Genomic DNA, 55,309 nt, shown 5'->3' on the forward strand with positions numbered 1-55,309 from the left:
ACGGGGACGAGTCCGCGGGCGGTTTCCACCGCCACATACTGGGCCTGGTCGACCTGCGGCAGTTTCTCCAGGAACTCTTCGACTTCGCGGGGGTTCACAAGGAAGCCGGCGATGCGAAGCGCGTCACCGAGCCGAGACTGGTAGACGACGTCCCTCTCGGAGAGCAGGTAGCCCAAGTCCCCCGTGGCGAAAAAGCCGTCGCTGTCTGTCTCCACCGGTTCCACCGTGCCATCTCGCAGTAGGCCGATCGAAACGTTGGCGCCCTTGACGTGAATTTCACCTTGCTCACCAATCCCTGCGACACGGCCTTCGGCGGTGTGGATTCTCACCTCGATATCATCCGAGATGGGCTCGCCGCCGCCGAGGATCCAGCGATCGGCTCCGCTGCCAGCGGCGGGGTATGTCATGAGCGCGAGGATTTCGCTTGATCCGTACGTCTGGAAGAACTTCTTTCCCAAACGTTTGCCAGCCTCGATGATGTCCTGCGGGTTCCCGGCAGTGAAGTTTCCAAATGCGGCCTCGCGCCAGCACGCGTAGCGTTCCTCCTCGCCTGCCGGGATGGCGTCGAGCATCATCCTCAGCATGGTATCGGAGACTGCCATATGGGTGACGCCGTGGCGCCGGATGAGCTCGATGGCGTCTGACGCTGTGAATACTGGCTGGAGAACCACTGGCCGACCCGCAGCCAGTCCAGCGAGAAGGGTGTTGTAGCCGAATACACCACATAGCGGCAGTGCACCAAGAACCACGGCGTCATCCGCGTCGAAGCCGAAGCTCCGCGCACAGGAGTATGCGTGGAAAAGCAAACCTCCCTGGCTATGCAAAATCAACTTCGGGCGGCCTGTGCTGCCCGAGGATGTAAATGCCTGCACCGGGAGGGCGGGGTCGGTCGAACACGCTCCACGGACGGCGGACCCGGCAGTGGCACTTTCTCTCCCACCGGCCGCAGCTCCGGAAATAACCTCCGCGTAGGAGATTTGGCGCACGTTGACGGAGAGGGCTGTGGCCCGTTCGGGCGTCCGTGCCTCGTCGGTACCGGGAGATTCGTTGACGCAGACCACGGCGGAGAGACCGGCGAGCACGTCGGGGTCGACATCGCCCAGCATGCCAAGAAAGTCGATCCCTTTGAAGCCCGGTCGGGTAACAAGCACCTTCGCAGCCGATTCCCGCAGTAGGCCATCGACGTCGTATCCGCGCAATTTGGTGTTGACACCAAGAGCAACGGCGCCAAGCGCTGCGGCGGCGAATGCCGTCTCCACCCATTCGCGCATATTGGGCAACCACACCGCGATGACGTCGCCGCGCCCTACACCAAGCTCCGCAAATCCGCGGGTCAGCGCGTCCACGCGTCCGGCAAGCTCCGCGTAGTTCTGGGCGCCGTGCTCGTCTACCAGAGCCGTGGCTTGTGGCGTCCCTGACGCCCACTGTTCCAGCAGGCCAGCGTAGGTGAGAGTGTCTGCGGCCGCTCTCATCCCGTTCCAGTTCATTAGAGCAGCTCCCAGATTTCCTTGGCCTCCACCGTTGCGGTCGGCCGGTCCAGAGCAATGCGCCCACGGTTCACCACGGCCACACGGCCGGCAACACCGAGCGCCTTTTCAATGTTTTGCTCCACGAGAATAATGGTGATCCCATATTTCTCATTGATATCCTTGGCAACCTCCATGACGCGTTCCACGAGGTTGGGCTGGAGGCCCACTGACGGTTCGTCCAGCATCAAGAGCTTGGGATTCGACAGCAAGGCAATCGAGATTGCCACCATCTGCCGCTGGCCACCGGACATGGTCCCGACGAGCTGCGTCCGGCGGTCCACGAGGATCGGGAACATTTCAAAGATGGTCTCCAGGGTGAACCTTCCGTCCTCGGCACCCTCAACAAGCGAGAGGTTGTCCAGCACCGAAAGGTTTTCGAAGTATCCACGCTGCTGCGGCACCAGTCCGAGACCCCGCTTTTTGATTTGTGGCGTCGCCATTCCCGTTATGGACTTCCCGTCAAAGGAAATGCTTCCCTGACGGGGCTTGATCAAGCCCATGATCGTACGCGTGAGAGTGGATTTGCCTGCGCCATTATGCCCAAGCAATGCCAGGAAATCACCCTGGACGAGGCTCAGGTCGAGCCCCTGCAAGACGCTCTGGCCGCCCACCCGCGCATGTACGTCACGGATTTCCAGGAAACTATCCTCAGGTGTTTCGGCAGTGTCAATATGGACGTCTTCTTTAGGCTCCGAAGTAGACCTCACGGAGTTCCTCCTTTTCCATCAGCTCTGCGGGAGTGTCGACTGCGAGCACCTCGCCCGTGGCCAGGAACACTGCCTGGTCACAAAGTTCACGGACCAAGAGCATGTTGTGTTCAACCATGAGCACGGTCCGGCCGTCGTCCAGAAGACGACTCAGGACAGCGCGGAACTGGTCCAATGAGGATTCGTCGAGACCGGACGTCGGCTCGTCCAGAAGCAGTAGGTTTGCCTCCGTGGCAAGCAATCGGGCAATCGAGACAAGTTTCTGTTCCCCGTACGAAAGACTTGCTGCCGGTTCACGCCACAACTTCTCGTTGATACCGACAAATGCGAGAGCCTCCCGGGTGGTGGCCAGCGTTTCTCGTTCCCTCTTTCTGACGCCAAAAGGGGCGAAGAATACCTTAGCGAGGCTCTCGCCCGACTGTTTTTGAACACCGACCGCGACATTGTCCTCCACTGTGAGCCGCGGCAAAAGCCTGACATCCTGGAATGTCCGGGCAATGCCAGCCCGGACACGCTCTTGGGCGGAAATCTTGGTGATGTCCCGGCCGTTGAAGACAACGGTCCCAGAATCAGCCGGGAAGGTTCCCGTCACCATGTTGAAGACAGTGGTTTTACCGGCGCCGTTGGGGCCCACCAGCCCTGTGACCTTGTTTTCACCAACACTGAAGGTGGCGTCGCGGACGGCGTGCAGTCCGCCGAAGTGCTTATTGAGCCCAGCGATTTCAAGCAACATGGGTCAGATCCCCGCCTTGGTCCACGACGACTTCGTCGGTTGTTGGATTCTTGGTTTTTGCTCTCTTCCCCGTCATTGACGAGGTTCGTTCGCCAAACAGCCCCTGGGGTCTGAAGAACATCAGCACCACCAACAGCACACCGAAGAACACCTGTTGCATGGGTCCAGCGACGTCGGCCGGCATCTGCATCGTCCGCAGGGCCTCCGGAATGAGCAGAATGATTGCCGCCCCCACCAGCGTTCCCCAGACATTGTTCATCCCGCCGATGACAATCATGGTCACCAGGGTTACCGAAACATGCACCTCGAATGAGGCGGGACTGATGTACATCAGGAACTGCCCATAAAGCACGCCTGCGAACCCGGCGAAAGCAGCACTGATCATCACGACGGTGACCTTGGTGCTGGCAATCGGCTTGCCCATGGTCGCCGCAACGGTTTCATCGTCGCGGATCACGTGCATCATGCGTCCGTAGGGCGACCGGACTGCGATCCAGGTCAGCAGGGTGACCGCCAGAACGCCGACCAGGCAGATGATCATGAAGTCGATGTCCGTAACGAAGGACAACGGCCCAAATTCAGGCCTTAGAATGCCGGGGATACCGGCGGTTCCACCGGTAATTCCCGTCCAGTTCTCAAACAGGCTGGTGGCAATGATCTGTAGTGCGAAAGAAGCCACGAGGAAGTAGTCCCCGGAGACACGCAGCGACGGGATGGCCATGATGGCCCCGCCCAGTGCTGCAATCGCCATCGCGGCGATAACGGCGACCAGGACACTGACATCGGCTTTCACCGTGAGGAACGCGTAGGTATAGGCGCCAAGCCCGAAAAGCGCAGCGTGTGCCATGGAGAAGATCCCCAAATGCCCGGTCATGAGCCCCAACGACACCGAGAGGATACCAAAAATGGCGATCATGGTGATGAGTGAAACGATGAAACTCATGCGAGTTTGCTCCTTCCAGGAACCTTCAGTTTGAGAGCCTGCAAGCCTTCAGGACTAAGGGTCATGACGACGAGGAACGCCGCGAACACCGTGGCCAGCGTCCACTGTGAGCCCATGACCAGCAACAGAAGGTTCTGGAGGATACCGAGCCCCATGGCCGCGACGAATGCGCCGCGCATACTGCCGATGCCGCCAATGAAAACGGCCATGATGGAGATGATGAAGTACTGCTCCCCGAGTCCTGGCTGCATGCCCGTGTCCGCTGCAAGATGAATTCCTGCGATGCCGGCAAAGAGCGACCCAATGGCATATACCAAGACGAGAACGAGCATGGGACGCTGGCCGAAGACCTGGAAGAACTCCGGGTTTCCCGAATATGCCTTGATCAGTTTCCCGGCGCGAGTCTTCTCGAGAGCCGTCACGAGGCCGACGAACAACGCGACGTTGAGCACGATGATGGTGATCTGTCCCGCGGTCAGCGAAAACGGGCCAAAAGGCACCACTGTATGGAACCAGGCACCCAGAACCGGTTTCGCGGGGCGGGCCCCCAATCCAATGGTGAAGATGTTGTCAAAAACCGTCAGTACACCCAACGACACCAGGAAGAGGATGAAACCTTGGCCTCCGCGCTTATTCAGCGGAACGTAGATGAATCTGACGAGCAGGACGCCCAGCAGGACGGCGACGAGCAGGGCCAGCACAATGGCCAAGGCGGGGGGAAATCCCAACCCGTTGGTTAGCAGATATGTCACGTAGCCGGCCGTGGAAAGGACTGCGGCGTGCGCGATATGGAAGTGCCTGGTCGCACTGAAAATCAATGCGAATCCGACAGCGACCAGCGCATACAGCGACCCCGCGACTAAACCGTTGAGTAGCAGTTGGATAGTTAGGTTCATGGTTCCTCAGTTCAGGGAAAGGTCACTGTATGCGCGGCCGACGCGCTACTTTCCGGCGTCCTTGGAGATCACTTTCGAGGCGCCGTCAGTGATCATCGAAACCGAAATCGGACGTTCGGCAACCAGCTGGTCATCGAAGGCCAGCTTGGAACCATACGAAGAGTCAAAGGTCTTGATCTCCTTGATCGCGGCCATGACTGCTTCGCCGTCCGGATCAATCGTTCCGTTCTTGCTGGCCTTTTCATAAGCCTTGGCGAAGACATTGATGCCGTCGTAGTAGTTGCCGATGTAGCCGCTCGTCGGCTTCTTGCCGTAGGCCTTTTCATAAGCCGCCGTGAATTCTGCCGTCGGGTTGAACGGGATGCTGGTATGGATCAGACCTTCGGCGGCGGGGTTTTTCAGAACCTCAGGGATGGCTACCCACGAAGTGTTCGCCATCTGCACATCCCATCCCACTTCCCGCGTCTGGGAGATGATGTTGTTGGAATCAAGCCCAAAAGCGCCGATGACCAGGACGTCCGCCCCCGACCCCTTCAGCTTCGTGAGCTGGGACCGGAAATCAGTCGCTTGGTACTTGCCGGTCTCCACGGCAACGACTTTGCCGCCGTCCGCTTCAAATGCCTTCTTGAAAGCGTCGTAGGCGGCAACACCGCCGTCGTCGCTGGTGTGCAGTACGGCAGCCTTGGTCTTGCCCTTTTTGTCGTGCAGGTACTGGGCAAGAACATCCGATTCCTTGTAGATGAGCGGAATGGTGTTGAAGAGGTAGCCGCCGGTATCAGCCAGCAATGGGCTCTGCGCCCCGCCGTTCATCACGGGGATCTTCGACTGCGTAGCGATCGGCATGAGCGCCAGCGTCTGGCTTGAGAAGGCAGACTCGACGAAACGAACATCCTCGCCGAGCAGTCGCTGCATGGCCGTGACGGCCGGCTCGGGCTGAGCCTGCGTGTCCTCGATCTTGAGATTGATCTTTGTCTTGCCATTGAGGCCACCAGCATCATTGATCTGCTTTACCGCCAGTTTTGCGGCGTTCCCATACCAGTCGCCATATGCGGCACTGGGACCACTCGTGGCCCACAGGCCCGCGATGGTGATCTCTTTGGGTGCACTCTGAGCCGCTCCCTCGGTCGAGGCCCCGCAGGCGCTTAGCCCAGCAACGAGCGCCGCTGCGGAAACTGCCATAAATGTTCGGCGTGCAAACATTGTTATCCCTCCATTGGAATTTCAGGCCTACCCAGCGCGGCCTCATACGGTGATCTGCGTCGCGATGTCACGTGATGCTCACCACTACGAATTCGACAATATATTATATGGTCAGCTTCAACAAGACTTGAGTCAAACGAAGGTCAATAAAATTTCATGCCCGGGTTAACCAGCATTTTTCCTCACCTCCGCAGCTAGGAACGCGGCAGTCTTGAATATAAAAGGAAGGACTGCCCCGACACGTGGTCCGGACAGTCCTTTCAGATATTCCTTAGGAAGCGAGTGCCGCGCTTGCCCAGTCGCGGAGCACGGCAGCCTTGATTTTGCTGCCATTCGTTCCTGCCGTCGTGGGCATCGCCTCGATAACTACAACCCGGTGCGGAACTTTAAAGCGTGCGAGTGTCGCTTTGCACCAGTCGATCAGCTCGGATTCCTCAACATGCTCGCCCTCCGTCACAGTCACGAAACCTACCGCCACTGGCTCACCGGTCGCGTCTTTGCCGCCTACCACCTTGGCAACGTCGACGGCCGGGTGCGTTACGAGCCGTGCTTCTACTTCAGCGGGCTCCACGAGGAACCCCTTGAGCCGCAGCACATCCCCGGACCGGCAGACGTACTCAAATCCGTTGTCCTCGGTCATCCGCCCCAAGTCACCGCTCCGAAACCAACCGTCCTCCGTGAACGCCTGGGCGCCTTCGCCCTCATCGCCGAGGTAGGCATTGACGACATTTGGTCCGCGAAATTGGAGTTCGCCTTCTCCCTCGTCGACAACCGCCCCATTGAAGGGGTCGGCCAGTCGAACCTGAATCGCGTCGCTGACGGGAACGCCACCGCCAGTCCACCGGCGCGGGAGCCTGGTATCCGGTCGCCAGTGGGCAACCAGGGCAAACAGCTCGGACGAGCCATACACCCCCATTGAGGTCGTGCCAAAGTTCTCGGAGGCCCACTCTGCGACCTCCGGGCTCCGCCCCAAGAAGTCGGCCATGTACAACAGGCGCCATGCGCCGAGGTCTGCCGGCTCCGTGAGCCAGGCATTCTTGAGCCTCACCAACATGTCGTCCGCACCTACGAAGTGAGTGACGCGGTAGCGGGCCATATCCCTAAGCAATCTCTGTTCGTTGAAGACCGGATGCATCAGTACCGAGGAGCCGGCCACCATCGCCCCCAAAGTCGCATTGAAGCCGAAGACACCGGAGAACGGCAACGGGGCCACGAACACGTCACCGCTGCGGAAGTCACAACTGACAGCATTTGCCTTTGCCTGCTGCACGACGCCGGACTCTGAATGGGCTGCCAGTTTTGGCAATCCGGTGGAGCCGGAGGTTGTGAACGCCACGGCCAGCCGCTCCTGGTCCGGGAGCACGGGAGCGAGGACCACAGCGTCCCCGTCGGACAGCTTCCATATGCCGCCGCCAATATCGTAATGGGCCGTGGACACAGGCAATTCCGATCCCGGCGCGGCCACGGGTAGGACAGCCGGGGACGCATGCCCCCTGCTGGCGCCATCGGCCAGCGCATCGCGCGCCCTGCCGATCAGGTCCAAACGCTGAAATTCATAAGCCACACCGATCACCACGGGGTGGGCCTTGTGCAGGACATGCGCCACTTCGGCCTTGTTATAACGCGTGTTGATGCCAATCACATGCGCACCGACGGCCGAAACGGCGAACTGCCAAACCACGGCGGATGACCAGTTGGGCAGCCAGGACGCGACACAGTCCCCCTCCCCCACCCCGTGCGCGGTAAAGGTGGCGGCGAGAGCGCGGACCTGGTCCAAGAACTGGCCGCGAGTTGTCTCGACAATGTCGTCTCCGACAGGATCCCGGAAGAGGATCTCCTCCGGCGCTTGGGCGGTCAACCGCTCGAGCGTGCTAAACAGCGTTTCCAAGGCGTTCCTTTCGCTCGTCGTGGGACAGTCCCTTCAGGACCAGCCACTGGTGTATGAAGTCTGCAAATTCCGTCATCTCCTCCATGGGGTAATGGCCAATCCCGCTGATGTAGGAGAAATCCGCGCCATCGATGCCGGCAACCGTTGCCTCAGCCAGGTCACGAGGCACCCACAAATCATCCGAACCAAGCACCAGGTGCATCGGGGCCGCAATATTCCCCAACACCGGGAGTAGGTCATGGGTACCCCAGCCGATGAGATCCGAGTTGGAGATCGTGGGATCCTCACGGCAATGCATGAGGGCGATCAAGTCCCTCCGCTCGTCTGTCACCGAAGTGCCGACGACCGCCCTGGTTCCGTAGTAGGTACGGTCACCACGACTGGGCGCCGAAACATCCTCGAGCTCTCGACGCAGGCCATTGACATTGACGCCACCGGGTCGCGCACTGGCCGCCATGGCAATGCCTGCACGAAGGCGACTTCCGAGACGGGTCGCGATGTCCAGTGTGATTTTTCCGCCGATCGAACATCCAACGACGATGGGCTGGCTGATATCCAGCTCCTCCAGCAAGTCGATGCACCACTGGGCGTAGGTTCCGAGGTCGGCTACGGCGCCGTCCGGGTGCGGTTCAGTGCGGCCGTGACCTGGCAGATCCGGGACGATGACCCGATAGCCGAGGGCGGCCAGCGCCGGAGCTGCATGCCGGTACTGCACGCCACTTTGTCCCGCCGTGTGGATACAGAGCACGGGTTGCCCGGATCCCCAGTCTTCAGCGAATGAGCGGATGCCCTGTACATCGACGTACCGCCCGGTGAACTCGGTCATTTTGCGCTCTCCTCGGCGTTGAGTACTGCAGTTCGCGCGGCGTCGATGATCAGGATCAGGACCTTCGTCATCCGGAGGTATTCATATCCGCTTCCGGTCGATTTGAATTCCCCCTTCATGGCACGGTCCATGAAGTCGTTGCGTTCACCCAATATCAAGTTGCACCAGGTGGCCCCGCTGGCGGAAACCGTGAAGTCGGAGCCTTTCAAGGCCCGCCGACCAACCTCGATTACTTTTCCCTTGTAGATGCGGAAATGGACCTCGGCACCGTTTCCCGAGATGCCGATGGTGCCGTCATACGCCTGAATCGCGGAACGGAAGGCCTCAGACGCTTCGAGGTACGGGAGAATTGCCGTCCCCCACTCGGGGGTGGCGAAGCGCAGGGCCGGTGCCGCGTCCTCCGCGTGCTCTGCCCGGTCAAAAAATACGGCGGTTCCGTGTTCAACAACCGCGTCATCGTCGGCTACGAGCCGATAGTCTCCGTGGATTTTGCATCCGTCGTCGGCGGGAACCACCTGCGTGACGAGCAGTGAATGTCGAAGCGGTTGCCCCGTGTTCGATACCCCGGCGTTCATGGTCCCCGACAGGAGTTTCCACTCGCGGCCATGTTCCGCGGCAAGAGCAGGGAGCCCCAAAAGCCCGGAACCGGCGAGGACATTTTCCTCCGGGACCTGAAGCTGGTTGCCGGCGCTGATGCCCCAGGTGCCCTCCAAGGTCGTGCCTAGCAATTGTGGTCCCACGGGATCTCCTTACGATGTGCATACGGCGTCCGGGCTATGCGTGACCCAGAACACCATCGTAGAAGAAAATATTATATTTTAGAAGTTCTGCGTCTTGTTTACTTTGGGATGGAGAAATCGACTACTACAAGACGACGTGATTGGACAACCGACTGCCACCTGCCGTCACCGCCAGCCAGCGCGCGGCGCTACTCAGAAGGCTTGCCCTCTTCGTCTTGTGCGACCTGGCGGTCAAAGTGCTCAGCCAGAAGTTCCCCGGAATGGACGATATGGGTGTCCATCAGTGACCGGGCTCTTTCCGAGTCGTGGCTCCTGATGGCGTCCAGCAGGTCTGCATGGTCGTCGACCGTGGCCTGGGGCCAACCGGAGATCCTTGCGTAGAACTCCCGGGGGACGTACCTCGTCATCAGGCTCAGGGCCCACAGCACCTTCCGCGAGCCGCCAACCTGATTGACATGCCGATGGAACGCGTGGTTCTTTTCCTCAAGAACTTCGGAGTCCTGGCGGCTAAAGGCGGCAATCAGCTCATGGTGCAAGGCGTCTAGTTCCGCGACTTGCCGATCCGTGGCTCGCTCCGCCGCACGAGCAGCCAGCTCGCCGGCTATCAGACCTTGAATGCGGAACAGGTCCCGAATGTCGTCGCCGTTGAGCGGGGCGACAACGAATCCCCTCCGAGGAATGAGTTCCAGGAACCCCTCTACCCGCAGCAACTGCAGACCTTCGCGGGCTGGTGTCGTGGATATGCCCAGCTCTTCAGAAATCGCGTCCGCCAGCACCGGCGAACCGGGCTTAAGCTCGCCCGAAATGACCCGCGCCCGGATGAACGCAGCCGCTTCTTGGCTCAGCTGCGGGCGGGCTGCAGTTGTAACAGTGCGCGGCGTCATGCCAGACCTTCCAATTGAATATATTATCCAGCTTACGTCACGTTGGCCGGTTTGCTAACGAATTCTGGCGAAAGACACCCATCTTAGACCAGCATTTTGGTACGGTCACGCGCATCCATCCGCCGAAATGTCGCGGCCGCCCCGGGAGTCGCCGTCGTGCGTCCCCCAGAAGCAGGGCGTACCCCCGGACCGCGCGGACCGAAGCCCACCCAGGCTTTACCACCGCTTCGCCGGAATTGACCTGCGTCAAGGCGCCCTCCTCCCCTTCGCGATGGAATGGAATCACCCCACCGGGGGAACCACCATCCAGGAGGAAGCAACCATGCAAACCGCAACATTCCGCACCGAACCGTTCACCTGCCCGTCATGCATCAAGAAGATCGAGAACACCCTGCCGAAGAAGGCCGGAGTCGCCTCCGCCGAGGTGAAGTTCAACGCCAGCAAGGTCAACGTCGAGTTCGACGAAACCCAGACCACGGCCGCAGAGATCGCCGAGCTGATCGCGGACCTCGGTTACCCGGTGCTCTCCACCAAAACCGCCTAACGCCACACCCCAGGAAGGGACCATCATGTTCGGCATATCCAACGCGAAGACAGCAGCCCTGGCCGCCGGGCTGCTGCTGGCCGCCATCGGCACGCACCTCGCCGGCCTGGAGGTGGTCCGCGACGTGGCACTGGTCATCGCCAGCGTCGTCGCCGGCGTCCCCACCGCCGTCAAGGCGTTCAAGGCGCTGCGCCACCGGGCGTTCAGCATCGACCTGCTGGTCACCATCGCGGTGGCCGGCGCGCTGGTCATCGGCGAGTACGTCGAGGCAGCAGTGGTCTCCTTCCTGTTCGTGTTCGGCGCCTACCTCGAGGCCCGCACCCTGGCCAAGACCCGCCAGTCGGTCCGCGAACTGGTGGACCTCGCCCCACAGGAGGCCATGGTCCGGCGCGGCGGCGGCACCGTCACCGCCCCGGTAGACGACATCATTGTCGGCGACACGGTGGTGGTCACCGCCGGCGGGCAGATCGCCGTCGACGGCCGGATCTCCGCCGGCAGCGCCCTGGTCAACGAGGCCACGATCACCGGCGAACCCGTCCCGGCCCGCAAAACCGTCGGCGACACCGTCTACAGCGGCACCCTGGTGGAGAACGGCTTCATCGACGTCTCCGCGGAGAAGACGGGCGATGACACCACGTTCGCGCAGATCATCGAACTCGTCGAGGACGCCCAGGATTCCAAGACCCGCGCGCAGCGCTTCCTGGACCGCTTCGCCGGCATCTACACCCCGGCGATCATCGTGCTCTCGATCCTGGTCCTCGTCTTCACGCGCAACATCGAGTTCGCCCTGACGTTCCTGGTCATCGCCTGCCCCGGCGCCCTGGTCATCTCCACGCCCGTGTCCATGGTCGCCGGCCTGGGCAACGGCGCGCGGCACGGCGTGCTGGTCAAGGGCGGCGACGCCCTGGAGCGGCTCTCCCACGCGGACGTCCTGGTCTTCGACAAGACCGGCACGCTGACCGTGGGCCGTCCCGAGGTCACCGCCGTCCATGCCCTGATGCACGACGACGATGCCCTCCTGGCACTCGCGGCCCGCCTCGAGCAGGCCTCCGAGCACCCGTTGGGGCGCACGGTGGTCGAGGAGGCCGTGCGCCGGGGTCTGGCGGTCGGCGCCGTCCCGGAGCACGTGGACGTGGTCGCCGGCGGTGGCATCACCGGCACCATCGACGGCCAATCCATCGCCATCGGTTCCCCGAAGATGGCCGCCCGGATGGCGGATTCCGGGGCCGGGCTGCCGGCGGGACTCGAGGAGCACATCGCCTCCCGACAGCGCGGGGGCAACACCGCCGTCGTCGTCCTCGTCGACGGGGTGCCCGGCGGGGTCATCTCCATCGCGGACCGGATCCGTCCGGAGGCGCGCGAGGCGATCGCCGCCCTGCGCAAGGCCGGCGTGCACGAGTTCCACATGTTCACCGGCGACAACCGGCACACCGCAGAACTCGTCGCCGCGCAGCTGGGCATCGACCACGTGGAAGCCGAACTGCTCCCGCAGGACAAGGTCAACGCGGTGGCGGCTCTGAAGGCCCGCGGGCTCCGGGTGGGGATGGTCGGCGACGGCATCAACGACGCCCCGGCGATCGCCACCGCGGACATCGGCGTGGCCATGGGAGCGGGCACCGACGTGTCCATCCAGACCGCCGACGTGATCCTCATGTCCAACCGGTTGGACCGCCTGGTCCACGCCCGCCGGCTGGCCACCGCGACCATGCGCAACATGAAGCAGAACACCGTGATCGCCATCGGCACCGTGGTGCTGCTGCTGGCCGGGGTGCTGGCACGCCAGGTCTTCATGTCCACCGGCATGCTGGTGCACGAGGTCAGCGTCCTGGTGGTCATCCTCAACGCCGTCCGCCTCATCCGGTTCCGCTCGCCTACACTGGCCTCAGCGGAGCCGGCACCCGGCACCGCGGCCCACCGGCCCGGCGCCGAGAGGGACGACGAAGAGGTTGCCGCACGATGAACAGGTACCCACGATGACCCTCGGGCACGAGGACGACGACGCCGACGCCGACGCCGACGCGAACACCGCCGTCAATGGCCACGACCATCGGGACCAGTGCGTGGCGCTGGTCCCGATCTTCGCGCACCTGGACCCGGCCGAGCGCCACGAGGTCGCCCAGCGGGTGCGCCAGCGCGGCTACCGTCGCAACGAGCTGCTGTATTCGGCCGGCGATCCCAGTCCGTACCTGATGATCGTGCACCGCGGGACGGTGAAGACGTACCGCGCGAACGAGGACGGGCACGAACAGCTGCTGCGGGTGCTCGAACCCGGTGAATTCATCGGGGAGACCGCGTTCCTGCACGCCGGCCGGGCGGACCACTACGCGCTGGCGCTGGAGGACTCGGAGATCTGCAGCCTGCACCACGAGGACATCCGGGGGTTCCTCGCCCGCTACCCGGCGGTGACGCTGAAGATGCTGGAGACCGTCACCGCACGGCTCGAACAGACCGAGCGGCTGCTCAGCTCCTACACCGGCGAGGACGCCGGAGCCCGGATCGCCGGCTACCTGCTGGAGACCGCGGACCCGGCCATCGGCACGCTGACGCTGCCGATGTCCAAGCGGGATCTGGCCTCCCTGTTGGGCACCACGCCCGAGACGCTCAGCCGCCGGCTGGCCGCCTTCGAGGAGTCCGGGTGGATCGAGCAGTCCCCCGGCCGGCGGATCCGCGTCCTGGACCGGGTGGCGTTGGGCGGGGTCTGAGGTTGGCCGGGACCTTTCAGCCCACCCGTCGTTCCACGGCGAAACGTACTTCCCAAAAGGCAAAGGCGACGCATCCGACAACGAGGCCGAGACCCCATCCCAGCAAGTTGTCATCCGCGCCGCCGATCGCGCACATGAAGGGGTTGGGAGGAGCAGGGACGTTGCCGAACATGTCGGGCAGCCCGAGATACGGCGGACACTGGCTTCGTCCGATCCATTGCATTCCCAACCCGGTCCCAACGAACCCACCGACCGTTTTCCCCAACGCCCGGTCCGGCCCGGGAGGGCCTCCGTGACGAAAGCAGGCGCCGTATTTGACCCGCGTAGTCTGCGTCGTCCGCTCGAAGCCCCGGGACGGCCTGTTTTCAGCGCCCTTCGGCAGGGCGGAACGGCGGAGGCCCAAGAATTTCGATACCACCGTTCTTCCGTGCGGACTCATCCACCTTGCCGAAATCCACGGGCCCGTCCCCGGCGGCCGCGCTGACTGCGTCACCGCGTAGGCCCTCTCCCGGTTCACTGCCCAGGGGGAAGCTCGCTTCCCAGTAAAAGGCCTGGCAGCATCCTGGGGTATGCAGGCAGAGCATCCGCACAAAGGGGGAAACCACCATGAAGGCGTGGGGCACGCCGCGGGGCGCAACCGCGAGTCCACCTTGCCCGATCCGGTGGTCCTGCCCGTCCATGTGCATCAGGATCTCACCCTCCAGGATGTACATGCTTTCATCCGAATCGGGATGCGTATGCAGCGGGGTCATCTTGCCACCGGCCATCTGGTCTTCGAACAGGATGAACGCCCCGCCTGTCTCCTCGGCCTTCGCCTTCCAGACATGAATCCCGCCGCCGTAAAACCAGCGCCGCTCGCCCTGGTCCTCTCCGCGGATGATGGCTGTGGGGCTGCTGACTGTGTCCATGGGGTCGCCTCTTGGGATGAAGAGCGTCATGGGACTAACGTCCCATGACAAGACTGGAGTACCATGAGGCATATGTCAACCCCTTATCAGGATGCGGGCCGCACGGGACAGAAGCAGCGGACCTTCCAGGCCCTCGTGACAGCCGCCCGGGAGGCGGTCTCCGCCGGACAGACCCCCACCGTGGACGACGCCGCGGCCGCGGCCGGCGTGGCCAGGAGCACCGCCTACCGCTACTTTCCCGGCCAACGCGAACTATTGGCCGCAGCCCATCCGGAAACCGGGAGGAAGTCCCTCCTGCCACCCGAAGCTCCGGAAGATCCCGCCGCCCGGCTGGATGCCGTCGTCCTGGAGTTCACGCAGCTCATAGTGCGTACGGAAGTACAGCAACGAACCATGCTCCGGCTATCCCTGGAAGCGGCCAAGGCGGACACCCCACTTCCACTGCGGCAGGGCCGGGCGATCGCCTGGATCGAGGAGTCCCTACTTCCGCTTCGGAGCAGCCTGTCCCAGGCGGAGGTGCGGGCACTGGCGCTGGCGATCCGCAGCGCAATCGGAATCGAGGCCCTCGTCTGGCTCACCGACATCGGCGGACTCTCCAGGGAACAGGCCGTGGCATCGATGCGGTGGTCCGCGCAAGCCCTGCTCCACCGGGCCCTGGCGTCGGGACCACCGCCCCACCCCTCCTGATCATCGTGCTCAAAAGCGCATCAAACCATGCCCCCCTGCCTTCCCCCTGCGGTCCAGAGGCCGCACACGCAGCGCCAGGCAACACACTGCCGCACAGGCGTGGAATGAGACGCCCTTCTGCCTGACACGTGCCCGGTTCGGGACCGACGAACGCAGCATCCGCACGGGTCAGCGTGAAGAACCGGAACAACTCAGGGAGCAGGCCCCAGAGGAAGTTGTCGATGCGCTTCCCCCGGTAGTCCCCGGCGGTTAGCGGCAGGGATGTGGACAATGGGGTGGCAGTAGGCTCGGCCAGCCATGAACCCGCGTAGGTAAATGTGTTTTGACCTCCATTGCCCTGCCGGGGATGCCCCATGACCTGGCCGTCGAAACAGACGGTCAGGTCCTTCACCTCCGGGGCCCGAAGGGAGACTCCGCGCCGGCCGAGTACCGGGCGACATGCTCATGGAGGTCGACTTTTACCGGCTTGTTGGGGCGCTTCGTTTCAAGGAAACGTACCTTCACGCCCACGGCCGACAGTACGGCCATGGCCTTGCCCCATTCTGCGCGGGGGTGGCCGGTCTCGAAGTCGCTGACGAATTTACGGGAGACCCCTGCGTGCTGGGCGAGGACGGTCTGGTTCCAGACGCGCGCCTTGCGTGCCCTGCGCACGAGCTCTGCAGCCTGGGCTGCGTTCCCCTCGAATTGCTCCATGACGTCCTCCTCCAACTAAGTTCGCCACCGCTCGGTGACAGCGTCCAGTCGCCTAGATGGGATCTTTGAGCGGCACCTCACGGTCGTGTCCGGCGGCGATCCCGGCGGCGGCCTGCAGAATGGCCCGCACGGTCGAGGCAAGCGTCTAGGCGTCCACCCCGGTCTGGGCGGACGTGCGACCGGCGATTTTCCATCTCTCATTGGAGAGGCGCTGGATCCGCTTGGCATCATCCTGAAGGGAGGAGGCGACCAGGAAGTTGGCCATGTTGGTTGCCGGCAGCCCGCCCTGCCGAGCACCGCAGGATACTGGAACGACCGCTACCGGCCCAGATCAGCGCGTTGACCATCTGGGCGACGTCCGCGTCTATTACGAAAACGTAGTAGCGCGACGGATATTACGTGCACGTAATTCCCGTCACCGATCTATATCGTCATCTGAAAAAAGAGCGCCAAAAAAAGAACGACGCCGGTGCCTCCGCCCGCGGGAGGTGGCACCGGCGTCGAACCAGGTCCTTGGCGCCAGGCGGCGCTGTGAGCTAGCGGCCGACCGGCTCGCGGACGTCGGGATCCCCGGCGTTGCTGCCGGCGCGCCACGCCGCAGCGGCCTGGCGTTCCTCGACGACCTTGGCCTCATGGGCGGCGCGCAACCTGGTGTGCTGCGGGTTGCGGCGCAGCACCGCGTAGCCGATGCCCACGGCGATAAACCAGATGGGGGTGAACAGCAGCGCGGAGAGCGTGTCCGGCTGGGTGGTCAGGGCCCAGAGGATGAAGGCGAAGAACGCGAGCACCACGTAGGGCATGAACGTCCCGCCGGGCATCTTGAACTTGCTGGCCGCGTGCAGGTGCGGACGACGGGCCCGGTAGACCAGGTAGCTGACCAGGATGATCGACCAGACGAACATGAAGCACAGTGCCGAGATGGTCGTCACCAGGGTGAAGGCCACGGCGACCGAGCCCTCCGCGTACAGCAGGACGACGCCGGCGAGCAGGAACATGCACGAGAACAACAAGGCGTTCTTCGGGACCTTGCGGCTGGAGAGTCGGCCGAAGGCCTTCGGGGCATCCCCTTCCAGGGCCAGGCCGTGGATCATGCGCGAGGTCGAGTAGATGCCCGAGTTGGCGCTGGAGGTCGCGGAGGTCAGGACCACGAAGTTCACGACGCCGGCCGCGCCGACCAGCCCTGCGAGGGCGAACATGCCCACGAACGGGGATTCATCCGGGGTGAACAGCTTCCAGGGCTGGACCGCCATGAGGATGACCAGGGCGCCGACGTAGAAGAACAGGATGCGGATCGGGATGGAGTTGATGGCGCGCGGCAGCGTCTTCTCCGGGTCCTTCGTCTCGGCGGCGGTGGTACCGACGAGTTCGATGCCCACGAACGCGAACGTCGCGATCTGGAAGCCGGCGACGAAGCCCATGAAGCCGGTCGGGAACATTCCGCCGTCGTTCCAGAGGTTGGTGAAGGACGCGGTGGCGCCGTTGTGCTCGAAGCCCATGATGATCATGACCAGGCCGACGATGATCAGCGCGCCGATGGCGACGATCTTGATCAGGGCGAACCAGAACTCGGTCTCGCCAAACGCCTTGACCGTCGGGAGGTTCAGGCCCAGCAGCAGCAGGATGCACGCGATTGCGGGGATCCACAGGGGCAGGTTCGGCCACCAGAACGCGACGTAGTGGGCGATCGCCACGACGTCGGCGATGCCGGTGACGACCCAGCAGAACCAGTAGGTCCAGCCGGTGAAGAACGCGGCCCAGGGGCCGAGGATGTCGCCGGCGAAGTCGGAGAAGTTCTTGTAGTCGGTGTTGCTCAGCAGCAGCTCGCCCATCGCCCGCATGACGAAGAAGAGCATGAAGCCGATGATCATGTAGACGAAGATGACCGACGGGCCGGCCACGGAGATCGTCTTGCCGGAACCCATGAACAGGCCGGTGCCGATGGCCCCGCCGATCGCGATGAGTTGGATATGACGGTTGGAAAGCCCCCGCTGGAGGTGGGGCTCGGAACTGGTGGTGCTCATGGTGCTGCCTTCCAAGTGGGTGGGGGTGCTGCGGTGGCGTGCCAGGGGAATGCCCTAGCTGCCGGTGCCGAAGCAGGCGTCGAAGCGCGGATTTGTGCTCGGCCCGGCAGGGGTGCTGGTGGACGCGGCGCGGGAGGGCCCGGTACTGGCGGGGATGATGACGGTCATGAAGGAACTCCCGAATCGTGCCCGGCAGGTGCCGCGCGGTCCTGGTTCCTCCCCCATCTGTTGAATGACCTGAGAGTTTCCGTCGCGGCCCCTGCGGGCCGGACTTGCTCCTTCGGTGAGCACGGTTGCGACCGTGCTGCTTTCCAGATTCGCCTCTTCGTGGCGGTACGGGGGCCTGAGAGTTTCCTGGGGAGGAATTGCTCCTACGGCGCCCGCCCATGGTGTGGGCGGGACTCTCCCGCCACGTGTCGACGGCGATCAGTTTGTGATTACAGTCACAAGATACGACGAAAGTGGATCGTGGCGCAAACCACATGACGGCCGCGCTGTACTGGGGCCCCGCACTAGGGTCGCTGCCAGGGGACGGATGGCATGACGTGAACGAGTCATCTCCGGTGGGTGTCGCGCCCCGGCTTTGACCCAGGTCACACTGCACTGCTGAAATGAAGCCAACCGTGCGGGCCTGTGCGGTGATCCGCGGCAGACAACGAGGACCCATGACCACCACGCACGGCACCACCATCGTCGACGTCCTGCAGGCGGCGCTGCCCGGCCGCGTGGAGACGGATCCGCTCCTGCTCGACGCCATGACCGGCGACCGCTCGGGGCACCGCTCCCCCGGCGCACCGGTGGCCATCGTCAACGCCTGCACGATCGAGGACGTCCAGGCGGTGTGCCGGATCGCCTCCGAGTCCCGGATCCCGGTGGTCACCCGCGGCGCCGGAACCGGCCTGGCCGGTGGCGCCATTGCGGGGCCCGGGGAGATCGTCCTGTCCCTGACCGGGATGGACCGGATCCTCGAGATCTCCCCCGAGAACCGTCTTGCAGTCGTCCAGCCCGGCATCCTCAACGGCGACCTCAACCGGGCCCTGGCCGACCAGGGACTGTGGTGGGCGCCGGACCCGGCGAGCAAGGACATCTCCACGGTGGGCGGCAACATCGCGATGAACGCCGGCGGGCTGCTGTGCGCCAAATACGGGGTGACCCGGGAGGCGGTGCTCGCGCTGAAGGTGGTGCTCGCCGACGGCCGGCTCATCACCGTGGGGCACCGCACCGTCAAGGGCGTCACCGGGTACGACGTCTGCGCGCTGATGATCGGCTCCGAGGGCACCCTGGGCATCATCGTCGAGGCCACCCTGAAGCTGCTGCCCCTCGTCGAGGGCGACGTCGCCACCGTCGGGGCGTTCTTCGCCTCCGTCGAGGACGCCGCCGCTGCCGCCTCGTCAGTGACCGCGCAGGGGCTCGTCCCCTCCATCATGGAGCTTATGGATGGCCACACGATCACGGCCATGGAACGGCACGCCGGTTCCGCGGTGTTCGGCGGCGCCGGGGCGTTCCTGCTGGTGCAATGCGACGGGCCCGCCGCCCGGGACACCGCCGACCGGGTCGCCGCGCTCGCCACGGCCGCCGGCGGACGGGTCGAGGTCACCACCGACCCGATCGAGTCCGACCGGCTCGTGGGGCTGCGCCGCAATGCGTTCCCGGCGCTGGAGGCCATGGGCACGATGCTCGTGGAGGACATGGCCGTTCCCCGGGACCGGATGGCCGAGGCCTTCGCCGCGATCCGCCGCATCGAGGAGAAGTACGACGTCGTCATCCCCACCACCTGCCACGCCGGCGACGGGAACCTGCACCCGAGCTTCGTCTACACCGGCGACGAGGTCCCCGACCAGGTCTGGGCCGCGGCTTCCGAGATGTTCCACACCGCGCTCGACCTCGGCGGAACGCTCTCCGGGGAGCACGGCATCGGACTGCTCAAGCGCAAATGGCTGCGCGATGAACTGGGAGATGACCAGTACGAGCTGCAGCGCGGGATCAAGCAGATGTTTGACCCGTTGGGCATCCTGAACCCCGGGAAGGTGTTCGTCCCGGAGGACTGAGCAGCGGCCAGGAGGCCTTCGGGCCCGTGCCTCATGCCATCGAAGCAAGGCCGGACACGTACGGTGTCCGGCCTTGCTAACGTCTCGACGTGCTACGCCTCCAGCACGCTCTTGGGCAGGCGATGTGTGGTGACTGCGCCGATGGGGGACATCGGATGCAACGGATCGGGATTCGAAGACCCGGTGGGTCCCCCCAGGCGCGAATGAGCGACGGCACTCATCACCGCGTACGCGTCTCCTGCGTCCCACCCGTGCTCGACCGTCAGGAAGTGGAACATGTCCTCGTAGCCGCGTTTGACGCTTTCTTGCACCGGTTCCCCCAGACCGACGAAGATCCATTCGTCATCCAGTTCCACGCGCGGCGCGCGCAACGGCATGGCCTTGATGAGATCCACCGAGACAACAGCGGTTCCCTCGGCCTCGATGGCCACGAACGAAGATTCCCCTTCGGCCATGAGGGCGTGAATGTCGCCGATGGACAGATAGGCGCCCTCGACCATGACCGGCAAGTAGACGGTCGCTCCCGGACGGCATTCGGTCAGGTCCATGTTCCCCCCTTGGCCGTAGGTGGGCATGATCGTGGAGTTCGCGCCCTCCGCCGGCGCCGTCCCAATGCAGCCAATCATCGGCCGTGCGGCAAAGGTGTGCCGGTCGGTGACGTGCACGCCTGCCTCATCGATAGGAACGCGACGAGCAAACACCTCATCCCCCATGAGGTCCTGGAGCGCCCCCGAACCTGGGAGACTGACCGACCAGCCACAATCGATCAAGTGGATGTCGTGGATTGTCACGACTAGTGCATCGCCCGGTTCCGCTCCCTCGACATAGACGGGACCGGTGACGGGGTTGATGCCCACGGTCAGCTGGTCCATGTCCCCGTGCTCGTCGAGCTGGCGATACACCTCGTCACTGGTTTCGAATCCGATGCGCTCTCCCGTCCCCGGGGTGATCCGCAGGGCCGGGGCCTCGGCCGCCGAGAATCCGAACTTCCCATGGCTCTTGTCCAGGAAATGTTCCATGGTCTACAGCGCTCCTCTCTCGCCCGCGACGGGTACATCATGACCTTCCAGCTCCCCTTCACCGGCCAGGTCCGTTTTCCGACCCGTCATCCGGTAGTAGGTGAAGACCAACGCGCCGACGGCGAGCCAGACAATGCCTCCGACCTTTGCCTCGATGTTGGCGTTCCACAGCACGTAGCCGATGATCAGGAAGCCGACGACCGGTACCACGAGGTGCAGCAGGTAGTTCTTGGATTTCTTCTTGACCAGAAAATGCACGACGACGGCGATGTGCAACATCATGAATCCAAACAGGGCGCCGAAATTGACCAGGGACGAGATGAGGTCGATCTGCCCGACGAAGAAGAGCACCAGGATGGCCGAGAGCACCGACACCAGGATGATGGCGTTGCGCGGGACACGACGGTGGTTGAGCTTGTGCAGGAACGCGGGCAGCTGTCCGTCACGGCTCATGGAGTAGAGCAGGCGGGAGGTGGCGGCTTGGGCGGCCATGGCGTTGGCGATACCTACTGCCAGGACGTTGACCACGAAGAAGGCATTCATCCATCCGGTGCTGGAGGCTGCCTGCACAATGGTGAAGAACGCGTTTCCTTCCGCCTCCGGATCGAACACATCACGTCCGCCGGCCAGGGAGCTGGCGAGCCAGGTCTGCACGATGAACAGGATGGCCACGATGAACAGGGCCATCACCATGGCCCTGCCGGTGGCCTTGCGGCCGCCGGTAGCCTCCTCGGACAGCGTCGCGATGCCGTCGAAGCCCAGGAAGCTCAGGACGGCGATGGACAGCGCCGCCGCGATGAGGGGCCCGGTGACCTTGCTGGCATCCCAGATCGGGTCCGTGGTGAACACGGCCCCGGGAATCGTTTCGTTGTTCAAGGCCCTGACGGCAATGACGATGAAGGCGACGACGAAGACGAGTTCCATGGCCAGGAAGAGCCGGTTGATCAACTTCATGGAGCTGACGCCCATCATGTTGATGACCATGTTGACGGCCACGAAGATCAGCGCCCAGAGCCACCGGGGAGAACCGGGGAAGAGCCCGACCATGGACTCCGCGGCGAAGACGTACAGCAGCGTCGGTACCAGGAGGTAGTCAAGGAGTATTGCCCAGCCGGCGAAGAAGCCCGCGTTGGGATGGATTCCCCGACCGACGTAGGAGAAGACGGAGCCGGCCAGGGGGATGGTCTTCGCCATCTGCTGATAGGCCAAGGCCGTGAATACCATGGCAATGAGGCCGATGAGGTAGACCAGCGGCACCATGCCGCCGGCGGCGTTGTAGACGACGCCAAAGATCGCCCACGGGGCAATCGGGACCATGAAGATCAGTCCATAGATCAGCAGGTCGGGGGTGGACAGGGATCGTTTGAGTTCCTGCTTGTAGCCAAAGGCCTCCAGCTGTTGCTGGGGACTCAACTCAGATGAGTCTCGTGGCGTGGACATCGTCCGGTACTCGCTTTCAGTGGGAGTGAATGGTGCAGGCGGGATGTGCTGCAGCTGGGGATGATCAGTTCTCGTGTTCGGCCAGGAAGTCACCGATCACGGCCCGAAACCCCTCCGGGTGCTCGAGGTGAACGCAATGGCTTGCATCCGGGTAGACGTGGGCTCGGGCGCCCGTGATGCCATCTACAAACGGCTGCCACGTCGTCGGCGTCGCCTCGTCGTGCTCACCGGCTAGCACCAAGGTCGGGACTTCGACGGCATCGAGCTGGTCAATGATGCTCCAGCTGCGCAAGGTGCCGATCACGTAGAACTCGTTGGGTCCGTTCATCGTGTGGTAGACGGTCGGCTCGGCCTCCATCTGCTCCTCACTTTCACGGAAGTCCTGCGGTGTGGGCTCGATGCGGCAGACATGGCGGCGGTAGAACTCGTCCGCGGCGGCGAGATATTCAGGATCCTGGGTCGTTCCGGCCGCTTCATGCACGGCCAATGCACGCTGGGTCTGTTCGGGCAGTTGTGAACGCAACTCTGCTGCGGCCTCCGTCCACAACCCCATGGACGCCGGCGAATTGCAGATCGCCAAGCTCCTGAGTCCCGCGGGTTGCCGGGTGGCGATTTCAGCACCAAGCATCCCGCCCCAGGACTGGCCCAGCAGATGGTAGTCAGACAAGCCCAATTCCTGGACGAGGTTCATGAACTCGTCGACGAAGAGTTGTGGTGTCCAGAACTCCGTGGACGCATCCGGCAAGTGCGTGCTCCGGCCACAGCCGAGCTGGTCGTACAACACGACGGTGCGTCCAGTCTCAACGAGTTCGGCCATGTTGCGGACGTAGTTGTGGGCCATGCCCGGGCCGCCGTGAAGGACGATCAACGGACGGGCCCCGTCTCGCGGGACGTCGGGTTCCGTGATTCGGACCCACGTTCCGTATTCTCTGAAGGGAACAGTCAGTTCGGTGACTTTTGGCATGCGATTCCTTTGCGCGGTATGTGATGGAAACCACGTATGGTCGCCAAGCAATAGACTGAACCATAAAAGGTTCTATTACAAGACCTTTACGGAAATGAAGGGTGATCGGACTCCCATGCCTGCGAATCTGCCTGCAGCACCTCAGGAAAGCAGTGCCGGATTGGGCTTGGATGGCGCCCTTGAAGGGCCGCCGAGCGTCGTCGATTTGGTGGTGGACCGCCTAGTCACGGCCATTGCCATAGGCGAGTACCTTCCAGGCAGCAAGCTGCCGACGGAGCGCGATCTGGCCTCCTCCTTGGCGGTGGGCCGAGCGACGGTACGTTCCGCCCTGTCCCGCCTATCTCAGCAGGGACTGCTGGAGACCGTCCGAGGACGTGGAGGCGGTTCCTTCGTCCGGGAGCAATGGGGGGCAACCTCTGGGGAATCGGTCCAACGCGCCCTGTCCACACGGTGGGAAGACATGCAGGACACTTTGGAGGCCGTGCGCCTGTTGCATGGAACGATTGCCCGCGCTGCCGCCGAGAACCGCACTGAAACCGACATCCGCGCTCTTCGCGCGCGGCTGGAAGACTACCGCATGGCAGAGACGGGGCAGGCATCCCAGAAGGCCGACGAACGACTCCACCTGGCCATCGGCGAAGCAGCGCACAACGCAACGTTGCGGGACGTGCTGCTCCAGCTGGAATCCAAGATCAGCCTGACGGCCCCGGCCCACCTCTGGGGCTCGTTCGAAGGGATGAGGGAGATGGAGCTCCGCGCGCTGGCCGACCATCAACAGCTTGTACAGGCGATCAGCGAGCGGGCCCCGGAAAGAGCCGGGACTATCGGTGCCGAACACGTCCGCATCGACTTGGAATTGTTTGAAAAGGCGCTACAAAGAGCTGGCCAACAACCGATGCTGAACGGCGTGCCGGACCCCGGCAATGACCCGGGCTGGCGATAGCGCCGTCCGCCCTGGTCCACGGATTCCCCTGGCCCAGTGACCACTTGACGTGCATCTTCTACGGGCAGATGGTGAGGGAATGGAAACCGTGTCCCGTCCGCACGTGGTCAGCTACCCGCAGGCCCGCGTCGGATTGAAGTCCATCCTCGATTCGTCGGCGCGTGGCGGTATCACGAAGATTTCGAGCGGCAACCGCCGCGTCGCCGTCGTCGATTCCGCAGATTTGCGGCACTACCTGCGGGAAACCGTTTCCTTTCCCGTCACCGTCCACCGCGAAAACAACGCCTACGTTCTGCTCGTGAACGGGCAACCCTTCGCGGCCGAGGCCACGACCATCGATGAGAGCATCGAACTTCTCATCGACGACCTCATCGACTATGCGCAGGAGTGGCCCATCCACTATGCGACGGCGGAAAACCACGCCCACAACTGGGGCCTCGTCCAGCTGGCGGCACTTTCCAGCCGCAACGAGTTGCGCGAATTTCTGCTTAACCCATCATCGTGATCATGACCCCCCACTTCAGGGCAGGGATGCGTAGCCGACCGGGGCACCACGCAGCCGGGCAGGGAAGCCCTGGCGAAGCCTCATCCCCGCCGTCGTACTCTGTCCATGCCCGCCAGCCGGAATAGGAACCACCGGAACCGGGTTGGACATGATTGTGAAGAACATCGGATTACTGTCCTTCGGCCACTGGACCGACCACCCCCAGTCCGGCACACGCAACGCCTCGGACGCGCTGCTGCAGGCGATCGACCTCTCGGTCGCCGCAGAGGAGCTCGGTGCGGACGGGGCGTACTTCCGTGTCCACCATTTCGCCCAGCAATACGCCTCCCCGTTCCCGCTGCTCGCGGCGATCGGCGCACGGACCAGCAGGATCGAGATCGGCACCGGCGTGATCGACATGCGCTACGAGAATCCGCTCTACATGGCGGAGGATGCCGGCGCAGCCGACGTCATCTCAGGCGGTCGACTGCAGCTGGGCATCAGCCGTGGCTCACCCGAGCAGGTCATCGACGGGTGGCGCCTCTTCGGCTTCTCGCCCGCCGAGGGCGAATCCGATGCCGACATGGGACGGCGGCACACCGAGCGCCTGCTCGAGGTGCTCACGGGCGAGGGTTTCGCGGAGCCGAGCCCGAATCCGATGTTCTCGAACCCCCCGGGGCTGCTGCGCGTGGAGCCGCATTCGGCGGGCCTGCGCGAACGCATCTGGTGGGGTTCCGGGTCGAACGCGACGGCAGTGTGGGCGGCACAGCTCGGCATGAACCTGCAGAGCTCCACGCTCAAGGACGACGAATCCGGAAAGCCGTTCCACGTCCAGCAGGCCGAGCAGATCGAGCGCTACCGGCAGGCGTGGAAGGAGGCCGGACACGAGCGTGAGCCACGGGTCTCGGTCAGCCGCAGCATCTTCGCCCTGACGGACGAGCGAGACTGGCAGTACTTCGGCCGCGACCGCTACAGCTCCGACCAGGTGGGCAACATCGACGCGAAGACACGCGCCGTCTTCGGGCGCTCCTATGCCGGCGCCCCCGACGAGCTCATCGCGAAGCTGGCCGAGGACGAGGCGATCGCCGCGGCGGACACCCTGCTGCTCACGGTCCCCAACCAGCTCGGCGTCGACTACAACGCCCACGTCATCGAGGCGATCCTGGAGCACGTGGCACCGGAGCTCGGCTGGCGCTGAGTTCCGCCGCCACGGCGCGCTGGCAGAACGTACTTAGGTCACTCCGCGACGCCGGCAGCTCGGGCTAGGACGTGCCCGGCGCATCCTTGTCGAGCGACTCCAAATAGGCGGCGTTTTCCCGCAAGGCCGCCTCATACCGGAGCACCTCTTCAGTCTGGAACCGGTCGGCGATCAGCTGGAGCACAGATCCGAGGGCTGCGCTGGGCTTCCCCGCCGCATGCAGCGTCAGGGACTTGAAGAGCACCAGTGATTCCGATTCGGGAAATTGTCGAATCCCGTCGTCGAACAGGGCAAGACTCTCATCCAGGCGTCCCAAGTTGCGTAGGGTGCTGCCGTATTGCAGGTAGCACTGGCGAAGCCATTTGCCCGCAAGCCCCGCATCCATCGCCTTGCGGTAGTACCCGGCCGCGACGGCTTCCTGGCCGTCGGTGTCGTATGCCCCGCCGACCTCGTACAGCACCTCCGGATCGTTCGGGTGCTGCCTCAAGATGTGGGTGAACGCCTCGATGGTTGGCGCCATATCCGCCCGATCCCGGGCGGCGAAAATCTTATCCAGCTCCACGCGGAGGTCGTGATCGGCCATCGTCATTCCTGCCCCTCAGATGCACGGCTGCATCAGTTCCGAGACTAGTGGATGCCCGGCCATCCTCACCGAGCCTACGAGGGTGGCCTGCCATGCCTTCGGTTACTCCGCTACGCCGGCGAACTTGCGCAGCCCCGCCAGGCTGCCGTTGAAGACGTTGCCGTCCACGCCCTTGCTCGGGCTGATGAAGCCGGTCGTCGTCGAGTACTGCCAGACACTGTAGATCGGCCATCCGCCCGGCAATGCACCAGGAGTGTCCTGCGCGGCGGACGGGTAGCGCGCGATGTGCAGGGGCCATCCCTTGAACCGCGTGGACTTGTTGGTGCAGGTGTCCCACCATGACTTGGCCGTGTAGATCATCGGCACCCGGCCGGTCAGCCGCTTGACCTCTGCCCCGAAACTGTAGATCCAGTTCGAGAGCTGGGTCGGCGACATGCCGAAGCAGGCGTTGCCCTTGCCCTGCGGGTAGTCCGCTGCGCTGTAGGGGTTCCACTCGATATCCAGCAGGGGCGGCATGGTCTTGCCGTCCGCTGACCATCCGCCACCGTTGGCTACGAATTGTCGCGCCTGGGTGGTCCCGCTGGAGGTCGCGGGCATGGCGAAGTGGTAGGCGCCACGGTTCAGGCCGGCCTTATAGGAGCCGTTGTACTGCTGGCTGAAGTAGGGGTTCTTGTACAACGTGCTTGGCCACGATTGCGTCGCCTTCACGTAGGCGAAGCGTGCGCCTTTGTCATAGGCGTAGGCCCAGTCGACGTTGCCCTGGTGGCTGGAGACATCCACACCCGGTACGCCCGGTGGCCGCCACCATCCGTTACCCGAGGTGTAGGCGGGTGCCACGGTGGCGGCTGGCGCATGGGCCGTGGCCCGGTCTTGTTCGGGGATGGCAACGGCCCCTCCGCTGGCCTTTCGGGCCAGCTCCGCCAGCTCGTCGCGCGTGGGAACCTGGGCGCTTCCCGTTTCCGCGATCCGCCGGGCGCCCTGTCCCATCTGCGCCGGAAGCTCCGTCATCTGGAGTGCGTCAAGGGCTTCGGTGGCCAGCTTCTGCCGATCGGCCGCTGGGAGATCTTCTTTGGACAAAGCACTCACGATTTCCTGGGCTACTTGAGCCGGCTGGTCGGGCGACGAGGGCCGGTGGTCCGGCTGGCTTGCGGATGCCGGAACCTGCATCGACGTCAGGGCGAAGGCAAGTGCCAAGGGGATCACCGCCAAGCGGCGGCGGGCGGGCGATGGCTTCATGGTCGGTCCTCGGGTCGGTGCTGCCGAGCTGGTCGGCTCGTCCACGGGGAGTCTGGCATACCGCGGGCGGGCCCTACAAGAGTAGAAACCACTGTTCAAGAAATGTTTCCTTCAACCTCGTCACCGACTTTCCCGAAAAGTCATGCAATGCCCAGCGCATGCCACGATGTCTACTGGCAGGCAGCCATCACCTTCCTGCTGGTCTGCGCGGCGCAGTGTGCTTCGTCGCGAGCCGCGGACGACGCAAGGGATGGCTGCTGCTGCTCCACGGTCAGCGCACATGTCATCGCGCAGACGGCCCGCTCAAACCGCGGATGGAAGGCTGGGCCGAGCCGCCCCGGCGCGCCACGCCGACCACTGGAGGACGGACGGCCCTACTGGGCTGGGTTCGCGCCGGCCCAGGCCTTGGCGTAGAACCGCGCCGAACGCGAGTTCAGGAGGTCTTTATAGGCCTCTGGTTCCATGGCCTGCGCGGAGTCGTCCGGAACCGTCGGGCTGAAGGCGGAGACGCCCAGCCCGGCCTCGTGGTTCTTCACCTTCAGGCCGGCGGCTTCCAGGAGCGTGGGGTACATGTTCAGCTGGTCCGCCCTCGGGCGCAGGTCGCTCTTCTGCCCTCCGCCAGGGATCCAGATCCGGTTGAAGATCGTGCGGTTATCGTTGTTGTCCAGCTGCTTGTGGAAGGCGTCTCCGCCTCCCATGTGCTTGAGGTGGTCACCCATGATCACCACGGCGGTGTCATCGAGGTAGCCCTCCTCCTTCATGTAGTCCACGAAACCGGCAACCTGGGTCATGGAGCAGAAGAACATCGACGTGACCACTTCCTTTGTATCCACGTCGCAGTAGTCGTAGATGTGCGCCGGCTCGTGGGTATCCAGGGTCAGCATGGAGAGGTTGAACGGCTGACCGGTCTTTTTCGATTCAGCATGCAGCTGGTCGATCTCGTCCCTGGCATGCTCCATGAGGCGCTTATCGCTCAGGCCCCAGTCGGGCCGGAAGCTCTTCGCCGGGTCACCGGCGGCCCGCCAGTCGGAGAGGCCCTTCACCGTGGAGTAGCCGTGGCCTTCCAAGAAGGTGTCCTTCGCGGCGAATTGGCCATTGGCACCCCCCAAGAAGGTGCTGTTGTAGCCGTGATCGTCCAGAACGTCGCCCAGGCAGGTGACCCCTCCCAAATAGGAGCCGACATCGCTACCGAGCTCATTGAGGCTGCCGCTGCCCAAGACGGAACCCGTGCCCTTCAAGGGGATGCCGCATTGTGTGGAGCTGAGTCCGGCCATGGTCCAGCCGCCACCCTCGTATTGCTGGAAGTCAGCCACACTCTGCCAACCGTCCGCAGCCTGTGTGGCCTTCTCCAGGGGCGCAAACGCGTCCTTCTCGAAGAGCTGGTCGTCCGCGAGAGTGGCCTCACCGGACTCGAGGTAGATCAGCACCAGGTTGCGCTTGTTCTTGTCGCTGGTGACTGTCGGTTCCACGTAGTGGTCGCCGATATTGAATTTCGAATTCCCCGCCTTGATGTAGTCCGCCAAGCTCACCGTGGAGGAGAAGGCCGTGGTGCCGCCGACGACCACCGCTGCCACCAGTACAGTCGAAATGGAGCGCCTGATCCATGGCGAACGCCGAGTCAGACCGCCGCTGGCCCGGCGCTTGCGGAGCCGTGAGCGGTGCCAGAGGGCGATGCCTACGGTGACCAGCAGGGGCAGGACGCCGATCACGAGGACGCCGATCCAGACGAAGGATCCGCCACCGCCGTCGGTTTCGACGGAGACGAGATTCAGGAGCATCTGCCCCACGGAGATCTTGCCGAATAGCACGCGGATGCCGATGCCTGCGAAGAGCAGCACGAGCCCCGCCCAGATCAGGACGTAGACCAAGATGCGTCCCATGACGGCACCAACCCGACGGGCGACGTTTAGAATCTGGTTGGACATGGCAACACCTCGCGTTCCAGAAGCCCGCGTGTTTGCCGACCACCTTTGACTGCTGGCCCATTTGCGGACCCATAGAAGATTAGTACCCCTACGATACCCGTTCAACCGCAGTTCACCTGTTGGCCACGGCTCGTACACCGTAGTTCCGGGCGCCGCGCGGAGCTCTTCCGTGGTGGAGGGATGCTGACGGCCGCGCGGATTCCCACCGTCTGCGCCCGGCCCGGTGGGGGTCGACAAGTCGAGCCAGCCGGAATCCGAACGCGATGGTCCCTCGGGCTACGTTCAGTTCATCGGCGATGGCTGGGCCAGGAACCATTTCGGTGGCCACGGGCCCTGCGCCCCGGCTTTTTCCGCCTCACCCTCGTCCAGATTCTGCCCGGTACGTAGATAGATGTCCCGCGGGACGCCGCGTTCACCCGCAGCCCTCGCCGCCGCCGTCCGGGTCACTCCCGGTCGGCGGGGGCCGCCTTTCTCTCGACGATCAATCCAACGAGAGAGATGGCCGCGCCCACGATGGCGATCGGCACCGACACGAGAAGAAGCAATGCGGCTCCGATGTTCGGGCCGGTCCCGTCGGGCACGTCCATCCCGGCGAAGACGAAGCCGGCGGTGCCCGCCACGACGCCCACCGCCAGGATCACCAGCCCGGTCTTCGTCACGATTCCCATGGACCTACCCTTGCATGCCGCCCAGGCAACTCGGGGCAACACTTGTTAGCCACGTCATAGTCCCCGTATAGTGTGTTCCAGATCGCGTGTTCGATAATCGAATGTTGAGTTCAATTATAGAACACCCATGAACGACCAGTACACCTAGAAGTGAGGACCCACCGTGCAGTTCCACCACCACGGATACGTTTCAGGCGACCCGCGCGTCCAGCCCGCCGCAGGAGTCGGCATCGGCCGCCCCGAGGAGCTGCCCGACGAGGTCGACGTGCTCATCGTCGGCTCCGGCCCGGCAGGCATGCTCACCGCAGCCCAGCTCGCCCAGTTCCCGGACATCACCACCCGCCTGGTCGAACGCCGCGGCGGCCGCCTGGAGATCGGGCAGGCCGACGGCATCCAGGCCCGCAGCGTCGAGACGTTCCAGGCCTTCGGCTTCGCGGAGGCGATCACCTCGGAGGCGTACTGGATCACCGAGATGGCGTTCTGGCGCCCGGACGCCGAGAACCCCACCCACATCGTGCGCGGCGGCCGCGCCAAGGACGACGAGACCGGCATCAGCGAGTTCAAGCACCTGATCGTCAACCAGGCCCGCGTGCTCGACTACTTCGCCGAGGTCGCCAAGAACTCCCCCACCCGCCTCACCCCAGACTTCGGCTGGGACTTCCAGGGCCTCGAGGTCACCGACGAGGGTGACTACCCCGTGAAGGTCACGCTCGTCCGCAGCGCCGGCCCGGACGAGGGCACCACCAAGATCGTCCACGCCAAGTACGTCGTCGGCTGCGACGGCGCCCGCTCCAAGGTCCGCTCCTCCATCGGCTGCACCATGGCCGGCGACCAGGCCAACCACGCCTGGGGCGTCATGGACGTGCTCGCCAAGACCGACTTCCCGGACATCCGCACCAAGTGCGCCATCCAGTCGCACGACGGCGGCTCCATCCTGCTCATCCCCCGCGAGGGAGGGCACCTCTTCCGCATGTACGTCGACCTCGGCGTCGTGCCGGGGAACGACAAGGGCCAGGTCCGCAAGACCTCCATCGAGGAGATCATCGCCAAGGCCAACGCCATCATGAACCCCTACACGGTGGAGGTGCGCAACGTCGCCTGGCACAGCGTCTACGAGGTCGGCCACCGCCTCACCGACCGCTTCGACGACGTTCCCACCGAGGAGATCGGCACCCGCACCCCGCGCGTGTTCATCACCGGCGATGCCTGCCACACCCACTCGGCCAAGGCCGGCCAGGGCATGAACGTCTCCATGCAGGACGGCTTCAACATCGGCTGGAAGCTCGCCCACGTCCTCGAGGGCCGCAGCCCCGAGGAACTGCTCTCCACCTACTCCGCCGAACGCCAGGTCGTCGCCAAGAACCTCATCGACTTCGACAAGGAATGGTCCACCATGATGGCCAAAAAGCCCGAGGAGTTCGATAGCCCCTCGGACCTCGAGGACTTCTACGTCGCCACCGCCGAGTTCCCGGCAGGCTTCATGACCGAGTACACCCCCTCGCTGATCACCGCCGAGGCGAAGCACCAGGACCTGGCGACCGGCTTCACCGTCGGCAAGCGCTTCAAGTCGGCCATGGCCGCCCGCGTCTGCGACACCAACCCGATGCAGCTCGGCCACCAGGCGGCCGCCGACGGTCGCTGGCGCATCTACGTCTTCGCCGACCCGGCCACCGCCGGCTCCGCCTCCCCCACCGCGGATCTCGCCGAATGGCTGGCCACCGCGCCGGACTCCCCGATCGCCGCCACCCCGGAGGGGCACGACGACGATGCCTGGTTTGATCTGAAGGTCATCTACCAGCAGCCCCACGAGGAGATCGACATCAACGCGGTCCCCACCGTCTTCCGCCCAGAGGTCGGCCCGTTCAAGCTGACCAACCTCGAGAAGATCTTCGGCACCGTCCCCGGAGCCGACATCTTCGACGAGCGCGGCCTCTCCCGTGACGGCGTCATGGTCGTCGTCCGCCCCGACCAGTACGTGGCAAACGTCCTGCCGCTGACGGCCACCGACGAGCTGGCGGCCTTCTTCGCCCCGCTGCTGCACGCCGACGCGTCGCAGAAGGCGTAACCTCCGGAAGGCATCGCGTCCAGGGGACGGCGCCGGCCTACGCCTGCAATCGCATTTCGCTGGGTCGGACGTCACTCCCACCTGGCTCCGGCATCATCTCCACAGGAGGAGGTCTTGCAGCGCGATCTGGGCGTCCTGCCAGTCGTCGGCAGCCACACCGAGCTGCTCAGGCCGATACCGCGCAAGGGTCCTGGTCAATTGGCGGATGCGTTTTGTACCACTGCCAAACATCCTCGGACCACGGTTCGAGTCGGACAACAGGACCGCCAGCGTCACCGAGTCTTGAAGGTGGCGGATGCGGTCGCGCGAGTCGACCCGGTACGCATCCGATTTGAGCATCAGGGCGCCAACAACGTCCGGGCACGAGATGGTGGATGTACCGTGCTCGTGCAAAATATCGAACTCCACGGTCCTCCGCAGCGCATTCGTGCCGCCGGGTGCCCGAACAACACCTCGTGCAGGGAGCTTCCTCATGAGTGACGGGGGTGCATGATCAGCGATCAGGAAGTCGATGACGTCATGACCACGGACGTAGCGGTGCAGTGGCTGCTTGCGTCCCAGGGATGACTGAGGAACATAGCGGATTCTAGTCAGGCCCTCGTGCAGAACCGAGAGGCTGTTCCCCGGAAGCTCGACATGGATCAGCGTGTCCACATCGCCAGTGGGCCTCGGCGGTTCAACCCCAGCCGCTATGCAGTGGAGCTGGACCATCAGTCCACCTACCAGCGACCAGTGCCTGGACGGCACGGCATCTGCGAGCTCAAACGCGTTCGGCCACGGATGAACCCATACGTCGGCGGGCGCATCAAGAGTTATCCGGGGACGCTGCGCCTTAGTCATGATGTAGGAGCCGGTTCAAAGTGTCCCGGCCGGCTCCACGCTCCCGTACGTCATCCGAATCCATCAGGTCCAATGCGATGAGGGCATCTGTCCCGCCGGCTCTCCCCATCGCGGCTTTTGCGACAAGTCGGAGCACGACATTGCCGTTTCCATCCAGGTGCATTGGCACCTGGGATAGCAGATCCGCAAGCCTCCCGTCCCAGTATCCTTCAACGCGGCCTTCCACCCGCACGCCTGCGAGACCGAATCTCTTTGATCTGCTTTCCTCCGCTATCGCGCTCACGCCGCCCGGCTCGATCAGTTGGGTAAGCCGTCCAGATGCGCGCGGACTTGCGTGAAATCTCTTGACTTCACACCGCTTGCGCGCCAAACGATGCAACTCGTCGGCATCCAGCGTCCGCATCCTGTACGCCAACTTGGATCGCCGCGGCTGGTCGATAAGCTCCGTCTTGAACCCAGACAACATTTCGATAGCCGCCCACGCAGTGGTGGCCGACCAGACCCGGCCGGCCTTCCGGATGTCCCGCTGGAGTCGGTATACGGCGGACGGTTCAAAGGCCAAGGAAGCCCCCACTTTCGTGGCGGGCAGGCGGCCGGACGACACCATACGGCGGACGGCCACCGGCGAAACGCCCAATTCACTTGCCACGGCATTTGTCGTCAGCAGTTCCATGTCTCAATTGTATCTCAGGAGAAACAATTGAGACATAAATACCGACGAGCTCGTCAGCATTCGGCCAGCGCACCCGCTGAACTGTCAGGGAATGATTCTTTCCGCACGGTAACGGTCGAACAGCCGGAGGAAGGAGTCCTCGGTGCGCCGGTAACCGGTGAAACCGGCCAGTCGGCTCTTGCCCATGTCCGCCATGACCTCCACGTCGCGGCCGAGGTCGGCATCGGTGTGCCACCAGGACGCAACCTTGGACAGGTCGTCAGTCACCAGTCCGTGGGTGGCGGCGAGCTTCGACCACGTTTGCCCCATGCCCTGCATCTGCTCTTCCAACGGCCGAGGAGAGCCCTCGAAGCCTTCGGGCTGGACACCGAAATAGGCAGCCAGCTTCGGCCACATCCAGCGCCAGCGGAAGACGTCGCCGTTGACGATGTTGTAGGCCTCGTTGCCCGCCGACTCGGTGGTCGCGGCCCAGACCATGTGTTCGGCCAGGAGGTCCCCGTCGGTCACGTCGACGAGGCCGTTCCACTGCGTCTCGGAGCCCGGGAAGACGAATGGCATGCCCAACTCCTGACACAGCGACGCCTGTGCGGCCAACGTGAGGCCCATGTTCATGGCGTTTCCCACGGCGTGGCCGATGACCGTATGCGAGCGGTGGACCGACCAGCGGAATCCGCGCCGCTCAGCAGCAGCCCACAGCTCGTCCTCCTGGGCGTAGTAGAAGTTCTCCACCGGAAGCCGGGGTGCCTCCTCGCGGAACGGGGTGTCGGGAACCGGCCCCGCCCCGTATGACTCGAAAGGGCCCAGGTACTGCTTCAGCCCGGTCATCAGCGCCACATGCTCCACCGGGGCATGGCCCAGGGCCACGAGCAGATCGCGCAGCATGGCCGAATTGACCCTGATGTTCTCCTCTTCGGTGTCCTGCCGCGCCCAGGCGGTGAAGAACACGTGGGTCGGCTGCTCGCTGCCGAGGGCCTCCTTGAGGCTGTCGGCGGACTGCAGATCGGCGGCGATGTGCCGCACGGTCGACTTGGCGCTGGGGCGACGGGATAGGGCCAGGATGGTCCAGCCGCCAGCCCGTTCCAGCTCCTCGATGATCGCGGATCCGGCAATACCAGTGGCGCCGACGACGAGCGCCGTCTGGGTGGACGTAACAGGGTCTGCGATGGGCGATGTGTTCATGACTGCCTGCGCTTTCGTTGTGGCGGATGGTGAAGGGCCCCGCCGTGAATCGTCTGCCCTGTCGGTTCCAGGCCTCCCGGCGTGGGTGGGGCCGCTGGCGTGGGTGCCGCGTTGACACGCTTCCCCATGCTAACTGCCCCCCTCAGGCCTTCCGGTTAATGCGATTCCGAGGCACCGGACCGCTCCGCCAGCAGATCGTCGCAGGTGGCCAGCCGGACCATCGGGGCCAGCAGCCCCATCATGGCCACGGCACCCTCGTGCGCCGCATCGTCCTGCCCGGCGCAGGCGTCGGTGACGACGGTGACGAACCGGCCCGCGTCGGCGGCGGCCAACGCGGTGGACAGGACGCAGCAGTCGGTGGCCACGCCCGTGAGGACGAGCTCCCCACCGACCGGCACCTGCTGAGCCATCGCCGGCCCCACTTGCCGAAAGTGGGCAGATCAAGGGTGGCACCGCCGTCGTACCCGGGAAAGTCCACGTCCCATACCGGATCCTCCGGCGGTAGCCGCATCTCGTCCCAGCGGTCGTAGTAGGCCCTCCACGATCCCTGCTCGGACGGGTCGGGGACGAAGCGTGTGAACAGCGGGTCGCCGATGGCCTCGATGAGCCGGCCGATCCGGGCGGCCGCCTCGTCGTAGCGCGGCACGTGCCATTGGCCCGGCCGGCGGAACGCGGCCTGCATGTCGATGACCACCAGGTGGACGGCACCGCTCCCCCGGACTGCTGCCATGGCCTATCCCTGGTCGGTGACGGCCAGTGGCTCACGACGGGACAGCCGCGGCAGCCGGTAAGTCGCCAGGTAGACAACCAGGGCGATGGCCGCCCCAACGTAGAACGTCAGGTCGCCCAGCTGCGGGTTCGCTGCGGCGATGGGGCCGGTATAGACGGCGGAGATCCAGAACGGGGTGGACCCGAGCACGCCTGCGGCCCACGCGACGAAGCCCCATTCGAACTTCCGTGACTTGTCGAACAGCTCGCGCAGCCCGCGGTCGCTGCGGCGCCTGCCGAGCACATAATCGCAGATCAACACCATGACGTAGGGGGCCACGAAGTAGGCGGTGAGGTTCAGGAACACGGTGAAGCCGTCGTTGAAGCCGGTCTGGCCCCAGAGCGCCACCAGGTAGGAGGCGGCGCAAATGAAGACGACGGCGGTGTGCCGCTTCACCGGCACCCCCATGGTCTGGATGGAGATGGCGCCGCCGTAGACGTTGAGGAAGTTCTGCGTGAACGAGGAGAGCGCGACGATCCCCATGCCGACGATCGCCCACGGGCCCATCAGGTCCTTGAGCGCGCCGATGGCGTCGTCCGTGGTGGCGGTGGCCCCGAGCAGGACGCCGAGGATGCCCATCCACGAAAGCGTGACGAAGTTGCCCAGCATGGTGAACACGCCGGCACCGCGCCGGTTGGCCGAGGTGTTGGGCAGGTAGCGGGAGTAGTCGGAGGCGAAGGGCATCCACGCGATGATGAAGGACATGAAGTAGCCGAAGAAGATGATCCAGCCGCCGACGCCGGCAAATCCCGCGGCGGATTCGTTGACGGTGTTCACAACCTCCCCCTTGGCCAGGGCGACGACGGTGATGAACACAAAGCCGGCGAACAGGATGATCGAGAGCACGCGCTGCAGGAAGTGGATGAGGTTGTATCCCATCACGGCAACGACGAGCTGCAGCAGCATGAGGATCAGCGCCGAGGCCCAGAACGGCATGCCGGAGAGCAGGGCGATGGCCTGCCCGCCGAGGATGACCGTGACGGCGGCCCAGCCGACGCCGGCGAAGACGTTGACGTAGGCGACAGGCAACAGGTTGCCGATGAAGCCCAGCGGTCCGCGCGCCTGCATCTGCTGCGGGACGCCGAGCCGGACTCCCATGCCGGAGAGGTAGCCCATGACGGTGGCGGCGATCACGCCGGCCACCAGGATTGCCAGTGCTGCGGACCAGAACGGCAGCCCGAAGTACGTGGCGCTGAACCCCAGGACGACGATCGGGAAGTTCATCCCGGCGGCGAACCACAGGAAGAACTGCGACGACGGCTTGCCGTGGCGCTCGACGTCGGGGATGTGCTCGATGCCGTAGGGCTCGATCTTGGTCAGGCTGTTGCGGTAGCCGCGGTCCTGGGCGATGGCGTCCTCGGCTGGAGGCACGCGCGTCGTGGTGCTGGTCATGGTGGTTCCTCGGATTCAGGGGGGCTGCGCTGCTTCCCCAGTCGGCTCCGTGGGACGAAGCCGAAGCGTCCGTTGAAAAGGACGCGCAAGGAGGGACATGAACGGCATGGATGCCAGAGATGAAGAACAGCGGCATCAACCCTAGCGCGGTGATGCCAAAGCCCATCCCCCAGGGCTCATTGTGTGATCGATCTGTCAGTGGGGGCGCCCTGTGCACCACCACGGAGGCCCGGGTTCCGTCGTCGTACTCTGGCCTAGGGTTTGGCGCGGAAGGTGATGACGTGCGCCGCGACGGACCATCCGATGTCGGTGTAGCCGCTGACCTGGCGTTCGGAAACGACGGTGTACAGGACATCCGCGCCGTGGACGTAGGCCTCCTCGACCAGGGCTGCCAGTACCGCTTGGCCGAACGCCGGGCTGGTGTCCGGGTGATGGGTTTTGAGGGAACCGATAACGGCCACCCCGTTCTCGACACGGACGCGGCCACTGGCGACCGGACGGCCGAATTCGGTGGCCTCCACCATGTCGTACAGCTCCAACGGGGCCTCTTCCAGCCCTCCGTTCTCGGGCAGTGCAGATGTGGTTTCGAGCTCCGAGGTGGCCGCCGTGAGCAGCACCGCACGCTTCACGGGCACCAGCCCACGGGGCGCGGCGTGGTCGAGGATTCCCTCCGACGGGTCGGCGACCAGCGTCACCAGCGACCCGGGCTGGGAACGGGCGTCCTGCACCACGCGATCCGCGTCGTCACCGGGCCAGCCCAGGATGTACTCGGTCGGATCGTGTTCATCGACGGTCCGGACACCAGCACCGTCCACCGTGGCCCCACGATCCCGCACTGCTGCCCACGCCGCGGCCCAGTCCTGAAGGGTTTCCCGCCATCCGCTCACCGTTTGTCCTCCTGCTCGGTCGTCTGCTTTGAGCATACGACTCGTTGCCCGGGGGCCAAACGTAGCCTGGCATGGCCAGACCCCCCAGCTCCTACCGCGGGTCCTTGCCTTCAGGTCGGAACGGCGCCCGGTCAACGAGCGACGCAATGGCACGTCGAACGGAAATCAGCGGATGTGCGGCACGTTTGCCCTCCCCGGATTCGCCAGCGCGGGTTGTTTCGCCACTGACCTGACGTACGGCCCCGTCATCAGCTACGGTGAAGACCACGATCCGGAGCTGATCCATGACCCACTCCGGTACGCGCTGGACTTTGGCCAGTGCTTCCGCGGGGACAACGACGGCAGGAATGAAGGATGCCTCCTCGCTTTCGGGAAAACGGCGCAGCAGCTGTCCGAACAGCGTGTCGATGTCGAGACCCATGCTCGATCCCGTACGGCCCTTGACCTCGGCTTTCAGGGTGACTCCGTCTCTCGTGGCCACCACGTCGCAATAGTTCACCTGGCGCCTGACGTCCCACCCGCCCGCGGTGAGGTATTCGGCGAAGGCCTTCTCCACGATGGCCTCGCTTCCGCGACCCGTTGCAGCTGCCGGAGCCGGCTGTGGGATTTCCTCCCCGCGGAGTAGGGCGCCGACGCGATGATATGCATCGAGGCGCCGTTGGACCCGCCGATCGCGTTCGGCTGGATCCTTGTGCCACAGCGCCTGCTGGCTGGGGTGCAGGGAATTGACGACGACCAGGCTTCGTTCCGCTGCGTAGCCTGGATGGAGAGCCTCGAACTTTCGCCACATGCCAGCGGCGTCTGCGCCCTGGAGGAACACGATCTGGATGCGCGGCAACAGGTCCAGTAGTTCGCGCAACACCCTTGCTCCTTCCTCCCGTTCCGCCGGGTTGGGTGCCCGGTTGATGTACCAGGGGTATGCGTTCCAGGGGAGAACATCGCGCGGTTCGATGCCCTCTTTGCCAAAGAGCCCCAACTGCTTCGCCGCGGTCTGATCAGGGTTGAACACGGACAGGAGTCCGGTGCCCTTGGTCCGGTCCGTCATGGGGCCGGGATCCCGCAAAATGCTGAGCACCCGCGCATCCACGCCGCCATGCATGGGTGCGACGTGGGGTATCTGCTGCCCTTTGCGCTTGGCCAGTACGTCGATGAAGCGGTTGACCGGTTCAACGTGCGGCTCCGCCAGCCCCTGGCGCTGAGCGTCCCAAAACTCCGTGTCGTCCAGCGGGTGTGTGTATCTTTCGATTGCCATCGTGCCCCTCCAACATGTTGTTGCCGATGGTTCTGCCCGGTCGGCCTATGCAGGTCGCGAGCAGGCCGAAGTCGACATGCACCGAGGCTACGCGCCCAACTGTCGGTGGCGGCACCTATCGTCGCCGGGAGCGGATCAAAGGGGGGGAAGAAGGACCATGTTCGACAAACGACACTGGCGTGACATCGCGGCGCAGCTGCTGGAACAGACCCGTGCGCAGCGGATCACCTGGGTGGAGGATGAGGTCGGCCCGGAACGGACTACCGGGTTCACGTGCACGTTCGAGGCCGGCGGCACCTCCCTGTCCCTGTGGGGCTACCCGACCGGATACTCCTACGAGCTCTCGGTCCGGCGGAAGAACCTGGACGACAGTGAATACACCGACAACCTCCGCGTGACCAACAAGGCTGCTGCGGACGGTGCTCCGGTCGCAGAGCTGTTCCGTTGCGTGCGCGACGCCGTCGCCGCCGAGCGCGAACGGGAGGCACGTGAGAATTCCGAAATCACTTTCCGGCAGTTGCTGGACTCCACCCTGGGTGTCCCGGCCGGCGATGACTACCTGTCGGTGCGGGACTTCTCGAGTGATGACTACAACGGGCACTTCGAGTTCGACACGACCCAGTGGAACACGGTCATCGATGCCATGCTGGACCGGACCGTTGCCGGCACCCTGCAATGGCAGCCGATAGGGCTGGTGTCCCCGCTCCAGGGGCAGTATTCCGCCACCCTGCCGGGTGAGATCACGCTCGGGTTCGTCATCGACGAGGACGATTCGGAAGGGCTCGACGGGCGGGGCTTCAGCCTTTACCTGCTGGACGGTCTCGACGTCGGGGGCTGCCGAAGCCTCCACGATGTCCAGGCCATCGAGGCACTGGACAGCAGGGATCTCGACGCGGGGAACGCCGAACCCCGATCCCACGCGGCGTTGGAGGCCCTGCACAATGTGCTCCGCCGGGAGCTCGTCGCCGAGCACACCGCATTCCAGGAGATCGCCAAAGAAGAAACGTTCCGCAGCGTCCTGGCCGCCATCACCGCCGGTGCCAGTTAACCGTCGCTCACGTGGCCGGGCGGCGTGCCAGTTCGTGGCGTAGTTGGTAGTTTTCGGCCTCGAGGTCGAGCACCAGCCGGATACCCGCCAGGTTCACGCCGTTGTCGAGCAAGGCGATGATGCGGTGGAGCACGACGATATCGTCCTCGCTGTAGCGGCGGGTGCCGCCTGCGGTGCGTTCGGGTTCCAGCAGGCCCCTGCGCTCGTATAGCCGGAGGTTTTGCTGCCCCGCCCCGGTCAGTTCGGCGACGACGGCGATGCCGTAGACACCCTTGCTCGAGGATTGTTGTCCCATGCGCCACTTCCTCCAATTTTTTCCGGACGGACCCTTTACGGCTCCATGCGTTCATGCTATAAAAAATCTGTACCGGATGACACAGATTATCATTCGGTACGGCAATACCAACCTCGATCTGTGAAGGAGTGAGAAGACCATGCTGATGCGCACCGATCCCTTCCGTGAACTCGACCGGCTCACGCAGCAGGTTCTGGGAACGACGGCGCGTCCGGCGGCGATGCCGATGGACGCGTGGCAGCAGGAACATGAGTTCGTCGTCGAATTCGATCTGCCCGGCGTCTCGCCGGATTCGGTGGACCTCGACGTCGAGGGCAACACCCTGACGGTCCGCGCGGAACGGCCGGACCGGACGGCGGAAAACACCGAGCTGGTGGTCTCGGAGCGTCCACGAGGCGTCTTCAGCCGCCAGCTGATCCTCGGCGAGGCCCTGGATACCGATGGCATTCAGGCGAGCTATGACTCGGGCGTGCTGACCGTGCGGATCCCGGTCGCCGAGAAGGCGAAACCCCGGCGGATCCAGATCGAAACGGGCGAGTCCCAGCAGCAGGAAATCAACGCCTAGTCCGATCACATGCCGCCGAGGTGGCGCCCGCGGGGCCGGGCGCCACCTCGGCCTCCGGGCATCACCACCCGACCCCGATGAACCTTGGAGGTTGTCCCCGATGAGCGGCTGGCGTAGCTACAACAAACCGTTGCTGCCGGTGTTCCACGAGCGCTTCGAGGAGCGGTGGGGCAAGGGCCACGCGCCGTTTCTTGACCCGGAAGTCCTCGAACAACCAGTCCCCCGTGCCCAATGGATCAACATCGACACCGGAGCGGCCATCGCCGTCGTGCCCATCTGGACCAAGGACGACGACACCCGCCGGTCCTTCGGGGTCTTCTACCTGCCACCCGCCGGGGACATCTGGGTGCTCTACCCGGGACAGGGGGCGTATACGGAGCCGGGTCGCGGCGGTGTAGAGGACCGGGACCAGGTGCACTTGCGCAACGATGCCTTCAACAAGGCAGTCCGGATGGCCCGGACCCTCATCGACGGAGGCGGTGACTGAGCATCCATCGACGCTGCTGAACCCCCACGCCGACGCCTGAGGGCTACGAGGTGCCTTCTCGGGGCTCGCCGGCCGGGGCCGAACCGGGGGCGGTGCGTTCAATGGTGCCGTCGAGGGCTTTCCCGATGTTGTCCATTGTCTCGCTGTAGGCCTGGCCCAGGTTGATGCCCAGACGGTCGGCGATCACGAAGTTCCACCACACCGATTCCGCGAGCTTGTGCCTGAGTTCGGCATCGGCGTCGCCGTCGATGTCCCAGATGCCGTCGTTGGCCAGGATCAGGCGGCCGATGTAGCCGACATCGTTGGAGAAGCCCATCATCATTTCGTGCAGCGACCAGGTCTTGCCGTTGAACCATTGTTCGAGGATCTCGTATTTCGCGCGGACGTCGAGCGCCCGGTCACGTGCTTCATCCAGGGGTGATGCAGGAGTCATGGTGAGCCTTCCCGGAACCAGGGTTCCGACGTCGTGCTGGGAGCTGGGTGACGGTCAGCCCGCGGTGCGCCGGCCGACGATTTCGTTGATCCAGATCGGGGCGAACGGGGACGTGCAGTTCGGCGGTGTGGGGTAGTCCTTCAGGACCTCGAGCCGTTCGCCGATGGCCAGGGCCCGGGCCCGGTGCTCCTCGTGCTCGATCCCAATGGTGGCCAGGCAGGTGTTCATAGCCCACTGGAGCCGGTCCGGGGCGTCCTTCATTTCGGCCTCGATGGTGTCCAACAAACCCGGCAGATCCAGGCCTTCTGGCTTTTTCACTACGCGCTCGGAAGTGAGTGCCCACCCGGCGCTGGCGACCACCGGATCGGCGTCCGCCATCCACGCCACGCGCAGCTCCTCGACATGGGTGTTCTTCTTGACCACGTAATTGACGAGCCAGTCGTGCACCTTCGGCGCGCGCGACTCGCGCAGCATGGAGTCGAGTTCACCGCCGTCGTACTCCTTGGGCTTGCAGATCAGCAGCCCCAGCAGACGTGCGGCGGTGTCGCCGGTGTCCCAGAGTTCCCTGGCCAAGGGTTGCTGGGTCTTCAGCCGTTTGGCGATGGCGCGCAACTTCGAGAGGTTCACCCCGTGGTCGTCACCGTGCCTCTCGTTGACCGCCCGCACCTTCGGGTTCTCGAGTTCGGCCAATTCGGCCATCAATTCGGAGACCGTTGTCCCTGACATGACACCCTCCCGTTCTCCGGTGTGTAGGACCCCAGTTTAGGTCGTGAACGGCGGCCGTCGGGCGGGGTGCTGCGGTTTTGCGCCGTCGCGCTCGAGGTTCCGTCTCCACAGGGGAGAACTCCCCATGGACTTTCGACTCACGGATCTGCGAAGGTCAAAGGGAACGGGCGGACCGCATTGGACCGCACAGCTACGACTTTTTGGTGGGGAAAGCCATGGCCTACAAGATCACCCCCGGAGCCCTGCACACCATCTTCATCGATGTTGCAGCCGATGGGGAATCGCTGCGCTCCGCTGCCAAAGACACCAAAACCGCCGGAGACACCGTCCAGGACAATTTCGGGACGGCAACTACAGTCAAGGCGGCCTTCGACCGTTTTTGGGGCCCCCGGGACGACGTCGGCCAGCGTGCCAGCAGCCTGGTTTTCCGCAAGGCGGCGTCGGTCGCCGACACGGCCGTCGCATTGGTCGACGCCGACGGTGTCATGTCCGACGAGGCCACCACGGCCGTAGGCCGCATCCCCACGAGCTACACGGCCCCGCCCGTCTGGGCGACGGACGCCGGAGACTCGCCTTTCAATTTTTCAGCCCGGACGCGATGACGAGCATCGAGAAGTTTCCCGACATCGACGTTCCCTGGGATGCCCTGGACGACGCGGCCACCGATATGCAGTCGCGGGCCAAGAGCACCAAAAGCTACGTCACGGACGCCCAAACCGCGTGGGACAGGCTTCCCGGCGCGTACCAGCACGACGAAACGCAATCAACCGTTTATGCCGCGTTGAACGACCTGACTGCACCCACCGAGGAGTGGAAAGAAGCCCTCTCCGCCGCGAAATCCACCATTTCTGATTTCGTCTCCACGGGGAAGAAGCTTCAAAAGGAGTCCGATTCCCTGTCCACGCTGTTGCCCCTTCTCGACACCAAGGTGGCGCTGGGACAGGGCGGGGACAACCCGGATCTCGATCAGGAAGTCAACGAGTTCAACGACCGTGCGAAGAAGTTGCGTGACGATTGGAGTACGGCTCAAAGCACGGCCGCCGATGCCTTGGATGCCATCAAGACGGGCACCGGTGGATCACTTCCCCTGTCCGCTGCGTTGGGTGGCCCCACGTTGCCCGACGTCTCCTGGAGCACCTTCACCAAGCGACTCGACGAAAACTTCGGTGATGTCGATCCGAAGGACCTGCTGCCGTCCCTGCGCGGTCTCTCCGCCGACGAACTTCGTGCCTGGGCCGATGCCAACCCGGAGGCAGCCGAGGTCCTGGCGTTCAACAAGCCCGACGGCGGCTTTCCTCCCGGTTCGCCCGAAGCCACCATGGCGGCGGTCATGGCGGACGATGCACCCTTAACCGAATCCGGCATCGATGAAATCCGTTCCACCTGGTTGGGGCTGAGCGCCAAGGACCAAGAGAAGCTGCTCCTCCTCTATCCGGGTCTCTTCGGCAGCCTCAACGGCATCCCGATGGCCAAACGTACGATGTCCAACGTCATCACCGTGGCGGGTTACCGCGAGAAGATCCGCGGCCAACAAGTCGATCCGGGGCCGAAACCGAACGTCAACGACTTCACCGCCGAGGCATTCTCGGAGCCCGGCCACGACCGGGTGCGCGCCTACGCCGCCTATGGCGCCTATCAGGAAGCGCTTCGAAAATGGGAGGATGCCGTCGCCGCGCAGGACGCACTGGACGCGCAGGCCAAGGGGCTCGACTACGCCATGGACAACGACACCCAGGTCGTCATGGTCTCCCTCGAGGACGGTGGCCAGATCGTCACGATGAAGGGCCAGCCGTCGTCGTCCACCACACATGCCGCGACGCTCGTTCCGGGCACGACCACCGACCTCGGAACCCTGGAGTCCTCCATGGACCGGTTGGATGCCATTGACGGCGACGAGGGACCCGGGAAGGTTTCCTTCTACTGGCAGGGAACCGACCTGCCGGATGAGATTCTGGACAACGTGTCGAGCGACTACAACGAAAAAGGTGCACCGCGGCTGGCTGCCTTCGACTACGCGGTCGACGCGGAGATTTCCGACAAGGCCCGGACCACCTATGTTTCCCACAGCGCCGGAGGTTCGCTGTTGGGTACGGCCGAACGCGAGGGGCTCGACTCGACGAACATCGTCTATGTGGCGCCCGCCGGCACTGGGCACGACGTCGGAAGTCCCCAGGACACCCAGAATCCCGACGCAAACCGCTATTGGATCCAGACACGGGACGATCCCATTATTTGGTCCCAGCGGCTCGGCGGCGGCTACCACGGTGACGGTGTCGGGACCGTCAGTGACCCCACCGAACAAATGGGCGCCCACCGGCTCGAATCCGGTTTCCTTGATCCAAAGGACCCGGATTCGATCGTCAAGGGCCACTCGGAGTACTTCACCCCCGGCTCTACCTCGGCGAACAACATCCAGGCAATCATCGAGGGAGGCGACGTCAGCCCGTACATAGAAGACAAGATGCGTTACTCGACTCCTCATAGTTACGCGAGCTACTCCCCCTTGGAGGACCGACCGGAGGATTATGCGTATGGGAAGTTGAAGACCGTGCCCACCGAGAGCCTGGAGAAATGATCATTTCCCGTCGACTAACCGCTGGTGTACTTGCCGCTGGCGTCCTCATGCCTATTTTGGGAGGTTGCTCCATGTCCAACACGCCCGACCCCGCGCAGGCGTCACAGGCTTCTGCCGCGCTCAATGAAAAATTCACCACGCTGATGCCGCAATTGGTCGATCCTCTGTCCGGCGCGGCGGAGATGAACTACAAGCGGGTCCGTGAAGAGAGCTGCCTGCGGGCCGAGGCAGACGATCCGCAGACGCGCACGTCGTGGATCGGATGGGCCGTCGGGCCTGTTGCGGACAAGGCAGCGGCAAATCGGGCATTGGACTCACTGGACTCGCAGCTGGCCAACGATGGGTGGGACAAGAAAAATGAAGTCACCTCCAGCGACGATCGCCCCGGAAGCGTCAGGACGTTGTTCTACCGCAAAGGAGAGCTCGGTCTCAGTGCAGATCTTCAACGCTCACCGCACAGGCTGATCTTGGACATCAATCTGTCGTCCAGTTGCGCAGATCAACCGGTCGAGCATCGCATGCAACGCTCCGAGCTCGACCCCGGCTACGGAAAGAACAGCCAGTTCTACGACGACTGGAAGTAACCTGGGGCCAACGGAAGGAAGTCCCCATGCCCCGCACGCTGGGTACCGGCCAACGCTGCGAAGTGTGGGTCGCCTCCGCCCGAACCGGCGAGCGCCAGCTGGCCCTCACCACCGATGACCTGCTGCTCGAAGCCCCCAACTGGACCCGGGACGGCCGCGCACTCGTGCTCAACGGCGACGGTCGACTCTGGACGCTCGACCTCGCCGATTCCCAGCTGGAGAGCGTACCGCTCGCGGGGCTTCCGGCGCTGAACAACGACCACGTCCTGGCCCCCGACGGCGAGCACATCTACGTCTCGGCGGACGACGGGCACATCTACCGGGCTCCTCTTAACGGCGGCACCGCCACCCGGATCACCGACGAGGACGGCTGGTTCCATTTCCTGCACGGCGTCAGCCCGGACGGCGCCACTCTGGCCTACGTCGGGATCGAGGCCGGCGACTTCTCCCGACCCGGGCGGCTGATGACCATGCCCGCGGCCGGCGGGCCACGAACATTCGTCGACACCGGTGCCGGCCATGTCGACGGGCCGGAGTTCTCCCCCGACGGCCACTGGCTGTACCTGAACACCGAGGTCTTCACCACCGCGCCCGGTCACGCCCAGCTCGCCCGGATCCGCACCAATGGAACGGGGCTCGAGCAGCTCATCGCCAGCGACACCGTGGACTGGTTCCCGCATCTCTCCCCCGACGGCCACCTGGCCACCTACGTCCGCTTTCCGGCCGGGACGCTCGGGCATCCGGCAGATCGGGATGTCGAGGTGGTGGTGGTCTCCACCGGGGACTGGACGACGCCGGTGCACACCGTCGCGCTCTTCGGTGGCCAGGGCACGCTGAACGTGAACAGCTGGGCCCCGGATTCGGACCGCTTCGCCTACGTTGCCTACCCGTTCAGCCCTCGGTGATCCCGTCGGTGCGGAGCTGTCGGTGGATCAGCTGCCTGAACACGTCTTCTGCGGGTTCCCGTCGCACGGCGTTTCCCTCGAGGGCCCGGGCCAGGTGCGGATAGCTCCCAGACGCCACCGCTGCGGACAGCCGGCCGGCACCTGCGGTATCGGCGCCTGGGGCACCTGCCGATAATTCGTTCTGCACAAAGGCCGAGGTGATCGCCGTCAGGGAAGCGATGGCCTGCAGCTTGCGCGGCCCGGGAAGATCGATGTCCGCCAATGCCTCCAGGGCCCGTTCCAGGTAGTCCAGGCTGTTCGGGCCCAACGAGGGACGGGTCAGCAACAAGGGCGCCACCCAGGGGTGGCCGTGCATGATGTGTCGGCCCTGAAGGGCCAGGTTCAGCATCTTCTCGGCGGCAGATGCGGTCGAGGAAGACAGGTCGTATTCGCCGGCCACGCGATCGATCATGACTTCCAGCAATTCATCGTGTGACGCGACGTAGCGGTACAACGACGCCGCCCCGGTTCCGAGGGCCGCTGCCACCTTGCGCATCGAGACCTCCGACAGCCCACCTGCGTCGGCCAGCCCGACGGCAGCCGTCCCGATCGAACCCAATGAATGCGCCGGGGCCGGCCCGCTCCCCTTGACCGGAGACCGCGCCCACACCTGCGTCCGGTCTGAGGAGGCCATGCGCTGTCGCGTCCAATCGTCGGAGGGGGTTTCCCCTATACTAGTTACTGCGAACGGTGTTCGCAATCACGAAAGGACCCAACATGCGCATCCTCATGGTGGCCCCGGGAACCCGTGGCGACGTCGCACCCCTGGCGGGTTTGGGGTCCGTCCTCACCCGCGACCACGGATTCGAGGTTTCCATTGCCGCCAATCCGAACTACCGGAACCTTGTCAGCAGCGCCGGTGCGCAATTCCACGCGCTCGACGGCGACATGACGTCCCTGGTCTCGCCGGCCCCGCCCGGCACGAAGCCGCGCCCGTCCGATCTCCGCCGCTACATGGCAGGGCTCACCGCCTACATGGACGCTGCCGCCACCGGAACCCTCACGGCGGCACAATCCGGTGCCGACGTCCTCCTGGCCAACGGCATCGCGCCCTACGCCCATGACATCGGCGAAGCGCTGGGAATCCCCGTCATCGGCGCCCACCTCCAACCCCTCGAACCCAGCAGCGCCTATCCCCCGATGGCATTGGGCCTGTCCCGCTCCATGACCGGCCCCGGCAACAAGATGCTCGGCAGGCTGATGGCATCGGCGCGTGCCCCCTACGACGCCCCCACGGCGCGGATCCGCAACGAACTGGGCCTGCCCGCCCGGAGCCGGCGCTCATCCGAAGCGCTTCGCCGGCGCCGTGGCGCGACGGTCCTCCACGGCTTCAGCCCATCGGTGGTCCGGCGCCCCCGTGACTGGCATCGGGGGCTGGACATCACCGGATACTGGTGGCCCCACGTCGATCCCGCCTGGGCCCCGGACGCGCGTCTGCTGGACTTCCTCGCAGACGGCCCGCCACCGGTGTTCATCGGCTTCGGCAGCACTGGCGCCCACGACACGCAGTTCATGCTCGACGTCGTGGCCCGGGCCGGCGTCCGGGCGGTCGTCCAGGGGCCGGACGACGTGCACCTTCCGCACGCGATCGCCGTGGGCGACGTGCCGCACGAATGGCTGCTCCCCCGGATGTCAGCCGCCGTGCACCATGCCGGGGCGGGCACCACGGCGGCGGTCCTGCGCGCGGGGATCCCCTCGGTCGGCGTCCCGGTCTTCACCGACCAGCCCTTCTGGGCCGCACGGGTCCACGCCCTCGGGGCCGGCCCGGAGCCCATCCCGCATGGAAAGGCCACCGTCGAATCCGTGGCCGACGCAGTGAGGACCACCGTCGAAACCCCCGGCCATGCCGAGGCGGCCCGCCGACTGGCCGGGCTCATCGCCCGGGAGGACGGGGTTGCCCCGGCGGAACGGGCCATCCGGCGAGCCATCGGATGACATCTCAGTCCAGCGACGGCGGCTCCCACTGCTGGAGCGAACGGACCTGGCGGGCGAGCGCGGACGCGGGGGTGAGCCGCATGGCGGTGTCACGCAGGACGACGGCGGGGCCGAACCCCAGTTGCGCCACCCGCCCGACGGCGCGGGCCATGCGGGCCATCGGCTGCGTGCGCTTCCGGCGCAGCACGTCATAGCGGTCCAACGCCGCATCGAGGGCGGGAGCCTGCCGCCGCGCCACCGGTGCCAGCAGTGCGGCGAGGGTGGCGGCGTCCTCCATGGCCTGCCCGCCGCCTTGTCCCAGGTCGGGCGTCATGGCGTGGGCCGCGTCCCCGAGCAGGATCGTGCGGCTGCGCCGAAACGATGGGAGGCGTGCAGCGAGGTCGTGGATGGGGTGGCGGACGACGGCTGCCGGGTCGGTGGCATCGAGCAGCCACCGGATCGGATCGTGCCAGCCGCCGAACAGCCCGCGGACCGCGGCGAACTCGTCGGCGATCACGGTATCGGCCGGCATGGTCGCCACGGCGAACCAGTAGACCCGTCCGTCGACCAGCGGGACGATCCCGAAGCGCAGCCCCCTCCCCCAGGTTTCCCCGGCCTCCCCACCGAGGTCCACGGGATGCCGGGTCACCCCGCGCCAGGCCGAGTAGCCGGAGTACCGCAGGCCCGGGTCGCCGGGCCAACCGGCGCGCGTCGTGCTGCGGATCCCGTCGGCGGCGAGGACCACGTCGTACTCCTGCCTGCGCGTGCCGGTGGCGTCGGTGATGTCGAGGTCCCGGCCGTCTCCGGGCACGGCGGCGCACCTCGAACCGGGGTGCAGCGTTCCCGGTTCCAGGGCGGAAACCAGCAGTTCGTGCAGATCCGCGCGGTGGATGACGCGCAGTTCGGGCAGCTCACCGGGCCCGAGCCGGGCCAGCCACGTCCCGTCGGGCCGGCGCTGGCCACCGGAGGCGACGGCCCCGTGCGCATCTGTCAGTTCACGGAACCGCGCCCCGACACCGATCGAGTCCAGGGCGGCCATCCCGTTGCCGAAAAGCGACAGACCGGCCCCCACCGGTTCGAGCACCTGGGCGCGTTCGAAGACATCCACGTCGGCACCGTGGCGTTGCAGCCCGATGGCGGCACACAGCCCGCCGATCCCCCCGCCGATGATCCCCCCGCGCATGGTCCCCACCTCCGTCTCTTCGGGTCGCTACCAGCACCCTACGCGCGCCGGCATCGCGCCGGGGCTGGAATATCCGGGGCTTTGCCGCGTTATGCCCAGTGGAAGCCCCCGGCCGGATCCACACCCGCGGCCGGGGAAGCCGCGGCACCGGAAGCGGTGCAGAAGGAGCATCACATGTCAGAAGAACGCGTTGTCATCCTCGGCGGGCACGGGAAGATCGCCCTGCTCGCCACCCCGAAACTGAAGGCTGCCGGTTATGCCGTCGATTCCGTCATCCGCAACCCGGACCAGGCAGGTGAGGTCGAAGCGGAAGGCGGCACCGCCGTCGTGCTCGACATTGAAACCGCGGGCGTGGACGAGCTCGCGCAGGCGTTCTCCGACGCGGCGGCCGTCGTGTTCGCGGCCGGTGCCGGCGGCGGCAACCCCGAACGCACCCGCACCGTCGACCACGAGGCGGCTATCCGGGCGATGACGGCCTCCGAACAGGCCGGGGTGGCCCGCTTCGTCATTGTCTCCTACTCGCGGGCCTCCGTGGACGTCGAGCAGATCGATCCGCACAACTCGTTCTACGCGTATGCGAAGGCCAAGCACGACGCCGATGAGCACCTGCGCGGCACCGGGCTCGACTACACCATCCTCGGGCCGGGCATGCTGACCCTGGAACCGGCCACCGGAAAGATCCAGCTGGCCGATGCCGAAGGCCTGATCGATGGCCGTGCCCCCGAAGGCGACGAAGGCTCCACGTCCCGGGAGAACGTCGCGGCGGTCATCGCCCACGCCATCGCGGCCAACGCGGCCATCCGCCAGACTGTCAACTTCTACGACGGGGCAACCCCGATCGCCGACGCGTTGGCCTGACGGGCTCCTACTTCCGGGCGGTCACCCAGATCGGTATGGTGCCGCGGACAACCGTGGTGCCGTCGCGCAGCTGTGCGCCGACCCGGACAGCGACCGGGAACGGCGGTTCACGGTCCCAATCGGCGGGTGAGGTCTCGGCGACGCAGCGCACGTCTCCGGGGACCTTCGCGAGGTAGTCCAGCTCGATGCCCTTCGGGATCCACCGCATCCCCGGTGCCACGGTCGCCTCGGCGAGCAGGCCCATCGCCGCCTCGAGGCCGTTCGCGATGGCGATGGCGTGCAGGGTCCCGATGTGGTTGTGGACCGCCCGCCGCTTGCTGATCTGGACCACCGCCCGGTGCGGCGCCATCTCGATGATGCCCGGGCGCACCGAACGGAAGTACGGCACCTTGAACATGTAGAGGGCCGAAAAGAGCTGCCGTCCCATCGGGCGGGCGGCGAGATTCCGATAGAGGTCATAGGTCGACGGCATACCGGCGATGCTACCGCCCTATTTCAGGAACTTCGACGTCCGCCGGTCGGCCAGCAGCTTGCCGCCGGTCTGGCACGGCGGGCAATACTGCAGCGACGAATCGGCAAACGAGACCTCCCGGATGGTGTCCCCGCACACCGGGCAGGCCTCGCCGGTACGGGCATGCACGCGCATCGATCGACGCTTGGAATCCTTCAGCGCGCTGGCCGGCCGGCCGGAGGCGCTGGCCACCGCCGCTTCCAGAACGCCGCGCATCGCGTCGTACAACCGGTCGACCTCGGCGGCGTCGAGCTTCTTGGCGAGCGCGAACGGGGACAGCCGGGCTGCGTGCAGGACCTCGTCGCTGTAGGCGTTGCCGATCCCGGCCAGCGCCGACTGGTCCCGCAGCAACCCCTTGATCTGGCCGCCGTGCCCGGCGATCATCGCCCCGAAGCCGGCGCGGTCGATGTCCAGGGCCTCCGGGCCCAACCGGGCGATCCCCGGCACCTCGTGGAGCCCGCGCACCACGTACACGGCCAGCGACTTCTTGGTTCCAGCCTCGGTGAGGTCGAAGCCCTGCTGGGCACCGCCCTCGTCCCGGGCAGCGAACCGCACACGCAGCGCGATCGGCCCGGACCCCGGCCGCAACCGGCCCGGTTTCAGCGCATCGGACCAGCGCAGCCATCCGGCCTTGGCCAGGTGTATGACCAGGTGCGCCTCGCCGGCGGTGATGGCCAGGAACTTGCCACGACGCTCGACGGCGGACACCGGGGCGGTGCCCAGCTCGGCGAACGGCACGGCGGCGGTCTTCAACACCGAGAAGGAAAGCACCTCCACGTCCGCGATCATCGCCGGGGCAGCATCGGCGGGCATCAGCTGGTGGCGCAGGAAGTCGACGAGTCCCTGCACCTCGGGCATCTCCGGCATGATCCCACGGTAACGCGGCGGACGGCGGTTGGCTCCGGTCAGCGCATGGCTCCCGGTGATTGACACCCGCCGCAGCCGGCGGGATGGTGAAAGGGACGGCGGATCTCCCGCCGCCATGGCCCCATCCGAAGGAAGCCCCGCCATGCCCGCTGCACAGCGTCTGTCCATCCAAGCCGTCGATCCGAAGGCCTACCAGCCCATGCTCGCGCTGGAGAAGTACATCCACGCGGGAAACCTCGGCGAGGACCTGCTGGCCTTGGTCAAGATCCGGGCCTCGCAGATCAACGGGTGCGCGTTCTGCCTGGACATGCACGGCCGCGAGGCCCGCGCGGCAGGCGTGGACGACCGCCGGATCGACGTCCTGGCCGGCTGGCACGAGGCCCCCGACCTGTACTCGGCACGCGAACAGGCAGCGCTGGCGCTGACCGAGGAGATCACGCTCATCGGCGAGGGCGGCGTCTCCGACGAAACCTGGGCCCACGCCGCCGCGGAGTTCGGCGAGCAGGACCTCGTCGTGCTCATCATGGCGATCTGCGCCATCAACGCGTGGAACCGGATGGCCGTCGCCACACGCCAGGCCCTGCCGGAGCTTCCGGCCGGTGGCACCGCCGCGGCATCATGAGCGCCGGGGTCCTCAGCACCGCGCTCGAGCACGAACACCGCGAGATCGACGGCGGCATCGAGGCCTTCACCGCCGGCACCACCACCGGGCAGTACGACGACGCTGCGCTGCTGCGCGCGTTGTCCGCCCTGCGCCGGCACATCTACCTCGAGGAGGCCTTCCTCTTCCCGCCCCTGCGTGGTGCCGGCCTGATTATGCCGGTCATGGTCATGGAACGCGAACACGGCGAACTCTGGGACCTGATGGACACCATCACCGAGCAGCACGACGGCGGCGCGGAACCCGCCGATCTCGTCTCGACGTGCACGGAGTTGCTTTTGCTGCTGGACCGGCACAACTCCAAGGAGGAACCGATCATCTACCCGCAGGCCGACGCCGCCCTGGACGCATCCACCACCGCCAACCTGCAGGAATTCATCGCCTCCGGCACCATGCCCGACGGGTGGGTCTGTGCCCGCGCGGGAGCCTGACGGCCCCTGCCGTCACCCCAGGCTCCGGATGGAACGTCCTACCGCAGCGCCTTTTGACCCGGGCATTGCGCCGTCACAATGCGTTTGATCGCATCGTGCTCGGCCCGGGTGACCCAGAGGCCGTACTTCGCCTTCACTGCCGTCTGCCGCGCCACATAGGCACAACGAAACGATTTGCGTGGCGGCAGCCAGGTCGCGGCGTCGCCGTCCCCTTTGGAGGCGTTGGTCGGTCCATCGACGGCGAGGAGGTTCAACGGGTCGTTGGCCAGCGCGACGCGTCGGTCGGCCGCCAGCTGCTGGGCACCCTTCTGCCAGGCGTCCGACAAGGCCACGACATGGTCGATCTGAACCGCGTTGCTCGTGCCCTGCCCGCGGACGAAGTCGATGAAGGTCCCCGTGTAGGGGTCGTTGAGGATGCCCGAGGTAATGACGCATCCTTGGGTTCCCGGCCGGGCCACCACGGCATTGAGGTCACGGCGCAAGATGTCGTTGCGCCCGTCGCAGCCATTCCGATCCGGATCCTTCCAGCCGGAGCCGAAGTTCGATCGCTCGTACCCCGTCTTCGGTGCCCGTCCCTTAACCGGCAGGGTAGCCAGTTGGGCGAGGACGGTCCCCGCTGCCGCCCGGTCCGGCCGTTCCTTCGTTGCGGGTGCGGACGGCTTGCGTACCGGAGCCTTCGGAGCGGCCGACCTCGCCGGGGCGGAAGAACTCGTCGTGACCCGCTGAGCCGGGTCGCCTTCGGAGGAGACAACTGCTGCGGACGACACCGGAGCGGTCGGGGTCTCGGACCAGACGACGAGCGGACCCGGCCTCGGCGATTCCGTCGTGATGACCACCGGTCCCGCTTGCTGGGAGGTATCCGCTTCGCCGCAAGCGGCAAGTCCCAGCAGGACAGTGCCGGCCAACACCACTGAGAACCATCGCCTGCCGCTGGTAACCGCGCCGGCTTCGGTGGCGGAGTCTACTCGCAACCGACACCGTCTCCGTCACGGTCGAGCTTGCGACTGTATCCCGGGTCGCCGACGTGGATCGGATCGGCCCCGGCGTCCCGCACTGCCGTGCAGTTCTTGTAGTAGGCCGACGTCGGCGCGGGTTTCTCCGGCACCACCGGCTGGGCGACAAAGCTCTTCTTCCGGGCAACGGCAGCCTTCTCGGCAGCCCTCTTCTCGGCGTTCCGGGCGGCTTGGGCGGCGGTGGCCTTCCGCGCGCTCTCCTGCTGCGCGGCCTTCTTGGCTTTGGCCTTCGCAGCGGCCTTCTCTTCAGCTGCGGCCTGCTTCGCCGCCGTCTTCCGGCGGGCCTTGGCCTCGGCAGCGGCCTTCGACGCAGCGGCCTTCGACGCGGCGGCCTTCTCGGTCTTGGCCTGGTCCGCGGCTTGTTGGGACGCAAGGGCTACGGCCGCTGCCTCCGCTTTCTCATGGTCAGCCGCTGCGACCCAGACGAAGGCCCCGCCGTCGTTCTCGTCGCAGTAGTTGTTCTCACCGTCTTGCGTCATGACGAGCTGGTCGCCTTCACATGCCTGGCCCACGAAACTGGCCAATTCCGGCCCTGCGCTCGGAACCGCGCCCTCGGAGGCCCCGGACTCCGTCTGTGCTGTCACGTCGGGAGTGGAGGTCGTCGAGGCCGCTCCGACGCCGGTGGCCACGATAACCAGCACCAACGCCGCTCCGGCTACCCCGGCGGCTGCCTTGCGGTGTGGGACCCTGGCCCATCGGGCGTGGCCGATCACCAGGACCACCAAGGCGAAGAGGAGTGCGAGGACCC

The 55,309-nt window shown here is 65.1% G+C and carries 57 protein-coding genes and 1 riboswitch (2 of these 58 only partly in view); of the genes, 20 read left to right on the forward strand and 37 right to left on the reverse strand.

Annotated features, from left to right (window positions below):
• The 10 genes from AC1MEQ_RS08535 to AC1MEQ_RS08580 form a co-directional block, all read right to left on the reverse strand.
• Positions 1-1,487 carry the 5' portion of an AMP-binding protein gene (locus AC1MEQ_RS08535; protein WP_479795730.1) on the reverse strand. Its footprint begins 244 nt before the window's first position, so the window shows 1,487 of its 1,731 coding nt (coding positions 1-1,487); the start codon lies at positions 1,485-1,487; its stop codon lies off the left edge, out of view.
• On the reverse strand, positions 1,487-2,236 hold the full coding sequence (locus tag AC1MEQ_RS08540; RefSeq protein ID WP_479795731.1) for an ABC transporter ATP-binding protein: 750 nt from the start codon (positions 2,234-2,236) through the stop codon (positions 1,487-1,489). The genes AC1MEQ_RS08535 and AC1MEQ_RS08540 overlap by 1 nt, the downstream gene beginning before the upstream one ends.
• Positions 2,214-2,969, reverse strand: coding sequence for an ABC transporter ATP-binding protein (locus tag AC1MEQ_RS08545; RefSeq protein ID WP_479795733.1), 756 nt, complete (start codon positions 2,967-2,969; stop codon positions 2,214-2,216). Before AC1MEQ_RS08545 ends, AC1MEQ_RS08540 begins: the two co-directional genes overlap by 23 nt.
• Positions 2,959-3,912, reverse strand: a complete 954-nt coding sequence (locus AC1MEQ_RS08550; protein WP_479795735.1) for a branched-chain amino acid ABC transporter permease — start codon at positions 3,910-3,912, stop codon at positions 2,959-2,961. Before AC1MEQ_RS08550 ends, AC1MEQ_RS08545 begins: the two co-directional genes overlap by 11 nt.
• Positions 3,909-4,808: a branched-chain amino acid ABC transporter permease gene (locus AC1MEQ_RS08555; protein ID WP_479795737.1), complete on the reverse strand. Its 900-nt coding sequence runs from the start codon at positions 4,806-4,808 to the stop codon at positions 3,909-3,911. The genes AC1MEQ_RS08550 and AC1MEQ_RS08555 overlap by 4 nt, the downstream gene beginning before the upstream one ends.
• 45 nt (positions 4,809-4,853) lie before the next feature.
• Complete coding sequence (locus AC1MEQ_RS08560) at positions 4,854-6,008, reverse strand: ABC transporter substrate-binding protein (RefSeq protein WP_479795738.1); 1,155 nt, start codon at positions 6,006-6,008, stop codon at positions 4,854-4,856.
• Between the two features lie 271 nt (positions 6,009-6,279).
• Positions 6,280-7,896 carry an AMP-binding protein gene (locus AC1MEQ_RS08565; RefSeq protein WP_479795740.1) on the reverse strand — a complete coding sequence of 539 codons (1,617 nt, stop codon included), beginning with the start codon at positions 7,894-7,896 and terminating at the stop codon, positions 6,280-6,282.
• Entirely contained in the window at positions 7,880-8,722 is an 843-nt protein-coding gene (locus AC1MEQ_RS08570; protein ID WP_479795742.1) for an alpha/beta fold hydrolase, read from the reverse strand. The genes AC1MEQ_RS08565 and AC1MEQ_RS08570 overlap by 17 nt, the downstream gene beginning before the upstream one ends.
• Positions 8,719-9,435, reverse strand: a complete 717-nt coding sequence (locus AC1MEQ_RS08575; protein ID WP_479795744.1) for a hypothetical protein — start codon at positions 9,433-9,435, stop codon at positions 8,719-8,721. Before AC1MEQ_RS08575 ends, AC1MEQ_RS08570 begins: the two co-directional genes overlap by 4 nt.
• Before the next feature lie 215 nt (positions 9,436-9,650).
• Positions 9,651-10,346 carry a GntR family transcriptional regulator gene (locus AC1MEQ_RS08580; protein ID WP_479795745.1) on the reverse strand — a complete coding sequence of 232 codons (696 nt, stop codon included), beginning with the start codon at positions 10,344-10,346 and terminating at the stop codon, positions 9,651-9,653.
• Between the two features lie 322 nt (positions 10,347-10,668).
• On the opposite strand from AC1MEQ_RS08580, the gene AC1MEQ_RS08585 reads away from it, so the two are divergent.
• From AC1MEQ_RS08585 to AC1MEQ_RS08595, 3 genes are read left to right on the forward strand one after another with little or no spacing between them, the layout of a single operon-like run.
• Positions 10,669-10,890 carry a heavy-metal-associated domain-containing protein gene (locus tag AC1MEQ_RS08585; RefSeq protein ID WP_479795746.1) on the forward strand — a complete coding sequence of 74 codons (222 nt, stop codon included), beginning with the start codon at positions 10,669-10,671 and terminating at the stop codon, positions 10,888-10,890.
• Between the two features lie 25 nt (positions 10,891-10,915).
• Positions 10,916-12,850: a heavy metal translocating P-type ATPase gene (locus tag AC1MEQ_RS08590; protein WP_479795747.1), complete on the forward strand. Its 1,935-nt coding sequence runs from the start codon at positions 10,916-10,918 to the stop codon at positions 12,848-12,850.
• A gap of 13 nt (positions 12,851-12,863) precedes the next feature.
• Positions 12,864-13,592, forward strand: a complete 729-nt coding sequence (locus tag AC1MEQ_RS08595; RefSeq protein ID WP_479795749.1) for a Crp/Fnr family transcriptional regulator — start codon at positions 12,864-12,866, stop codon at positions 13,590-13,592.
• Positions 13,593-13,957: 365 nt separating this feature from the next.
• Here AC1MEQ_RS08595 and AC1MEQ_RS08600 read toward each other — a convergent pair whose 3' ends face one another.
• Positions 13,958-14,500 carry a cupin domain-containing protein gene (locus tag AC1MEQ_RS08600; RefSeq protein ID WP_479795751.1) on the reverse strand — a complete coding sequence of 181 codons (543 nt, stop codon included), beginning with the start codon at positions 14,498-14,500 and terminating at the stop codon, positions 13,958-13,960.
• Between the two features lie 72 nt (positions 14,501-14,572).
• On the opposite strand from AC1MEQ_RS08600, the gene AC1MEQ_RS08605 reads away from it, so the two are divergent.
• A complete protein-coding gene (locus AC1MEQ_RS08605; protein ID WP_479795753.1) occupies positions 14,573-15,187 on the forward strand; it encodes a TetR family transcriptional regulator in 615 nt (204 codons plus the stop codon).
• Here AC1MEQ_RS08605 and AC1MEQ_RS08610 read toward each other — a convergent pair.
• The 3 genes from AC1MEQ_RS08610 to cycA form a co-directional block, all read right to left on the reverse strand.
• On the reverse strand, positions 15,075-15,542 hold the full coding sequence (locus AC1MEQ_RS08610; RefSeq protein ID WP_479796093.1) for a HipA N-terminal domain-containing protein: 468 nt from the start codon (positions 15,540-15,542) through the stop codon (positions 15,075-15,077). The genes AC1MEQ_RS08605 and AC1MEQ_RS08610 overlap by 113 nt on opposite strands.
• A 32-nt stretch (positions 15,543-15,574) precedes the next feature.
• The gene (locus tag AC1MEQ_RS08615) at positions 15,575-15,880 is read right to left on the reverse strand and encodes a helix-turn-helix domain-containing protein (RefSeq protein ID WP_479795755.1); all 306 of its coding nucleotides are present in this window, start codon (positions 15,878-15,880) and stop codon (positions 15,575-15,577) included.
• A 536-nt stretch (positions 15,881-16,416) separates the two neighbouring features.
• Positions 16,417-17,901: a D-serine/D-alanine/glycine transporter gene (gene cycA / locus AC1MEQ_RS08620; protein ID WP_479795757.1), complete on the reverse strand. Its 1,485-nt coding sequence runs from the start codon at positions 17,899-17,901 to the stop codon at positions 16,417-16,419.
• Positions 17,902-18,222: 321 nt separating this feature from the next.
• A riboswitch (glycine riboswitch) is annotated at positions 18,223-18,320 on the reverse strand.
• 246 nt (positions 18,321-18,566) lie between these two features.
• Between cycA and AC1MEQ_RS08625 the strand changes: the two genes are divergently transcribed.
• Positions 18,567-19,949: an FAD-binding oxidoreductase gene (locus AC1MEQ_RS08625; RefSeq protein WP_479795759.1), complete on the forward strand. Its 1,383-nt coding sequence runs from the start codon at positions 18,567-18,569 to the stop codon at positions 19,947-19,949.
• Positions 19,950-20,041: 92 nt separating this feature from the next.
• Here the strand turns inward: AC1MEQ_RS08625 and AC1MEQ_RS08630 are convergent, their stop codons facing one another.
• The 3 genes from AC1MEQ_RS08630 to AC1MEQ_RS08640 form a co-directional block, all read right to left on the reverse strand.
• Positions 20,042-20,968, reverse strand: a complete 927-nt coding sequence (locus AC1MEQ_RS08630) for an acetamidase/formamidase family protein (RefSeq protein ID WP_479795761.1) — start codon at positions 20,966-20,968, stop codon at positions 20,042-20,044.
• Positions 20,969-20,971: 3 nt separating this feature from the next.
• Positions 20,972-22,381 carry an APC family permease gene (locus tag AC1MEQ_RS08635; protein WP_479795763.1) on the reverse strand — a complete coding sequence of 470 codons (1,410 nt, stop codon included), beginning with the start codon at positions 22,379-22,381 and terminating at the stop codon, positions 20,972-20,974.
• Positions 22,382-22,472: 91 nt separating this feature from the next.
• A complete protein-coding gene (locus tag AC1MEQ_RS08640) occupies positions 22,473-23,372 on the reverse strand; it encodes a proline iminopeptidase-family hydrolase (RefSeq protein WP_479795765.1) in 900 nt (299 codons plus the stop codon).
• A 115-nt stretch (positions 23,373-23,487) separates the two neighbouring features.
• Between AC1MEQ_RS08640 and AC1MEQ_RS08645 the strand changes: the two genes are divergently transcribed.
• The 3 genes from AC1MEQ_RS08645 (at position 23,488) to AC1MEQ_RS08655 (ending at position 25,997) form a co-directional block, all read left to right on the forward strand.
• The gene (locus AC1MEQ_RS08645) at positions 23,488-24,315 is read left to right on the forward strand and encodes a FadR/GntR family transcriptional regulator (protein ID WP_479795767.1); all 828 of its coding nucleotides are present in this window, start codon (positions 23,488-23,490) and stop codon (positions 24,313-24,315) included.
• 103 nt (positions 24,316-24,418) lie between these two features.
• On the forward strand, positions 24,419-24,820 hold the full coding sequence (locus AC1MEQ_RS08650) for a hypothetical protein (RefSeq protein WP_479795769.1): 402 nt from the start codon (positions 24,419-24,421) through the stop codon (positions 24,818-24,820).
• A 154-nt stretch (positions 24,821-24,974) separates the two neighbouring features.
• Positions 24,975-25,997 carry an LLM class flavin-dependent oxidoreductase gene (locus AC1MEQ_RS08655; protein ID WP_479796094.1) on the forward strand — a complete coding sequence of 341 codons (1,023 nt, stop codon included), beginning with the start codon at positions 24,975-24,977 and terminating at the stop codon, positions 25,995-25,997.
• Positions 25,998-26,061: 64 nt separating this feature from the next.
• Here AC1MEQ_RS08655 and AC1MEQ_RS08660 read toward each other — a convergent pair whose 3' ends face one another.
• From AC1MEQ_RS08660 to AC1MEQ_RS08675, 4 genes are all read right to left on the reverse strand, one after another.
• Positions 26,062-26,580 (reverse strand): tetratricopeptide repeat protein, encoded by a 519-nt coding sequence (locus tag AC1MEQ_RS08660; RefSeq protein WP_479795771.1) that lies wholly within the window; start codon positions 26,578-26,580, stop codon positions 26,062-26,064.
• Between the two features lie 102 nt (positions 26,581-26,682).
• Positions 26,683-27,816: a GH25 family lysozyme gene (locus tag AC1MEQ_RS08665; RefSeq protein WP_479795773.1), complete on the reverse strand. Its 1,134-nt coding sequence runs from the start codon at positions 27,814-27,816 to the stop codon at positions 26,683-26,685.
• Positions 27,817-28,190: 374 nt separating this feature from the next.
• Complete coding sequence (locus AC1MEQ_RS08670; protein ID WP_479795775.1) at positions 28,191-29,741, reverse strand: LTA synthase family protein; 1,551 nt, start codon at positions 29,739-29,741, stop codon at positions 28,191-28,193.
• 443 nt (positions 29,742-30,184) lie between these two features.
• Positions 30,185-30,409, reverse strand: coding sequence for a hypothetical protein (locus AC1MEQ_RS08675; RefSeq protein WP_479795777.1), 225 nt, complete (start codon positions 30,407-30,409; stop codon positions 30,185-30,187).
• Between the two features lie 163 nt (positions 30,410-30,572).
• On the opposite strand from AC1MEQ_RS08675, the gene AC1MEQ_RS08680 reads away from it, so the two are divergent.
• A complete protein-coding gene (locus AC1MEQ_RS08680; RefSeq protein WP_479795779.1) occupies positions 30,573-32,474 on the forward strand; it encodes an FAD-binding monooxygenase in 1,902 nt (633 codons plus the stop codon).
• 93 nt (positions 32,475-32,567) lie between these two features.
• On the opposite strand, the gene AC1MEQ_RS08685 is transcribed toward AC1MEQ_RS08680, so the two are convergent.
• The 7 genes from AC1MEQ_RS08685 to AC1MEQ_RS08715 all read right to left on the reverse strand — a co-directional run bounded on the left by AC1MEQ_RS08685 (position 32,568) and on the right by AC1MEQ_RS08715 (position 39,466).
• Entirely contained in the window at positions 32,568-33,128 is a 561-nt protein-coding gene (locus AC1MEQ_RS08685) for a hypothetical protein (protein WP_479795781.1), read from the reverse strand.
• A gap of 178 nt (positions 33,129-33,306) precedes the next feature.
• Complete coding sequence (locus tag AC1MEQ_RS08690; protein WP_479795783.1) at positions 33,307-33,987, reverse strand: helix-turn-helix domain-containing protein; 681 nt, start codon at positions 33,985-33,987, stop codon at positions 33,307-33,309.
• Between the two features lie 84 nt (positions 33,988-34,071).
• Positions 34,072-35,166, reverse strand: coding sequence for an SDR family oxidoreductase (locus tag AC1MEQ_RS08695; RefSeq protein WP_479795785.1), 1,095 nt, complete (start codon positions 35,164-35,166; stop codon positions 34,072-34,074).
• Between the two features lie 155 nt (positions 35,167-35,321).
• On the reverse strand, positions 35,322-35,576 hold the full coding sequence (locus AC1MEQ_RS08700) for a cysteine hydrolase family protein (protein ID WP_479795787.1): 255 nt from the start codon (positions 35,574-35,576) through the stop codon (positions 35,322-35,324).
• A gap of 323 nt (positions 35,577-35,899) precedes the next feature.
• Positions 35,900-37,327 carry a purine-cytosine permease family protein gene (locus AC1MEQ_RS08705; RefSeq protein ID WP_479795789.1) on the reverse strand — a complete coding sequence of 476 codons (1,428 nt, stop codon included), beginning with the start codon at positions 37,325-37,327 and terminating at the stop codon, positions 35,900-35,902.
• A 254-nt stretch (positions 37,328-37,581) separates the two neighbouring features.
• Positions 37,582-38,214 carry a hypothetical protein gene (locus AC1MEQ_RS08710; RefSeq protein WP_479795791.1) on the reverse strand — a complete coding sequence of 211 codons (633 nt, stop codon included), beginning with the start codon at positions 38,212-38,214 and terminating at the stop codon, positions 37,582-37,584.
• A 91-nt stretch (positions 38,215-38,305) separates the two neighbouring features.
• The gene (locus AC1MEQ_RS08715) at positions 38,306-39,466 is read right to left on the reverse strand and encodes a uracil-DNA glycosylase (protein WP_479795793.1); all 1,161 of its coding nucleotides are present in this window, start codon (positions 39,464-39,466) and stop codon (positions 38,306-38,308) included.
• A gap of 157 nt (positions 39,467-39,623) precedes the next feature.
• Here AC1MEQ_RS08715 and AC1MEQ_RS08720 point away from each other — a divergent pair, with 157 nt between their 5' ends.
• Positions 39,624-40,514, forward strand: a complete 891-nt coding sequence (locus AC1MEQ_RS08720) for a hypothetical protein (protein ID WP_479795795.1) — start codon at positions 39,624-39,626, stop codon at positions 40,512-40,514.
• 7 nt (positions 40,515-40,521) lie between these two features.
• Here AC1MEQ_RS08720 and AC1MEQ_RS08725 read toward each other — a convergent pair whose 3' ends face one another.
• Positions 40,522-40,809, reverse strand: a complete 288-nt coding sequence (locus tag AC1MEQ_RS08725) for a MerR family transcriptional regulator (RefSeq protein ID WP_479795797.1) — start codon at positions 40,807-40,809, stop codon at positions 40,522-40,524.
• A gap of 139 nt (positions 40,810-40,948) precedes the next feature.
• On the opposite strand from AC1MEQ_RS08725, the gene AC1MEQ_RS08730 reads away from it, so the two are divergent.
• Positions 40,949-41,374: an Hsp20/alpha crystallin family protein gene (locus AC1MEQ_RS08730; RefSeq protein ID WP_479795799.1), complete on the forward strand. Its 426-nt coding sequence runs from the start codon at positions 40,949-40,951 to the stop codon at positions 41,372-41,374.
• 100 nt (positions 41,375-41,474) lie between these two features.
• Entirely contained in the window at positions 41,475-41,861 is a 387-nt protein-coding gene (locus AC1MEQ_RS08735) for a hypothetical protein (RefSeq protein ID WP_479795801.1), read from the forward strand.
• Positions 41,862-41,904: 43 nt separating this feature from the next.
• Here AC1MEQ_RS08735 and AC1MEQ_RS08740 read toward each other — a convergent pair whose 3' ends face one another.
• Together AC1MEQ_RS08740 and AC1MEQ_RS08745 are read right to left on the reverse strand one after the other, a co-directional pair.
• Complete coding sequence (locus tag AC1MEQ_RS08740) at positions 41,905-42,294, reverse strand: nucleoside triphosphate pyrophosphohydrolase family protein (RefSeq protein WP_479795803.1); 390 nt, start codon at positions 42,292-42,294, stop codon at positions 41,905-41,907.
• Positions 42,295-42,348: 54 nt separating this feature from the next.
• A complete protein-coding gene (locus AC1MEQ_RS08745; protein ID WP_479795805.1) occupies positions 42,349-43,020 on the reverse strand; it encodes a DNA alkylation repair protein in 672 nt (223 codons plus the stop codon).
• A 215-nt stretch (positions 43,021-43,235) separates the two neighbouring features.
• Between AC1MEQ_RS08745 and AC1MEQ_RS08750 the strand changes: the two genes are divergently transcribed.
• The 4 genes from AC1MEQ_RS08750 to AC1MEQ_RS08765 all read left to right on the forward strand — a co-directional run bounded on the left by AC1MEQ_RS08750 (position 43,236) and on the right by AC1MEQ_RS08765 (position 47,084).
• Complete coding sequence (locus AC1MEQ_RS08750; RefSeq protein WP_479795807.1) at positions 43,236-43,622, forward strand: hypothetical protein; 387 nt, start codon at positions 43,236-43,238, stop codon at positions 43,620-43,622.
• Positions 43,619-45,595 carry an alpha/beta hydrolase gene (locus AC1MEQ_RS08755; protein WP_479795809.1) on the forward strand — a complete coding sequence of 659 codons (1,977 nt, stop codon included), beginning with the start codon at positions 43,619-43,621 and terminating at the stop codon, positions 45,593-45,595. Before AC1MEQ_RS08750 ends, AC1MEQ_RS08755 begins: the two co-directional genes overlap by 4 nt.
• A 71-nt stretch (positions 45,596-45,666) precedes the next feature.
• Positions 45,667-46,179: a hypothetical protein gene (locus AC1MEQ_RS08760; protein WP_479795810.1), complete on the forward strand. Its 513-nt coding sequence runs from the start codon at positions 45,667-45,669 to the stop codon at positions 46,177-46,179.
• Between the two features lie 26 nt (positions 46,180-46,205).
• Positions 46,206-47,084, forward strand: coding sequence for a TolB family protein (locus tag AC1MEQ_RS08765; RefSeq protein ID WP_479795812.1), 879 nt, complete (start codon positions 46,206-46,208; stop codon positions 47,082-47,084).
• Here the strand turns inward: AC1MEQ_RS08765 and AC1MEQ_RS08770 are convergent.
• Positions 47,071-47,757: a TetR/AcrR family transcriptional regulator gene (locus tag AC1MEQ_RS08770; protein ID WP_479795814.1), complete on the reverse strand. Its 687-nt coding sequence runs from the start codon at positions 47,755-47,757 to the stop codon at positions 47,071-47,073. The two genes, AC1MEQ_RS08765 and AC1MEQ_RS08770, sit on opposite strands and share 14 nt — an antisense overlap.
• An 83-nt stretch (positions 47,758-47,840) precedes the next feature.
• On the opposite strand from AC1MEQ_RS08770, the gene AC1MEQ_RS08775 reads away from it, so the two are divergent.
• A complete protein-coding gene (locus AC1MEQ_RS08775; protein ID WP_479795816.1) occupies positions 47,841-49,058 on the forward strand; it encodes a glycosyltransferase in 1,218 nt (405 codons plus the stop codon).
• Positions 49,059-49,062: 4 nt separating this feature from the next.
• Here the strand turns inward: AC1MEQ_RS08775 and AC1MEQ_RS08780 are convergent, their stop codons facing one another.
• Positions 49,063-50,220: an FAD-dependent monooxygenase gene (locus tag AC1MEQ_RS08780; protein WP_479795818.1), complete on the reverse strand. Its 1,158-nt coding sequence runs from the start codon at positions 50,218-50,220 to the stop codon at positions 49,063-49,065.
• Between the two features lie 174 nt (positions 50,221-50,394).
• Between AC1MEQ_RS08780 and AC1MEQ_RS08785 the strand changes: the two genes are divergently transcribed.
• Positions 50,395-51,078: an NAD(P)H-binding protein gene (locus tag AC1MEQ_RS08785; RefSeq protein WP_479795820.1), complete on the forward strand. Its 684-nt coding sequence runs from the start codon at positions 50,395-50,397 to the stop codon at positions 51,076-51,078.
• A 7-nt stretch (positions 51,079-51,085) separates the two neighbouring features.
• Here the strand turns inward: AC1MEQ_RS08785 and AC1MEQ_RS08790 are convergent, their stop codons facing one another.
• Both AC1MEQ_RS08790 and AC1MEQ_RS08795 read right to left on the reverse strand, forming a co-directional pair.
• Positions 51,086-51,550 carry a hotdog fold domain-containing protein gene (locus AC1MEQ_RS08790; protein ID WP_479795821.1) on the reverse strand — a complete coding sequence of 155 codons (465 nt, stop codon included), beginning with the start codon at positions 51,548-51,550 and terminating at the stop codon, positions 51,086-51,088.
• A gap of 18 nt (positions 51,551-51,568) precedes the next feature.
• Entirely contained in the window at positions 51,569-52,456 is an 888-nt protein-coding gene (locus AC1MEQ_RS08795) for a DNA-formamidopyrimidine glycosylase family protein (RefSeq protein WP_479795823.1), read from the reverse strand.
• A 142-nt stretch (positions 52,457-52,598) separates the two neighbouring features.
• On the opposite strand from AC1MEQ_RS08795, the gene AC1MEQ_RS08800 reads away from it, so the two are divergent.
• On the forward strand, positions 52,599-53,078 hold the full coding sequence (locus tag AC1MEQ_RS08800) for a carboxymuconolactone decarboxylase family protein (RefSeq protein WP_479795825.1): 480 nt from the start codon (positions 52,599-52,601) through the stop codon (positions 53,076-53,078).
• Entirely contained in the window at positions 53,075-53,548 is a 474-nt protein-coding gene (locus tag AC1MEQ_RS08805; protein WP_479795827.1) for a hemerythrin domain-containing protein, read from the forward strand. Before AC1MEQ_RS08800 ends, AC1MEQ_RS08805 begins: the two co-directional genes overlap by 4 nt.
• Before the next feature lie 38 nt (positions 53,549-53,586).
• On the opposite strand, the gene AC1MEQ_RS08810 is transcribed toward AC1MEQ_RS08805, so the two are convergent.
• Together AC1MEQ_RS08810 and AC1MEQ_RS08815 are read right to left on the reverse strand one after the other, a co-directional pair.
• Positions 53,587-54,456: an HNH endonuclease family protein gene (locus AC1MEQ_RS08810; RefSeq protein WP_479795828.1), complete on the reverse strand. Its 870-nt coding sequence runs from the start codon at positions 54,454-54,456 to the stop codon at positions 53,587-53,589.
• A gap of 53 nt (positions 54,457-54,509) precedes the next feature.
• Positions 54,510-55,309: the 3' portion of an excalibur calcium-binding domain-containing protein gene (locus AC1MEQ_RS08815; protein ID WP_479795830.1), read on the reverse strand. It continues 70 nt past the right edge of the window; the window shows 800 of its 870 coding nt (coding positions 71-870); the start codon falls outside the window, past its right edge; its stop codon occupies positions 54,510-54,512.

This window comes from Arthrobacter sp. ASL1, assembly GCF_056680475.1.

Bases quoted from the DNA above. Each gene is read 5' to 3' on its own strand.
- AC1MEQ_RS08715 (WP_479795793.1), bottom strand. From the start codon at position 39,466: ATGGCAATCGAAAGATACACACACCCGCTGGACGACACGGAGTTTTGG.
- AC1MEQ_RS08765 (WP_479795812.1), top strand. From the start codon at position 46,206: ATGCCCCGCACGCTGGGTACCGGCCAACGCTGCGAAGTGTGGGTCGCC.
- AC1MEQ_RS08665 (WP_479795773.1), bottom strand. From the start codon at position 27,816: ATGAAGCCATCGCCCGCCCGCCGCCGCTTGGCGGTGATCCCCTTGGCA.
- AC1MEQ_RS08640 (WP_479795765.1), bottom strand. From the start codon at position 23,372: ATGCCAAAAGTCACCGAACTGACTGTTCCCTTCAGAGAATACGGAACG.
- AC1MEQ_RS08660 (WP_479795771.1), bottom strand. From the start codon at position 26,580: ATGGCCGATCACGACCTCCGCGTGGAGCTGGATAAGATTTTCGCCGCC.
- AC1MEQ_RS08750 (WP_479795807.1), top strand. From the start codon at position 43,236: ATGGCCTACAAGATCACCCCCGGAGCCCTGCACACCATCTTCATCGAT.
- AC1MEQ_RS08790 (WP_479795821.1), bottom strand. From the start codon at position 51,550: ATGCCGTCGACCTATGACCTCTATCGGAATCTCGCCGCCCGCCCGATG.
- cycA (WP_479795757.1), bottom strand. From the start codon at position 17,901: ATGAGCACCACCAGTTCCGAGCCCCACCTCCAGCGGGGGCTTTCCAAC.
- AC1MEQ_RS08580 (WP_479795745.1), bottom strand. From the start codon at position 10,346: ATGACGCCGCGCACTGTTACAACTGCAGCCCGCCCGCAGCTGAGCCAA.
- AC1MEQ_RS08690 (WP_479795783.1), bottom strand. From the start codon at position 33,987: ATGGAACTGCTGACGACAAATGCCGTGGCAAGTGAATTGGGCGTTTCG.
- AC1MEQ_RS08760 (WP_479795810.1), top strand. From the start codon at position 45,667: ATGTCCAACACGCCCGACCCCGCGCAGGCGTCACAGGCTTCTGCCGCG.
- AC1MEQ_RS08560 (WP_479795738.1), bottom strand. From the start codon at position 6,008: ATGTTTGCACGCCGAACATTTATGGCAGTTTCCGCAGCGGCGCTCGTT.
- AC1MEQ_RS08725 (WP_479795797.1), bottom strand. From the start codon at position 40,809: ATGGGACAACAATCCTCGAGCAAGGGTGTCTACGGCATCGCCGTCGTC.
- AC1MEQ_RS08670 (WP_479795775.1), bottom strand. From the start codon at position 29,741: ATGTCCAACCAGATTCTAAACGTCGCCCGTCGGGTTGGTGCCGTCATG.
- AC1MEQ_RS08720 (WP_479795795.1), top strand. From the start codon at position 39,624: ATGTTCGACAAACGACACTGGCGTGACATCGCGGCGCAGCTGCTGGAA.
- AC1MEQ_RS08630 (WP_479795761.1), bottom strand. From the start codon at position 20,968: ATGGAACATTTCCTGGACAAGAGCCATGGGAAGTTCGGATTCTCGGCG.
- AC1MEQ_RS08755 (WP_479795809.1), top strand. From the start codon at position 43,619: ATGACGAGCATCGAGAAGTTTCCCGACATCGACGTTCCCTGGGATGCC.
- AC1MEQ_RS08805 (WP_479795827.1), top strand. From the start codon at position 53,075: ATGAGCGCCGGGGTCCTCAGCACCGCGCTCGAGCACGAACACCGCGAG.
- AC1MEQ_RS08615 (WP_479795755.1), bottom strand. From the start codon at position 15,880: ATGGAGCAATTCGAGGGGAACGCAGCCCAGGCTGCAGAGCTCGTGCGC.
- AC1MEQ_RS08795 (WP_479795823.1), bottom strand. From the start codon at position 52,456: ATGCCGGAGATGCCCGAGGTGCAGGGACTCGTCGACTTCCTGCGCCAC.
- AC1MEQ_RS08735 (WP_479795801.1), top strand. From the start codon at position 41,475: ATGAGCGGCTGGCGTAGCTACAACAAACCGTTGCTGCCGGTGTTCCAC.
- AC1MEQ_RS08550 (WP_479795735.1), bottom strand. From the start codon at position 3,912: ATGAGTTTCATCGTTTCACTCATCACCATGATCGCCATTTTTGGTATC.
- AC1MEQ_RS08570 (WP_479795742.1), bottom strand. From the start codon at position 8,722: ATGACCGAGTTCACCGGGCGGTACGTCGATGTACAGGGCATCCGCTCA.
- AC1MEQ_RS08730 (WP_479795799.1), top strand. From the start codon at position 40,949: ATGCTGATGCGCACCGATCCCTTCCGTGAACTCGACCGGCTCACGCAG.
- AC1MEQ_RS08770 (WP_479795814.1), bottom strand. From the start codon at position 47,757: ATGGCCTCCTCAGACCGGACGCAGGTGTGGGCGCGGTCTCCGGTCAAG.
- AC1MEQ_RS08595 (WP_479795749.1), top strand. From the start codon at position 12,864: ATGACCCTCGGGCACGAGGACGACGACGCCGACGCCGACGCCGACGCG.
- AC1MEQ_RS08605 (WP_479795753.1), top strand. From the start codon at position 14,573: ATGTCAACCCCTTATCAGGATGCGGGCCGCACGGGACAGAAGCAGCGG.
- AC1MEQ_RS08675 (WP_479795777.1), bottom strand. From the start codon at position 30,409: ATGGGAATCGTGACGAAGACCGGGCTGGTGATCCTGGCGGTGGGCGTC.
- AC1MEQ_RS08705 (WP_479795789.1), bottom strand. From the start codon at position 37,327: ATGACCAGCACCACGACGCGCGTGCCTCCAGCCGAGGACGCCATCGCC.
- AC1MEQ_RS08600 (WP_479795751.1), bottom strand. From the start codon at position 14,500: ATGGACACAGTCAGCAGCCCCACAGCCATCATCCGCGGAGAGGACCAG.
- AC1MEQ_RS08585 (WP_479795746.1), top strand. From the start codon at position 10,669: ATGCAAACCGCAACATTCCGCACCGAACCGTTCACCTGCCCGTCATGC.
- AC1MEQ_RS08625 (WP_479795759.1), top strand. From the start codon at position 18,567: ATGACCACCACGCACGGCACCACCATCGTCGACGTCCTGCAGGCGGCG.
- AC1MEQ_RS08740 (WP_479795803.1), bottom strand. From the start codon at position 42,294: ATGACTCCTGCATCACCCCTGGATGAAGCACGTGACCGGGCGCTCGAC.
- AC1MEQ_RS08645 (WP_479795767.1), top strand. From the start codon at position 23,488: ATGCCTGCGAATCTGCCTGCAGCACCTCAGGAAAGCAGTGCCGGATTG.
- AC1MEQ_RS08695 (WP_479795785.1), bottom strand. From the start codon at position 35,166: ATGAACACATCGCCCATCGCAGACCCTGTTACGTCCACCCAGACGGCG.
- AC1MEQ_RS08775 (WP_479795816.1), top strand. From the start codon at position 47,841: ATGCGCATCCTCATGGTGGCCCCGGGAACCCGTGGCGACGTCGCACCC.
- AC1MEQ_RS08780 (WP_479795818.1), bottom strand. From the start codon at position 50,220: ATGCGCGGGGGGATCATCGGCGGGGGGATCGGCGGGCTGTGTGCCGCC.
- AC1MEQ_RS08545 (WP_479795733.1), bottom strand. From the start codon at position 2,969: ATGTTGCTTGAAATCGCTGGGCTCAATAAGCACTTCGGCGGACTGCAC.
- AC1MEQ_RS08700 (WP_479795787.1), bottom strand. From the start codon at position 35,576: ATGGCTCAGCAGGTGCCGGTCGGTGGGGAGCTCGTCCTCACGGGCGTG.
- AC1MEQ_RS08610 (WP_479796093.1), bottom strand. From the start codon at position 15,542: ATGGGGCATCCCCGGCAGGGCAATGGAGGTCAAAACACATTTACCTAC.
- AC1MEQ_RS08590 (WP_479795747.1), top strand. From the start codon at position 10,916: ATGTTCGGCATATCCAACGCGAAGACAGCAGCCCTGGCCGCCGGGCTG.
- AC1MEQ_RS08745 (WP_479795805.1), bottom strand. From the start codon at position 43,020: ATGTCAGGGACAACGGTCTCCGAATTGATGGCCGAATTGGCCGAACTC.
- AC1MEQ_RS08800 (WP_479795825.1), top strand. From the start codon at position 52,599: ATGCCCGCTGCACAGCGTCTGTCCATCCAAGCCGTCGATCCGAAGGCC.
- AC1MEQ_RS08785 (WP_479795820.1), top strand. From the start codon at position 50,395: ATGTCAGAAGAACGCGTTGTCATCCTCGGCGGGCACGGGAAGATCGCC.
- AC1MEQ_RS08555 (WP_479795737.1), bottom strand. From the start codon at position 4,808: ATGAACCTAACTATCCAACTGCTACTCAACGGTTTAGTCGCGGGGTCG.